At 65.4% G+C, this 56,187-nt stretch carries 54 protein-coding genes and 1 riboswitch (2 of these 55 cut by a window edge); of the genes, 26 read left to right on the top strand and 28 right to left on the bottom strand.

Features of this window, described 5'->3' with window-relative positions; all coding sequences use genetic code 11:
• A protein-coding gene (locus G6N68_RS29495) for a chloride channel protein (RefSeq protein WP_240355994.1) crosses the window boundary here: on the top strand, positions 1-705 show its end. 714 nt of this gene lie to the left of the window's left edge; only the last 705 of its 1,419 coding nucleotides appear in the window; the start codon falls outside the window, past its left edge; the stop codon is at positions 703-705.
• 24 nt (positions 706-729) lie between these two features.
• Here G6N68_RS29495 and G6N68_RS29490 read toward each other — a convergent pair whose 3' ends face one another.
• A complete protein-coding gene (locus G6N68_RS29490) occupies positions 730-1,275 on the bottom strand; it encodes a Dps family protein (protein WP_163719705.1) in 546 nt (181 codons plus the stop codon).
• Positions 1,276-1,492: 217 nt separating this feature from the next.
• On the opposite strand from G6N68_RS29490, the gene G6N68_RS31740 reads away from it, so the two are divergent.
• Entirely contained in the window at positions 1,493-2,848 is a 1,356-nt protein-coding gene (locus G6N68_RS31740) for a PE family protein (protein ID WP_163719704.1), read from the top strand.
• Here G6N68_RS31740 and G6N68_RS29480 read toward each other — a convergent pair.
• On the bottom strand, positions 2,845-3,771 hold the full coding sequence (locus G6N68_RS29480; protein WP_163720071.1) for a DNA-3-methyladenine glycosylase family protein: 927 nt from the start codon (positions 3,769-3,771) through the stop codon (positions 2,845-2,847). The two genes, G6N68_RS31740 and G6N68_RS29480, sit on opposite strands and share 4 nt — an antisense overlap.
• 77 nt (positions 3,772-3,848) lie before the next feature.
• Here G6N68_RS29480 and G6N68_RS29475 point away from each other — a divergent pair, with 77 nt between their 5' ends.
• On the top strand, positions 3,849-4,193 hold the full coding sequence (locus tag G6N68_RS29475) for a nuclear transport factor 2 family protein (RefSeq protein ID WP_163720070.1): 345 nt from the start codon (positions 3,849-3,851) through the stop codon (positions 4,191-4,193).
• A 13-nt stretch (positions 4,194-4,206) separates the two neighbouring features.
• Here the strand turns inward: G6N68_RS29475 and G6N68_RS29470 are convergent, their stop codons facing one another.
• The 4 genes from G6N68_RS29470 to G6N68_RS29455 all read right to left on the bottom strand — a co-directional run bounded on the left by G6N68_RS29470 (position 4,207) and on the right by G6N68_RS29455 (position 6,998).
• Positions 4,207-4,584 (bottom strand): DUF427 domain-containing protein, encoded by a 378-nt coding sequence (locus tag G6N68_RS29470; RefSeq protein ID WP_163719702.1) that lies wholly within the window; start codon positions 4,582-4,584, stop codon positions 4,207-4,209.
• The gene (locus G6N68_RS29465) at positions 4,581-5,411 is read right to left on the bottom strand and encodes a class I SAM-dependent methyltransferase (RefSeq protein ID WP_163720068.1); all 831 of its coding nucleotides are present in this window, start codon (positions 5,409-5,411) and stop codon (positions 4,581-4,583) included. The genes G6N68_RS29470 and G6N68_RS29465 overlap by 4 nt, the downstream gene beginning before the upstream one ends.
• A 61-nt stretch (positions 5,412-5,472) precedes the next feature.
• Positions 5,473-6,495, bottom strand: a complete 1,023-nt coding sequence (locus G6N68_RS29460; RefSeq protein WP_163719699.1) for an NAD-dependent epimerase/dehydratase family protein — start codon at positions 6,493-6,495, stop codon at positions 5,473-5,475.
• Positions 6,492-6,998, bottom strand: a complete 507-nt coding sequence (locus tag G6N68_RS29455; protein WP_163719697.1) for a nuclear transport factor 2 family protein — start codon at positions 6,996-6,998, stop codon at positions 6,492-6,494. The genes G6N68_RS29460 and G6N68_RS29455 overlap by 4 nt, the downstream gene beginning before the upstream one ends.
• A gap of 74 nt (positions 6,999-7,072) precedes the next feature.
• On the opposite strand from G6N68_RS29455, the gene msrA reads away from it, so the two are divergent.
• Positions 7,073-7,600, top strand: a complete 528-nt coding sequence (gene msrA, locus G6N68_RS29450; protein WP_163719695.1) for a peptide-methionine (S)-S-oxide reductase MsrA — start codon at positions 7,073-7,075, stop codon at positions 7,598-7,600.
• Positions 7,601-7,805: 205 nt separating this feature from the next.
• Here the strand turns inward: msrA and G6N68_RS29445 are convergent, their stop codons facing one another.
• Positions 7,806-9,131, bottom strand: a complete 1,326-nt coding sequence (locus G6N68_RS29445; protein WP_163719694.1) for a cytochrome P450 — start codon at positions 9,129-9,131, stop codon at positions 7,806-7,808.
• Between the two features lie 125 nt (positions 9,132-9,256).
• Here G6N68_RS29445 and G6N68_RS29440 point away from each other — a divergent pair, with 125 nt between their 5' ends.
• The 3 genes from G6N68_RS29440 to G6N68_RS29430 are packed head-to-tail and all read left to right on the top strand — an operon-like array spanning position 9,257 to position 11,180.
• Positions 9,257-9,898, top strand: a complete 642-nt coding sequence (locus G6N68_RS29440; RefSeq protein ID WP_163719692.1) for a TetR/AcrR family transcriptional regulator — start codon at positions 9,257-9,259, stop codon at positions 9,896-9,898.
• 11 nt (positions 9,899-9,909) lie between these two features.
• Positions 9,910-10,122 (top strand): TOBE domain-containing protein, encoded by a 213-nt coding sequence (locus G6N68_RS29435; RefSeq protein WP_163719690.1) that lies wholly within the window; start codon positions 9,910-9,912, stop codon positions 10,120-10,122.
• Between the two features lie 14 nt (positions 10,123-10,136).
• Positions 10,137-11,180 carry a zinc-binding dehydrogenase gene (locus G6N68_RS29430; RefSeq protein ID WP_163719689.1) on the top strand — a complete coding sequence of 348 codons (1,044 nt, stop codon included), beginning with the start codon at positions 10,137-10,139 and terminating at the stop codon, positions 11,178-11,180.
• Between the two features lie 7 nt (positions 11,181-11,187).
• On the opposite strand, the gene G6N68_RS29425 is transcribed toward G6N68_RS29430, so the two are convergent.
• Positions 11,188-12,423: a sulfotransferase family protein gene (locus tag G6N68_RS29425; protein ID WP_163719688.1), complete on the bottom strand. Its 1,236-nt coding sequence runs from the start codon at positions 12,421-12,423 to the stop codon at positions 11,188-11,190.
• 28 nt (positions 12,424-12,451) lie between these two features.
• On the opposite strand from G6N68_RS29425, the gene G6N68_RS29420 reads away from it, so the two are divergent.
• Positions 12,452-13,051, top strand: a complete 600-nt coding sequence (locus G6N68_RS29420; RefSeq protein ID WP_163719687.1) for a TetR/AcrR family transcriptional regulator — start codon at positions 12,452-12,454, stop codon at positions 13,049-13,051.
• A gap of 8 nt (positions 13,052-13,059) precedes the next feature.
• Here G6N68_RS29420 and G6N68_RS29415 read toward each other — a convergent pair whose 3' ends face one another.
• Positions 13,060-14,265: an IS110 family RNA-guided transposase gene (locus G6N68_RS29415; protein WP_163719686.1), complete on the bottom strand. Its 1,206-nt coding sequence runs from the start codon at positions 14,263-14,265 to the stop codon at positions 13,060-13,062.
• Positions 14,266-14,495: 230 nt separating this feature from the next.
• Between G6N68_RS29415 and G6N68_RS29410 the strand changes: the two genes are divergently transcribed.
• On the top strand, positions 14,496-15,608 hold the full coding sequence (locus G6N68_RS29410; protein WP_163719685.1) for a DUF1214 domain-containing protein: 1,113 nt from the start codon (positions 14,496-14,498) through the stop codon (positions 15,606-15,608).
• Positions 15,609-15,678: 70 nt separating this feature from the next.
• Here G6N68_RS29410 and G6N68_RS29405 read toward each other — a convergent pair whose 3' ends face one another.
• The 4 genes from G6N68_RS29405 to G6N68_RS29390 all read right to left on the bottom strand — a co-directional run bounded on the left by G6N68_RS29405 (position 15,679) and on the right by G6N68_RS29390 (position 19,537).
• Positions 15,679-16,719: an LLM class flavin-dependent oxidoreductase gene (locus G6N68_RS29405; RefSeq protein WP_163719683.1), complete on the bottom strand. Its 1,041-nt coding sequence runs from the start codon at positions 16,717-16,719 to the stop codon at positions 15,679-15,681.
• Positions 16,719-17,234 carry an SRPBCC family protein gene (locus G6N68_RS29400; protein WP_163719682.1) on the bottom strand — a complete coding sequence of 172 codons (516 nt, stop codon included), beginning with the start codon at positions 17,232-17,234 and terminating at the stop codon, positions 16,719-16,721. The genes G6N68_RS29405 and G6N68_RS29400 overlap by 1 nt, the downstream gene beginning before the upstream one ends.
• 98 nt (positions 17,235-17,332) lie before the next feature.
• Positions 17,333-18,436 carry a fatty acid desaturase family protein gene (locus tag G6N68_RS29395; RefSeq protein ID WP_163719680.1) on the bottom strand — a complete coding sequence of 368 codons (1,104 nt, stop codon included), beginning with the start codon at positions 18,434-18,436 and terminating at the stop codon, positions 17,333-17,335.
• 39 nt (positions 18,437-18,475) lie between these two features.
• On the bottom strand, positions 18,476-19,537 hold the full coding sequence (locus G6N68_RS29390) for a ferredoxin reductase (RefSeq protein ID WP_163719678.1): 1,062 nt from the start codon (positions 19,535-19,537) through the stop codon (positions 18,476-18,478).
• Between the two features lie 70 nt (positions 19,538-19,607).
• Between G6N68_RS29390 and G6N68_RS29385 the strand changes: the two genes are divergently transcribed.
• Positions 19,608-20,282 (top strand): TetR family transcriptional regulator, encoded by a 675-nt coding sequence (locus G6N68_RS29385; protein ID WP_163719677.1) that lies wholly within the window; start codon positions 19,608-19,610, stop codon positions 20,280-20,282.
• Between the two features lie 11 nt (positions 20,283-20,293).
• Here G6N68_RS29385 and G6N68_RS29380 read toward each other — a convergent pair whose 3' ends face one another.
• Both G6N68_RS29380 and G6N68_RS29375 read right to left on the bottom strand, forming a co-directional pair.
• Positions 20,294-20,638 (bottom strand): hypothetical protein, encoded by a 345-nt coding sequence (locus tag G6N68_RS29380; protein WP_163719675.1) that lies wholly within the window; start codon positions 20,636-20,638, stop codon positions 20,294-20,296.
• A gap of 84 nt (positions 20,639-20,722) precedes the next feature.
• Positions 20,723-21,328, bottom strand: coding sequence for a GNAT family N-acetyltransferase (locus tag G6N68_RS29375; protein ID WP_163719672.1), 606 nt, complete (start codon positions 21,326-21,328; stop codon positions 20,723-20,725).
• A gap of 53 nt (positions 21,329-21,381) precedes the next feature.
• On the opposite strand from G6N68_RS29375, the gene G6N68_RS29370 reads away from it, so the two are divergent.
• On the top strand, positions 21,382-22,467 hold the full coding sequence (locus G6N68_RS29370) for a F420-dependent hydroxymycolic acid dehydrogenase (protein ID WP_163719670.1): 1,086 nt from the start codon (positions 21,382-21,384) through the stop codon (positions 22,465-22,467).
• 6 nt (positions 22,468-22,473) lie between these two features.
• On the opposite strand, the gene G6N68_RS29365 is transcribed toward G6N68_RS29370, so the two are convergent.
• Positions 22,474-23,379, bottom strand: coding sequence for an NAD-dependent epimerase/dehydratase family protein (locus G6N68_RS29365; protein WP_163719669.1), 906 nt, complete (start codon positions 23,377-23,379; stop codon positions 22,474-22,476).
• A gap of 139 nt (positions 23,380-23,518) precedes the next feature.
• On the opposite strand from G6N68_RS29365, the gene G6N68_RS29360 reads away from it, so the two are divergent.
• Positions 23,519-24,814: an acyl-CoA dehydrogenase family protein gene (locus G6N68_RS29360; protein WP_163719667.1), complete on the top strand. Its 1,296-nt coding sequence runs from the start codon at positions 23,519-23,521 to the stop codon at positions 24,812-24,814.
• 84 nt (positions 24,815-24,898) lie between these two features.
• Here the strand turns inward: G6N68_RS29360 and G6N68_RS29355 are convergent, their stop codons facing one another.
• Entirely contained in the window at positions 24,899-25,354 is a 456-nt protein-coding gene (locus G6N68_RS29355) for a MaoC family dehydratase (protein ID WP_163719665.1), read from the bottom strand.
• Positions 25,355-25,374: 20 nt separating this feature from the next.
• Between G6N68_RS29355 and G6N68_RS29350 the strand changes: the two genes are divergently transcribed.
• From G6N68_RS29350 to ag85C, 5 genes are all read left to right on the top strand, one after another.
• The gene (locus G6N68_RS29350; RefSeq protein ID WP_163719663.1) at positions 25,375-25,872 is read left to right on the top strand and encodes a metallophosphoesterase family protein; all 498 of its coding nucleotides are present in this window, start codon (positions 25,375-25,377) and stop codon (positions 25,870-25,872) included.
• 26 nt (positions 25,873-25,898) lie between these two features.
• Positions 25,899-26,351, top strand: coding sequence for a MarR family winged helix-turn-helix transcriptional regulator (locus G6N68_RS29345; RefSeq protein ID WP_163719661.1), 453 nt, complete (start codon positions 25,899-25,901; stop codon positions 26,349-26,351).
• Positions 26,348-27,124 carry an ATP-binding cassette domain-containing protein gene (locus G6N68_RS29340; RefSeq protein WP_163719659.1) on the top strand — a complete coding sequence of 259 codons (777 nt, stop codon included), beginning with the start codon at positions 26,348-26,350 and terminating at the stop codon, positions 27,122-27,124. Before G6N68_RS29345 ends, G6N68_RS29340 begins: the two co-directional genes overlap by 4 nt.
• Positions 27,114-27,959 (top strand): ABC transporter permease, encoded by an 846-nt coding sequence (locus tag G6N68_RS29335; RefSeq protein WP_163719657.1) that lies wholly within the window; start codon positions 27,114-27,116, stop codon positions 27,957-27,959. The genes G6N68_RS29340 and G6N68_RS29335 overlap by 11 nt, the downstream gene beginning before the upstream one ends.
• Positions 27,960-28,157: 198 nt before the next feature.
• Entirely contained in the window at positions 28,158-29,213 is a 1,056-nt protein-coding gene (gene ag85C / locus G6N68_RS29330; RefSeq protein WP_163719655.1) for a diacylglycerol acyltransferase/mycolyltransferase Ag85C, read from the top strand.
• A 100-nt stretch (positions 29,214-29,313) separates the two neighbouring features.
• On the opposite strand, the gene G6N68_RS29325 is transcribed toward ag85C, so the two are convergent.
• The 3 genes from G6N68_RS29325 to G6N68_RS29315 all read right to left on the bottom strand — a co-directional run bounded on the left by G6N68_RS29325 (position 29,314) and on the right by G6N68_RS29315 (position 33,663).
• Entirely contained in the window at positions 29,314-30,660 is a 1,347-nt protein-coding gene (locus G6N68_RS29325; protein ID WP_163720066.1) for a maltokinase N-terminal cap-like domain-containing protein, read from the bottom strand.
• Between the two features lie 53 nt (positions 30,661-30,713).
• Positions 30,714-32,510, bottom strand: a complete 1,797-nt coding sequence (gene treS, locus G6N68_RS29320) for a maltose alpha-D-glucosyltransferase (RefSeq protein WP_163719654.1) — start codon at positions 32,508-32,510, stop codon at positions 30,714-30,716.
• A 97-nt stretch (positions 32,511-32,607) separates the two neighbouring features.
• Positions 32,608-33,663: a S1C family serine protease gene (locus tag G6N68_RS29315; protein WP_163719653.1), complete on the bottom strand. Its 1,056-nt coding sequence runs from the start codon at positions 33,661-33,663 to the stop codon at positions 32,608-32,610.
• 431 nt (positions 33,664-34,094) lie between these two features.
• Here G6N68_RS29315 and G6N68_RS29310 point away from each other — a divergent pair, with 431 nt between their 5' ends.
• The 3 genes from G6N68_RS29310 to G6N68_RS29300 all read left to right on the top strand — a co-directional run bounded on the left by G6N68_RS29310 (position 34,095) and on the right by G6N68_RS29300 (position 37,273).
• Complete coding sequence (locus G6N68_RS29310) at positions 34,095-34,514, top strand: TIGR03668 family PPOX class F420-dependent oxidoreductase (RefSeq protein WP_163719652.1); 420 nt, start codon at positions 34,095-34,097, stop codon at positions 34,512-34,514.
• 130 nt (positions 34,515-34,644) lie between these two features.
• A complete protein-coding gene (locus G6N68_RS29305) occupies positions 34,645-36,789 on the top strand; it encodes an elongation factor G-like protein EF-G2 (protein ID WP_163719651.1) in 2,145 nt (714 codons plus the stop codon).
• Between the two features lie 16 nt (positions 36,790-36,805).
• Complete coding sequence (locus G6N68_RS29300) at positions 36,806-37,273, top strand: DUF2231 domain-containing protein (protein WP_163719650.1); 468 nt, start codon at positions 36,806-36,808, stop codon at positions 37,271-37,273.
• A gap of 215 nt (positions 37,274-37,488) precedes the next feature.
• Here the strand turns inward: G6N68_RS29300 and G6N68_RS29295 are convergent, their stop codons facing one another.
• Entirely contained in the window at positions 37,489-39,081 is a 1,593-nt protein-coding gene (locus G6N68_RS29295) for a FadD7 family fatty acid--CoA ligase (RefSeq protein WP_163719648.1), read from the bottom strand.
• A 222-nt stretch (positions 39,082-39,303) separates the two neighbouring features.
• Here G6N68_RS29295 and oxc point away from each other — a divergent pair, with 222 nt between their 5' ends.
• Positions 39,304-41,043, top strand: coding sequence for an oxalyl-CoA decarboxylase (gene oxc, locus G6N68_RS29290; RefSeq protein WP_163719646.1), 1,740 nt, complete (start codon positions 39,304-39,306; stop codon positions 41,041-41,043).
• Here the strand turns inward: oxc and G6N68_RS29285 are convergent.
• A complete protein-coding gene (locus G6N68_RS29285) occupies positions 41,027-41,971 on the bottom strand; it encodes a LysR family transcriptional regulator (RefSeq protein ID WP_163720064.1) in 945 nt (314 codons plus the stop codon). The two genes, oxc and G6N68_RS29285, sit on opposite strands and share 17 nt — an antisense overlap.
• A gap of 263 nt (positions 41,972-42,234) precedes the next feature.
• Between G6N68_RS29285 and G6N68_RS29280 the strand changes: the two genes are divergently transcribed.
• The 3 genes from G6N68_RS29280 to G6N68_RS29270 all read left to right on the top strand — a co-directional run bounded on the left by G6N68_RS29280 (position 42,235) and on the right by G6N68_RS29270 (position 47,663).
• Positions 42,235-42,990 carry a L,D-transpeptidase gene (locus G6N68_RS29280; RefSeq protein ID WP_163719644.1) on the top strand — a complete coding sequence of 252 codons (756 nt, stop codon included), beginning with the start codon at positions 42,235-42,237 and terminating at the stop codon, positions 42,988-42,990.
• A 179-nt stretch (positions 42,991-43,169) separates the two neighbouring features.
• A complete protein-coding gene (gene car / locus G6N68_RS29275) occupies positions 43,170-46,703 on the top strand; it encodes a carboxylic acid reductase (RefSeq protein ID WP_205351552.1) in 3,534 nt (1,177 codons plus the stop codon).
• Between the two features lie 21 nt (positions 46,704-46,724).
• Entirely contained in the window at positions 46,725-47,663 is a 939-nt protein-coding gene (locus tag G6N68_RS29270) for an NADP-dependent oxidoreductase (protein ID WP_163719642.1), read from the top strand.
• A gap of 182 nt (positions 47,664-47,845) precedes the next feature.
• Here G6N68_RS29270 and G6N68_RS30385 read toward each other — a convergent pair whose 3' ends face one another.
• Positions 47,846-48,010 (bottom strand): hypothetical protein, encoded by a 165-nt coding sequence (locus G6N68_RS30385; RefSeq protein WP_205351551.1) that lies wholly within the window; start codon positions 48,008-48,010, stop codon positions 47,846-47,848.
• A gap of 245 nt (positions 48,011-48,255) precedes the next feature.
• Positions 48,256-48,425, bottom strand: a riboswitch (M-box (ykoK) riboswitch).
• 81 nt (positions 48,426-48,506) lie between these two features.
• On the opposite strand from G6N68_RS30385, the gene G6N68_RS29265 reads away from it, so the two are divergent.
• A complete protein-coding gene (locus tag G6N68_RS29265) occupies positions 48,507-49,166 on the top strand; it encodes an O-methyltransferase (protein WP_163719640.1) in 660 nt (219 codons plus the stop codon).
• Between the two features lie 23 nt (positions 49,167-49,189).
• On the opposite strand, the gene G6N68_RS29260 is transcribed toward G6N68_RS29265, so the two are convergent.
• Positions 49,190-51,256 carry an acyltransferase family protein gene (locus G6N68_RS29260; protein ID WP_240355992.1) on the bottom strand — a complete coding sequence of 689 codons (2,067 nt, stop codon included), beginning with the start codon at positions 51,254-51,256 and terminating at the stop codon, positions 49,190-49,192.
• A gap of 150 nt (positions 51,257-51,406) precedes the next feature.
• Here G6N68_RS29260 and G6N68_RS29255 point away from each other — a divergent pair, with 150 nt between their 5' ends.
• The gene (locus G6N68_RS29255) at positions 51,407-52,090 is read left to right on the top strand and encodes a hypothetical protein (protein WP_240355990.1); all 684 of its coding nucleotides are present in this window, start codon (positions 51,407-51,409) and stop codon (positions 52,088-52,090) included.
• On the opposite strand, the gene G6N68_RS29250 is transcribed toward G6N68_RS29255, so the two are convergent.
• The 4 genes in view from G6N68_RS29250 to G6N68_RS29235 are tightly spaced (each overlapping or abutting the next) and all read right to left on the bottom strand, a layout consistent with a single transcriptional unit that may run on beyond the window.
• A complete protein-coding gene (locus G6N68_RS29250; protein ID WP_163719637.1) occupies positions 52,087-53,247 on the bottom strand; it encodes a CaiB/BaiF CoA transferase family protein in 1,161 nt (386 codons plus the stop codon). The genes G6N68_RS29255 and G6N68_RS29250 overlap by 4 nt on opposite strands.
• Positions 53,240-54,175 (bottom strand): SDR family NAD(P)-dependent oxidoreductase, encoded by a 936-nt coding sequence (locus G6N68_RS29245; RefSeq protein WP_163719636.1) that lies wholly within the window; start codon positions 54,173-54,175, stop codon positions 53,240-53,242. Before G6N68_RS29245 ends, G6N68_RS29250 begins: the two co-directional genes overlap by 8 nt.
• Positions 54,175-56,034: a flavin-containing monooxygenase gene (locus tag G6N68_RS29240; RefSeq protein WP_163719634.1), complete on the bottom strand. Its 1,860-nt coding sequence runs from the start codon at positions 56,032-56,034 to the stop codon at positions 54,175-54,177. The genes G6N68_RS29245 and G6N68_RS29240 overlap by 1 nt, the downstream gene beginning before the upstream one ends.
• Positions 56,031-56,187: the 3' portion of an LLM class flavin-dependent oxidoreductase gene (locus tag G6N68_RS29235; RefSeq protein ID WP_163719633.1), read on the bottom strand. 1,034 nt of this gene lie beyond the right edge of the window; the window shows 157 of its 1,191 coding nt (coding positions 1,035-1,191); its start codon lies beyond the right edge, outside the window; it ends in the stop codon at positions 56,031-56,033. The genes G6N68_RS29240 and G6N68_RS29235 overlap by 4 nt, the downstream gene beginning before the upstream one ends.

The following is a 56,187-nucleotide window of genomic DNA, read 5'->3' as shown; positions in this document are numbered from 1 at the left end:
GGCTACATCGATGCCGAGTACCGCTTCGAGCGCGCCTGGCCGCTGCTGTGGTTCGTGGTGATCGGCGTCATCGCGGCGGGCGTCGGGTACTTATACGCCCGAATCTTCCACGCGTCGGTGGCTTTGACCCGCCGGCTTCCCGGCGGCCCGGTGCTCAAGCCTGCCGCCGGCGGCCTGCTCGTCGGCCTGTTGGCGCTGCCGTTGCCGCAGATCCTCAGCAGCGGCTACGGCTGGGCGCAGCTGGCGGCCGACCGCGGCGCCCTGCTGGGGATCCCGTTGTGGATCGTCCTCGTGTTGCCAATCGCCAAAATCGTCGCCACCTCGCTGTCGATCGGCACCGGCGGTTCCGGCGGATTGTTCGGCCCCGGGATCGTCATCGGCGCGTTCGTCGGCGCCGCGATCTGGCGGCTCGGCGAGCTGACCGGGCTGCCCGGTGTGCCCGATGCACCAGGAATCTTCGTCGTCGTCGGGATGATGACGTGTTTCGGCAGCGTTGCTCGCGCTCCGCTGGCGGTGATGATCATGGTCGCGGAGATGACGGGCTCGTTTTCGGTGGTGCCAGGCGCCATCCTCGCCGTCGGGATCGCGTCATTGTTGATCACGCGCACCAACGTCACCATTTACGAGGCGCAGCGGCTCAACCGCGAAACCGCGGCAGCGGAACGCGCGCACGAGCGGACCGAGCCGGATATTGAAGACTCTTAGCCCGGGCTGGCGGCCGCGTCGCAACTACGAGCTGCGCGCGGCCCTCGCGGCGTCCTTCTCATGGCTAGCTCCCTCGTGGGCCAACTGCCCGCCGGAGCTTTCCAAATGCGCACGGACGAACCATTGGAACTTCTCCAACTTCCCGGCCTGTCCGATCAACAGATCTTGGGTGACCGGGTCGAGCTCGTCGGCTTCGTCGATCGACTTGCGAATGTCTTCGATCACTCCGGTGTAGACGAGGTCCAGGGCGGCCAGATGAGCTTGCACGTTGTCGCGCCCGATCGAGTAGTCATCCCAATCGCGATCTCTGATGATGGCGCCGGGGGTGCCCTGCGGCGAGGCGCCCAACGCAGCGATCCGTTCCGCGACGTCGTCGGCGAACGCCCGCACCGCTTCGACCTGCGGGTCGATCATCTCGTGCACACCGATGAAATTGGGTCCCAACACATTCCAGTGAATGTGCTTGAGCGTCAGGTGAAGATCGTTGTAGGTGCTCAGCTGCTTTTGCAAGATTTCGGCAAGGCGCGCCGCCTGCTTGTCGGTCAAACCCGGAATGGTGAACTGCGACATCGGTTTCCTCTCAAATTGGCATCTAGTCACTGCCCGGACGGGTACCCGATGCCCGGTGCACTAATCACTGGGCCGCGGTACTGCGCACCATGAGCGTCGGCGAACACCCAAACCCACCGCGCGTCCTTTCAAAACCAAAACCGGAACGCGCCGCAATTGCGGCGTTAACATCCATCCAATTTCCGCACTCGCAATAAATCGGTTTGGGGGTAAAGCCGTGTCCTATCTCTACGCTGCGCCAGAGGCGCTGGTGAGCGCCGCCGGTGAGCTGGCGAACTTCGGTTCGGCGCTCGCCGAGGCCAGTAATGCCGCAGCCGCCCCCACCATCAGCGTGTTGGCCGCAGGGGCTGACGAGATATCCGCCGCGGTCGCGGCCCTGTTCTCCGCGCACGGACAGAGCTATCAGGCGCTCAGCGGCCAGATGGCAGCGTTTCACCAACAGTTCGTCCAGACACTGGGGTCGGCCGGGGCCACCTATGCGGCCGCCGAAACGGCCGCGGCCGCGCCGCTGGACAACTTGCTCGCCATCATCAACGCACCCACCCAGACCCTGCTGGGTCGCCCGCTGATCGGCGACGGCGCCAACGGCGGGCCGGGGCAGAACGGCGGGGACGGCGGATTGCTGTACGGCAACGGCGGACGAGGCGGGGACAGCATCACCCCCGGGGTCGCCGGCGGCAATGGCGGATCGGCGGGGTTGATCGGTAACGGCGGTGCGGGCGGGACCGGGGGCGCAGGCGCAATGGGCGGAAACGGTGGAAACGGCGGATGGTTGTCCGGTGTCGGCGGAGCCGGCGGGACTGGCGGTGCCGGTGTGGCCATCTTTCAAGGCGGTGGAGCCGGTGGCGAGGGCGGGGCCGGTGGGCTCTTCTTTGGAGCCGGTGGAGCCGGCGGCAACGGCGCGGTGGGCGGTGATGGCGGTATCGGCGGCGTCGGCGGTGCCGGGGGTGCCGCCGGATGGTTCGGTAACGGTGGAGGAGGGGGTCTCGGTGCGAACGCCCTGGCCATCGGCTCCTTTGCCGCCGACGGCGGCGCCGGCGGCAACGGCGGTACCGGCGGGTTGTTGTATGGCACCGGCGGAGCAGGGGGCAACGGCGGAAACGGCTTCGGCAACTTTGGCAGCACCGGTGCCGGCGGCGCTGGCGGCGCCGGCGGTGCCGGCGGCTTTCTCTACGGCGACGGTGGGAGCGGCGGCAATGGCGGCGGCGGGCAACCCGGCGGCGGCAACGGCGGGAACGGCGGAGCAAGCGCCGTGCTGGTCGGCAGCGGTGGCGCGGCAGGCAGCGGTGGTCTGAGCTTGTTCCGCGGCGGTGACGGCGGCAATGGCGGGACCGGCGGGAGGCTGTTCGGCAACGGTGGTGCGGGCGGCGGTGGTGGCGCCGCCGTCTTTGGCAATCCCGACGATGTGGGTGGCAATGGCGGCAACGGCGGCAACGCCCAGCTGATCGGCAATGGCGGCAACGGCGGAGACGGCGGAGACGCAGGGATCCCTGGGGGTGGTGGAATCGGTGGAGCCCCCGGGCAGTGGTACGGCACCCCCGGAGCACCCGGCGCTACCGGCAACCCCACCTAAAGCGAGCGAATGTTCTGCACCGGCAACCGGGCGCCACGACGCGGTTCGTAGGCCAAACCGCTGGCTTCGAGCAACCGAACCACCCGGTGTCGATGCGGTCGCATCGGTTCCAGCAACTCGAGCATGCCGGCGTCGTCGACCGGTCGACCGAGCAACGTCCAGCCGATCATCTTCGGAATGTGGTAGTCGCCAACCGATACGGCGTCGGCGTCACCAAACGCGCGTTGCGCCGTCTCGGCCGCAGTCCACACGCCGACCCCCGGCAGCGACATCAGCGCCTCCCGCGCCTGGGCCGGCGGCATCGACACCAGCCGCTCCAGCGACGTCGCCCGCCGCGCGCATCCCACGACCGTCCGAGCCCGTCCCGGGTCGACATTTGCCAGATGGAACTCCCAGGACGGAATCCGTCTCCACACGTCCGCCGCAGGCGGGACCCGCATTCCCGCCGGCGCCGGTCCCGGAGCGGGCGTGCCGAATTTGGTCACCAGCACCCGCCACGACCGGAAGGCGTCCGCACCGGGCACCCGTTGTTCGATGATCGCCGGGATGAGCGCCTCCAACACCTGACCTGTGCGGCCCAGGCGGAAATGCGGAAGCCGGCGATGTGCGGCGGCGACGGTAGGCTCCTGCGGCGCGAAATCCGAGGCATCGTCGTCGGCACCAAGCATCGCGGGCAGCATGTCGAGGAACTGCGCGGCACCATCGCCCCAGGCCAGGCACTCCGCGGCGTCGGGAGCCGCGCGCCGGATCCGGGCAGTGACCGGCCCGCTGGGCAGCAGGGCGGTCCGCCATATCGTGCCGTCCCCCGGAACCCGGAAACACGGGTCACCGCTTCCCCGACGCAGCGGCGCCAGGGTATGCCCGAAGCTGGCCGCTCCGGGAAGCGTGACCACCGCGGCTAGGCCTTTCGCGGGCCCGTCGATTGACCCCAAACTATCTCCCGATACAGGATGGCGATGTGACGACGCCGTTCGACGACCCGCAAGCCGAACTGGCGTGGATGTTCATGCAGAGTATGTGCGAAGGTGGCGACCTCGACGAAAGCTTCGAACTGCTCGCCGACGACTTCACCTACTGGAGCATCACCACCCGCAAGGAGTTAGACAAGGCGGCCCTGCGCCAGGCCATCGAACGGCGCAAACAGGTCTTCGAGGTCAACATCGAACTGTTGCGGTGCGTCAACGAGGGCGAAACCGTCGTCATCGAGGGGGAGGTGTACGGCGTCTCCGGCGAAGGCGTCAAGTACAACAGCCCGTTCGTGTGCATCTTCGAGACCCGCGACGGGCTCATCACCAAAATTCGTGAGTACAGCGACACACAGTCGTTGGCGGAGGTGTACCCGTAGCGCTTTAAGGTGCCTAGGCAACGACCTCGATCTCGGCCTTGTGCGGGTAGAACGCAACGTGGCCGGCGATCGCCGCGACCGCGGGATAGGGCGCCTCATAGGTCCAGATCGCGTCTTCCACGGTCTCGCCCCCCGCGGTGGTGACGCTGTAGTAGCTGGCCTCGCCCTTGAACGGGCAGTAGGTGCTGGTGTCGGTGCGAGTCAATACCTCTTGGACCACGTCGCCGAGCGGAATGTATTGCACTGCGGGCAAAGTGGCTTCCCGTAGCTCGAGGGCCGACGTGGTGTCGGCGACCAGCTCGCCGTTGATGCGGACCTGCACCCGCCCTCTGGTGGATTCGATGGTGATCGGGTGTCCGGCGCTTGGCTCTTTTATTTCCGGGTGGCTCATGATTTGTGCAACGCGCGCTCGCGCTCAACATTCCCATCCTGAGATCGGTCTCGCCCGAACGCGTAGCGATGGTATTGCGCCATGGTGCGCAGCACCGGTACCGCACCCATCGCCCGGCCCAGCCAACGCATCGCCGGTGACACCAGGCTGAAAGTGTCGCTGTCGAACACCGATTCCCAGGCCAGCAAACGCACGCCCGGTACCGCGTCGAGGATGTCGGATGGCCCGTCGATCCCCCAGTGCAGCTTCGAACCAGAGCGGCGGACCACGCTGTTGATCAGTTGAGTCCGGATCCCGAAGGTATTGAACGCATCGAATTGCAGTTCTCCGGAAGGGAATTGGTCGACGACTCGGCGCAGTAACGCCAGTCCGTCACGCTCGGTCAGGTACATCGTCAGGCCCTCGCCGAGAAAGAGCGCAGGTCGGTCGCCGGGGATTTCTCTCAGCCACGCGGGATCCGCCACCGACGCCGCCACCACTCGATAGTTCTCCCGGCCGGGGTAGACCCGTTCGCGCAGTTCGATCACTTCGGGGTAGTCGATGTCGTACCACCGCACCCCCGGCCCGGGGTCCAGTCGGTACACGCGGGCGTCCAGGCCGCACCCCACGTGCAGTACCACCGATTCCTCGTGCACCGCCAGGAACTGACGCGTCCAGCGGTCGAAGTGGGCGGTGCGGATCGCGACCGAAGGCGCCCGTCTGGGGCTGATAGTCGTTGCGCGCCAGTCATAATCGATCTTCGCCACGGCGGCCTTCGCATACTGGTCACCCAGAATCGGGTGCTCGGCGTCGGCATCAAGCGCCTTTGCGTACAGCGTCGCGAGCATGGTCGCGGGCGGCCCGTTCAGGTCAACATGTACGCGGTCCACTGTCGCGAGCTTAACGAGCTCAGTCGGACGGTGCTGCCGCTCGTTTCTTGCCGTTTCGCATCGCGACCCAGAAGCGGGCCGCTTCGCGGATCGACTCCTCCACCGGACGGGGCTGCCAGCCCAGCTCGCGGACGGCCTTGCTGTGGTCCACCGGGGCCTCGGCGCGCATCATCCGCACCGACTGCAGGCTGAGTTCGGCGTCCTTGCCGGTGACCCGGGCGCGCAAGCTGCCGAACGCGCCGAGGGCATACAGCACGGGCACCGGAATCGACCGCCGCGGCGGTGGCACCCCGGCCTCGTCGGCCGCGATCCGCACGACGTCGTTCAGCGCCATCATGCGTTCGGAGATCAGGTATTTCTCACCGTTGCGTCCGCGTTCGGCCGCCAAGATCATGGCCCGGGCCGCATCGTCGACACCGACCACTTCCAGCTCAACGCCGTTCATCAGGAACGGCAACTTGCCGAAGACCGCGCCGGCGATGAAGGCACCGTGCGGGGTGCCGCCCCAGTCACCACTGCCGTAGGTCGTGGAGACGCACATGGCGACGGCCGGCAAGCCGTGCTCCGCGACGTACCGCATCACCAAATCCTCTGCCTGTACCCGGGATTGGACGTAGGGAGTGACTTTTCGATCCGGACCGATTCGGTCGGATTCGGTCGCAACGTGCCCATGCCGGCGATCCACCGTCGCGTAGGTACTGGTGAAGACGAACCTGCGCAGGTCGGCATTTTTGGCCACGTCCAGAACGTTCCGGAGGCCTTCGACGTTGGTGCGAAACAGCGGCGACGGGTCGCGCAGCCACGCGCGGGTGTCGACGACGCAGTAGTACACGTCGTCGCAACCGGCCATCGCCTCCCGCACAGTGGCCGTGTCGAAGACATCACCGTGGAATCGGGTGACCTCGAGATCGTCGATAGTGCGCGTGTTGGCGTTCGGGCGCACCACCGCGCGCACCTCGTTGCCGTCTTGCACGAGTAACCGGGTCACGTGCGAGCCGAGAAAGCCGTTGGCGCCGATGACCAGTTTCGGTTTGGTGTTCACTGCGTACCGCCGTACTGCTTCAGAAACCGCGCGGCGTCGTCGTCGAGGTTGCCGTGCTCCTGCGCTATGCGGCACCACTTCAGCGCGGCCTGCACGAAGCGCAGCGGGTTGTAGATGTCTTCTTGCCGGCGCCACAGTCCGTCGCCGGCATAGGTGATGATCGAGATGTTGGTCGCGGTGATCACGCTGCCGTCGCCGGGATCGCGCATGGGGTTGTCGAGTTCCATGATGATCCGCCCGGTGGGTTCGTCGATGACCGACCACAGCGACGGGAACGCCACCATGTGGCTGCCCGGAAACGTCGTCATCGTCCGCTGGATCCAGGTGCGCACCTCATCGCGGCCACGCATGGTGCCGGCGGCGTGTTCGATGTACAGGACGTCGGGTGTGTAGTGCTGCACCCACGCGTCCCAGTCATGCGTTTCGGCCGCTCGCGCGACCGTTTCCTCGAACTTTTCGAAGGCCGCCACCAGTTCGCTACGGGGGAATTCCGGGCCACTCACGCGCCGTTACACCTCACGCGCGGAGTGTAGCCTGGGGCCAGATTCGGCCCCGGGGCCGGTTAGGAGGACTCGACATGGCACCAGCTCAGAACGAGACCAAGAGGGCGATATTGGCCGGCGGTTGTTTCTGGGGTGTCCAGGAACTGATCCGCAAGCAACCGGGGGTGGTGACGACCAGGGTCGGCTACACCGGCGGCGACGTCCCCAACGCGACCTACCGCAATCACGGCAGCCACGCCGAAGCCGTCGAGATCATCTACGACCCCACGGTCACCGACTACCGCACGTTGCTGGAGTTCTTCTTCCAGATCCACGACCCCACGACGAAGAACCGGCAGGGCAACGATCTGGGTCCCAGCTACCGGTCGGCCATCTTCTATGTCGACGAAGAGCAGAAGCGCATTGCGTTGGACACCATCGCCGATGTCGACGCGTCCGGCCTGTGGCCCGGAAAGGTGGTCACCGAGGTCACCCCGGCCGGGGACTTCTGGGAAGCCGAACCCGAGCACCAGGACTACCTGCAGCGTTACCCGAACGGCTACACCTGCCACTTCGTGCGGCCTGGGTGGAAGCTGCCGCGACGGGCTCAGGTCGCTAACTGACGGCCCCCGCGCTGAGCGCGCTGGCGCGGCGAGCCTGAAAATCCGCAGGGCTCCATCCGCAGTTTTCCTGCCAGGACTCAGGCTGGCGACCTCAGCGGCGATTCGCGACGGTCACGTCGTGAGCCCCCAGCCATCGCCGCAGCGAGCCTGAAAATCCGCAGGCCTCCACTCGCAGTTTTCCTGCCAGGATTCAGGCTCGGTGGAGTCAGCGGCGGTGCACGACGATGCGGCCGCCGCTTTTCGGGGTATACGCAACCCCGCGGCCGTGCCAACGCTCGTCGCGTGCCGTGGTGGTCTCAATGGTGAAGTGCTGCAACACCGTTCGCAGCACGACATCGAGTTCCATGTTGGCGAATGCCGCCCCCACGCAGCGGCGAGTCCCGCCGCCGAACGGGATCCAGGCGAAAGCGGGCGGCTTCGACCCCATGAACCGTTGCGGGTCAAAGCGCTCCGGGTTGGGGAAGACGTCGGGGTCCTCGTGAATCTGTGCGATGTTGACAATCAGCGATGACCCGCGGGGAAGCGTCCATTCGCCGAGTTGGTAGACGTCGGAAAAGACATGGCGCGGGGCGAAATCGATGACGGTCCTGACTCGCTGGACCTCGAGAATTACCGCGTGCCGCAGTTCGCTGCCTCCGGCGTCAACCTCTTGCACCAAGTCGGCCAGCACCTCGGGATGCCGACACAGTCGTTCGAACGCCCAGCCCAGGGTTGACGCCGTGGTTTCGTGGCCGGCGGCCAACAGGGTAAGCAGCTCGTCACCAATGTCCTTGCGCGACATGGCCGAACCATCCTCGTAGGTGCTGCGCAGCAGTAGCGCCAGCACGTCCGTGCGCTCGTGGAAGTTCGGGTCGGACTGCTCGTTGGCGATCAATTTGTCGATGATGACGTCGTAGTTTTGCCGCCACTCGGCCATCCAGCCCCACGGGCTCAACCGCCCGTAGTTGCGTTTAGGCATCGGTAGCGCCGCCAATCGCGAACCCAGGGTGACCCAGGGCGGAATGATGCGGCGCAGCTCGTCGAGCTCGGCGCCGTCGGCGCCGAACACCGCGCGCAGGATGGCGTTCAGCGTAATGCGATTCATCGACTCCAGCGTCGGAAACAGCTTGCCCTCAGGCCATTTCGCGGTTTCGCACAGCGTTTCCCGTTCGATGATGGTCTCGTAATTCTTGATGCTCTTGCCGTGGAACGGCGGCGCCAGGAGCCGGCGCCGGCGACGGTGCTCCTCCCGGTCGAGGGCGAACACGGATCCCGAGCCGAACAGCCGGCTCAAGTTGGGCTTGATGTTGCCCAGCTCATCGGGGCTGGTGGTGAAGATCTGCCTGGCCAACTGCGCGTCGCCGACCACCACGATGTCGCCGTAGATGGGGACGTGGACGCTGAACACCTTGCCGTACCGCCGGGCCAGGTTGCGCATCATTCGTCGGCGCGCCGTGGCGAAGCCAAGTCCCTGGATGAGCGCCGGCATCCGCGTTGCCGGAGGCAACTTGATCGCAGGCGGCGCCGGTGCGGCTTGGACGACTTCGGTCATGCGCTGTGCTCCCGAGATTGGTCCCGCATCGCGGTGGTACTACGGCGTACCGTTGGCCTTTCCCGGTACGGTACCTTTTAGTACCAAGCCTGACAAGATCTGTTGTCAACAGGAGGGGCGGACACATGGCCTCAGCGACGGCGCTGCCATCGGGGCCATCGGGCGCGGCTGGCGCGGAACTCGTGGACGCTGATCCATTTCGGCAACGCCTGCTCGGCGGCCTGGCCACTTCGATCGATGAACGTGGCTACCGCGCCACCACCGTCGCCGACATCGTTCGGCACGCGCGCACCTCCAAACGCACGTTCTACGACCAATTCTCCAGCAAAGAGCAGTGCTTCTTGGAACTCTTGCTGTTCGACAACCAGAAGCTCGCCAGCAACCTCCGAGCGGCCGTCGATCCCGAAGCCGACTGGCACGTGCAGATCCGCCAGGTGGTCGAGGCGTTCGTCGACCATATCGAATCCCGGCCCAGCCTGACTTTGAGTTGGATACGCGAGCTTCCGTCGCTCGGCGACATTGCCCGCCCTGTGCAGCGACACGGCACTCAGTTGCTCACCGGGTTGCTGATCGAACTCAGCGCCAGCCCAGGGTTTAAGCGGGCAAACCTGCCACCGTTGAGCGTGCCGCTGGCGGTGATCCTGCTGGGCGGGGTGCGCGAGCTGACCGCGATCGCCGTCGAAGACGGCCGACCCGTCCGCGACGTCGTCGAACCGACGGTGGATGCGTCCATCGCATTGCTGGGGCCTCGTCATCAAAGGGATTAGGCTCGGGTGTCATGCGACTTTCCACTCGGAACCAGCTCACGGGCACCATCACCCAGGTTGACCTCGGCAGCGTCATGGCCATCGTGAAGGTGCGCCTCGACGGCGGCGATCAGATCATCACCGCGTCGGTCACCAAGGATGCCGCCGTCGAGCTGGGCCTCACGGTGGGCCAACCCGCGACGGTGTTCATCAAGTCGACCGAAGTGACGGTCGGCGTCGACTGACCGATACAGTCCCCATGACCGCCACCATGCGGGCCGAGCGCTTCTACTCGGACACCAAACGCGTTGAGCTGGAAGATGTTCCGATTCCAGAGCCGGGACCGGGCGAGGTTCTGGTCAAGGTCGCCTTCTGCGGTATCTGCCATTCGGACCTGAGCCTGATCAACGGCACGTTCCCGCCGCAGGCGCCGGTGGTGACTCAGGGCCACGAGGCATCGGGCACCATCGCGAAACTGGGGCCCGATGTGACGGGCTGGGCAGAGGGCGACCGGGTGGTCGTCGCCGCAGGTCGCCCCTGCCAGGTCTGCCCGAACTGCCGGCGAGGCGATCTGAGCAATTGCCAGCGGATCAAATTGATGGCCTTCGCCTACGACGGCGCGTGGGCGGAATACACGGTGGCGCAAGCGGTGGGACTGACCCGAGTACCGGACAACGTCCCGTTGGAGCAGGCCGCGATTCTGGCCGATGCGGTGTCGACACCGTTCGGCGCGGTGGTTCGCACCGGCAAGGTCGCGGTCGGAGAATCCGTCGGCGTATGGGGCGTCGGCGGCGTAGGAACCCACATCGTCCAGTTGGCCCGTTTGGTGGGCGCGGTTCCGGTGATCGCGTTCGACATCAACCCCGCCGTGCTGGAGCGCGCGCTGGAACTCGGCGCCGACTACGCGTTCGACACCCGCGACGACCGACTGTACGAACGGGTCGCCGAGATCACCGGCGGTCGCATGCTGGACGTGGCGTTCGACGCCGTCGGCCTGAAAGTGACGTTCGAGCAGGCGCTTAGCTGTGTGACCGTCGGCGGCCGGTTGGTGGGTGTCGGGATGAGCGCGGAATCCCCAACCGTCGGGCCCACCGCCATGTTCGGGCTGACCCGCAAGCAGGTACTCGGTCACCTGGGCTATCAGAACGTCGACATCGAAACCCTGACCAAGCTGGTTTCAGCTGGGCGCCTTGACCTTTCGCGTTCAATCAGCGAGATCGTCGCCCTCGAAGACATCCACCGGGGCATCGAGAAGCTGGAACGCCAGGACGGCAATCCGATTCGGATCCTCGTCAAACCTTGAGCAGCGGCTAGGCCAGGAACCGCTCGACGTATCCGGAAAAGCGCGCCCGCAGGTCGTCTTCCTGCAGCCCGAACATCTCGTATGACGTTGCGACGCTGCCCAATCGACCGCGCCGGTGGCCGGCCAGGTAGTCGGCGATCGCCGCACGTGCCGCGTCGGTGTACTTTTCATCGGCGAGGGCGTACACGCGCTTGGCAATGCCGACTTCGTCGGCCATGAAGTCGTCGAAGCGGATATCGATCGAGCGGTCGTCGCCGATGATGTCGCGATCGCGGACTAGCGCGTTGAGCATGCGCTCGAGCCTGTCAACCCAGTACTGCGCGATCTGTGCCACCGGTACCGGTGAGCGGTGCATGCGCGCGGAGTAGGTGATCATCGCGATCATGGACAGTGCGACGGGGACCGGGTCCCGGTGCGTGAAAATCACGATGCTGTCGGGGAAGACCCGGTTCAGCACCCGCACCTGCTCAAGATGCTGGGGTGACTTCAACAGCCAGCGATCCGCGCCACGGAGGAACTGCATCGCCTTGAGTTGCGTGGCCAGGTGGCGGTAATGGGGCGTCTGGTCGTGGGCCTGGTAGTAATCGCGCCACTGCGGCACGTCGGCGAGCGTCTCGAAGTACATCGTCGAGAAATCGTTGGCCAGCAACTGGATTTCTTCGTGCACGTGATCGGTCGTCATCTCGTGCATGAGCGCGAAATGCGGCATCACGGTGTTGATCACGCTCACCGCCACGTCCATGCGGGCGCGTCGCGGGTCCGGTTCGACGCCGACCTCCGACGGCAACGGGAAGGGTTCGACGCTCTCCCAGTACGGCATGGTGCGGAAGGTCGGTGCCGCCGCCAGGAGATTGTGCAGATGCGTGGTGCCGGTGCGGGGCAGCCCGGCGATCACCAGCGGGGCGCGCAGTTCGATGTCGCCGATCTCTGGATGCCGGCGCAACAGGTCGGTCAGCAGCAGTCGGTTCTTGAGCAACTGCAGCAGCTGGCTGTAGAAGTTGACGATTCCCGCGTCGTGCAGGTTGTCGATGTTGCGCAGCGCCTCGAGGTACACGTCGAGGCGCTCGCGGTAATCCGTGGGGCCGAAATCGGACAGTCCGGTGTCGGCACTGGCCCGCTCATGCAGCGCGTCGGCGTACAGCGGACAGAGCGGGGCCATCGTGGCCATCATGTCGAGGATCTGTTGGGCCTCGGGGCTGAATTGCGGTTGGTCGAGGTCTTCCAAGCGAACGGCGTCGGTCACATCGACTTATGTTACTCTGAGTCACGTAATGGTTGTAGACTTTGGCCGACCGCGCGATCCGCGTATCGACGGTGCCGTACTGTCCGCCACGGTCGAGCTGCTGGCCGAAACCGGCTATCCGAAGCTTTCGGTCGCGGCGATCGCCAAACGCGCCGGGACCAGCAAGCCCGCCATTTACCGGCGCTGGCCGAGCAAGGCCCACCTGGTGCACGAGGCCGTGTTCCCGATCGGCACCGCTACCGAGATCCCCGGCACGGGGTCGCTGCACGAAGATCTGGCCGAGATGGTGCGCCGGACCTTGGCGGTTCTGACGACGCCCGCCGCCAGAGCGGCCCTGCCCGGGTTGATCGGCGAGATGGCGGCGGACCCAACCTTGCATTCGGCCCTGCTGAAACGTTTCGGCGGCATTTTTGCCGGGGGCCTTGCCGAGTGGCTCGACGGCGCCGCGGCCCGGGGCGAGGTCCGTCCCGGTGTGCGCGCCACCGACCTGGCCGAGGCGATCGCCGGCCTCACGTTGATCGCCCTGCTTACCCGCGGCGCCGAACTCGACGACGCCTGGGTCCATCGGACCACCACGTTGCTCCTGAAAGGAATCTCAATGAGCGTGTCAAGCGGTAAGGACGCTTAGTGAGTGGGTCAGGCGGCCGCGGCCGAGGGTTGCTGGGGTTGCCAGGTTCGGTTCTCGCGCAGCAGTGCCCACAAAACATCGACATGGCGGCGTGCCAGGGCAAGCAGGGCCTGGGTGTGGATACGGTTCTCGGATCTCTTGCGATCGTAGAAAGCTCGCGAGGGGCCTTCGATCTTGAGGCTGGACAGTGCCGCGAGGTAGAACACGCGGCGCAACCGGCGGTTGTAGCGCTTGGGTCGGTGCAGATTGCCAGTGATACGCCCCGAATCTCGGGGCACGGGCACCAATCCGGCGAACGATGCCAGCCGGCCCGCGTTGGTGAACGCGGCCATGTTGCCGCCGGTGATCACAATGAACTCGGCACCCAGATGTGGTCCCATACCGGGCATCGACTCGATGATGGCGGCGCTGGGATGCTCACGGAATTTCTTGGTGATCTGCTTGTCAATGTCCTTGATCTGGCGATCCAGATCCAGCAGCCGCGCTGCGAGCTGTTTGATGAGCCCGGCGGTTCCGGCTTCGCCGGGAAGGGTGATCGTCTGCCCTGCTGCGGCAGCGACGGCCTTGTCAGCGATCACCTCGATTCCGGTGGGCCACGCCTGGCGTTTCCGAAGGTGCTTAATCACTCCAGTTCTTTTCGCCAACCGGATTTCAGCTGGGGTGCACATATTGGACACCAGGATCAACGGAGCGCGGGTCGAGTAGTCGAAGGCGGCTTCCAGGGCAGGGAAGATGGCGGTGAGCATCGAACGCAGCCGGTTTACGCCACGCACCCAGTCAGCCATCAGATCCGAGCGGTATGCAGTCAGCGACCGCAATTCGGCCACCAGGTCGTCGCCGGGTACGACCGGGGACAGATCTCGTCGCAGCCGAGCGGTTTCGGCGATCACGCGAGCGTCTTTGGCGTCGGTCTTGCCTTCACCGCGGAACGCGTGACTCATCGTATTGACCGTGCGGCCCGGCACATACACCACCGCAGCTTTGGAGCTCAGCAGCGTGGCGATCAGCAGCGCCGCCGGCGGCGAGGTCAAATCAATCCCCCACACCACCCGGTGAGCAGTCCCACCGGCCAGAGCGATCAACGCTTCGATCGCAGCCTGTTCGTTTGGGATCTTCTTCGACCACGCCACGTTTCCGGCGTGATCGATCGCGCACGCATGATGCGTGGACTTACCAACATCGATACCCACCCACACCCGGTCCGTTTCGGCCATACCGCTACTCCTGACGTTGCAGTCCCCAAGGACAACCCCGCCAACAGGTCCTTAGAGCAGCGTCATCAATCACGCGTCAGATCTCAATCAGTGGCCAGGACCGTCCAAAACGGCGGGGCGGCCATTCCTTTCAAGCAACAACCGTTGCAACAACGCATTAGCCACACCCCACCGTCCTGAGCATCCAGGACATCCAATCCCAGACCCCTACAACCCTAAGGAATCAGCGCATGACGCACGAATCGACGGCCGCATGGCAGGAGTTGCTGGCCACCCTCGGCGACCTCGACCGCTCCTTCCTCGAGGGCGACCGCGCGGTGACCGATGACCGCCACATCGCCGACGGCTACCGCATGCTCGCCACCACATTGGGCGTCGCGTTCGACACGTACCTGTTCCCTGAACCGGGTCGGCCGCAGTTCGTCGCGGTGAATACCCCGTTTCGCCGCGACCGTCGCTGGGGCGGCGACAACACCGATGCGTACTACTTCATGTGCCCGGTGGATCCGAAGCGGCGGTACCGGATCAGCGGCAACAAGGGCGACAGCGTGTACTTTTCGGTCACTGCCTACAACGAGCCGGCGCCGGGCGCGTGGTCGGATCGCATCGTTGCGATCGTGCGAGACACCGATCTGGACATCGACGCCGATGGCAACTTCTCGTTCGAATTTCCGCCGACGCCCGACGCGGCCGTGTTGATGACCCGCGACTACCAGGCGCATCCGCTGACCGGGCGGCCGATCGCCTGGAACATCGAGGCACTCGACGACCCGGAGCCGATCCGCCACGGCGACGCCGAGACGGCCGCCAGGCTGCGAGCCGCCGCCGCCTGGGTGCGGATGATGTTTGCCATCGTGCCGCTACCGGTCGGCGCGCGCGCCGACGATCAGCACGGGCTGGGACACGAAATCGCTCATACCGCAAACCAATTCGCCGAGCCTTACCAGGTGCCCGACGCCAACTTCGGCTGGTCGGCACGCGACGCCTGCTACTGCTACGGCAGCTTTGTGCTTGAGGACGACGAAGCGTTGGTCATCACGCACCGGCCGCCGTCGTGCAGGTTCTGGAACCTGGTGGTGTGGAACCAGTTCATGGCCACCTACGGCGACCCGCAGGATCCCGCCGCCCGCTCCTCGCTCAACAACCACAGCGCGGCACCCAACAGCGATGGGTCCGTCACGGTCGTGCTGTCGAACCAGATAACCGCCCACCCGAATTCGCTGTCGACGCTGGGCTATCCGCGCGGCAACCTCGCGTTCCGGTGGTTCCTGGCCGACGAGGTTCCCGGACGCCCCGAGGTGCAACTCGTCAAGGCCTCGGACGCGCCGACCAGCGCAACTTAGCCCGCGAGCAGACGCAAACTCGTACGTTTCGGGCCCGAAACGTACGAGTTTGCGTCTGCTCGGCAGGAGTTCACGTTTGACGCACGAGTTCAATGGCCCGGCCCAGCGTCGCGAGTTTGGCGTCGAGCGTGTCGCCCGCCGGATACAGGCGCACCGTGTCCACCCCCGCGTCTCGCCACGTCGCGAGGCGTGTCCGGACCATCTCCTCGGTGCCGATAAGCGTTGTGGCCAGCACCATTTCGTCGGTCACCAACGCCGCGGCACCATCCCGGTTGCCGCTTTGCCAACGCTGTCGCACCAAATCGGCCACCTCGGCCCAACCCTGTCGGCTGTAGGCCTGGTTGTAGAAATTCGTACTGGCCGAGCCCATCCCGCCGAGACTGAACGCCAGTTCCGACTTCCGCGCGGCAACCATGGTGCGCAGTTCGTCCCCGTCGGAGGCGAACGCGACTTCGGCGCCCTGGCAGACGTCGATGTCGGCGCGGGTTCGTCCAGCGGCCGCGAGGCCCTCGTCTAGGTGCGCGAAATAGGCGTTGCCGGCGCCCTCGGGAACAAAGCTGGTGCCCAGCCAGCCGTCGGCGATCTTGCCGGTCAGTCGCAGCATCGCGGGTGACAGGGTGGCCAGGTAGATGGGGATGGCGTGTTCCGGCCGCGTCGACAACCGCATCGGCTTGGCCTCCCCGCCGGGCCGCGGAATCTGGAACTCCTTGCCGGAATACGAGATCTTGCCGCCGGCGAACACCTGTCGGACGATCTCGACGGTTTCGGCGACGCGCGCCAGCGGCCGCGCGAACGACACCCCGTGCAGGCCCTCGATCACCTGCGGCCCGGAGGCGCCCAGTCCGAGCAGGAAACGGCCGGACGACAGGTTGGACAGCGTGATCGCGGTCTGCGCGACGGCAACCGGGGATCGGGTGCCGACCTGCAGGACGCCCGAACCCAGCAGCATGCGACTGGTCCGCGCCGCGATGTAGCCCAGTGCCGACGGCGCATCCGTACCCCAGGCCTCGGCGACCCAGCACACGTCCAGACCCAGCTTTTCGGCTTCGACCGCGAACTCGACCACTTCCCCAGCGCCCGTTGACAGTTCGACCGTCGTCGCGGTCCGCATCAACGCACCCCGTGCTCGGCGAGCCTCTTGATGGACGCCAGGGTCATGCCGATCGCGGTCTCGAACTCCCGCAGCCGCACGAAGACGATCTTTTGTTCCTTGTCGGGCATTGCGTCAATCGCCATCGACAAACCCGACCGACCCGGGCCCATCTGCATCCAGTAGGTCAAGACCGTACCGCCGTCCCGCGGGGTCAGCACGAATCGCCATGTCGCCGAGGGGTATTCGGGATTACCGACCGCCCAGGCGAACTCGCGCGGCTGGTCACAAGCCACGACCTGGGAGGTGGTGCTCCATTCGCCGAACGCATCGTGACTGTTGTGCCCGACGAAGCGGGCGCCGAGCTTGGGTCCGGTGGCGCCCTCGACCCACTCGACCGACTGCAGTTCGCTACTCAGGGTCGGCATCAGCTCGATGTCCGAGACCAGGCTCCACACTCTCAGCGGTTCAGCGTCGATCCATGTCGAGGCTTCCACCGTCGGGTTGTCCGCGTAGCGCGCGCCGGTCCATTCCACAGGTTCATTGTCCCCCCGACAAACGAATCGAGACCGCGTCCAGGGTGACCCGATGCCGAAATGACACACCCTGGGCGCGGTCTCGATGACGCCGCCGATTAAGCGGCGACGAGTTCCGTGCTGGCCTTCTCGGCGCGGGCCGACGGCCGCAGCGAGTCAGGGAACGAGAGCCGGACGATCTTGCGGACGACGGTGCCGAACTGCTTGAGCAGCGGGCCCTTGTTGTAGGGGATGCCGTAGCGCTCGCAGATCTCCTGCACCTCGGGCGCGATCTCGGCGTATCGCCGGGCCGGCATGTCGGGGAACAGGTGGTGCTCGATCTGGTGCGACAGGTTGCCCGACAGCAGGTGGAACGTCTTGCCTCCGGTCAGGTTCGCCGAACCCAGCACCTGGCGGAAGTACCACTGGCCGCGGGACTCGTCCTGAGTCTCCTCGACGGTGAATTCCTGTGTGCCGTCCGGGAAGTGGCCGCAGAAGATGATCATGTACGACCACACGTTGCGCATCAGGTTGGCGGTGAGATTGCCGGTGAAGACGAAGGGCGCGAACGGGCCTGCCAGCAGCGGGAAGGCGACGTAGTCCTTGAGCGTCTGCCGACGGGTCTTCTTCCAGATCTCTTTCAAGGTGTCGCGCTTGTCGCGCAGCTTGATCTCGTGGGCGCGGAGCCGCTCGGTTTCCAGTTCGTGCAGCGCAACACCGTACTGGAACAACACCATCAGCAGGAATGCGTATATCGGGTTCCCCAGGTAGTACTTCTCCCAGGGCTGGTCCTCGCTCATCCGGATGATGCCGTAGCCGATGTCACGGTCCATTCCCACGATGTTGGTGTGGGTGTGGTGCATGTAGTTGTGCGAGTGCCGCCATTGGTCGGCCGGGCACGCGGTGTCCCACTCGAAGTCCCGGCCGGAGATCGTCGGGTCACGCATCCAGTCGTACTGACCGTGCATGATGTTGTGGCCGATCTCCATGTTGTCCAGGATCTTCGCGATGCCCAGCATGCCGGTGCCGAACAGCCAGAACGGCGGCAGGAACAGCAGTGCGCGACCGCCGACTTCCAGCGCGCGCTGGGTCTTGATGACGCGGCGGATGTACTCGGCGTCTTCGGCGCCGAGGTCGGCCATCACCCGGTCCCTGATGGCGTCGAGCTCGCGGCCGAACGCGTCGGCCTGCTCTTTGGTCAGGGTGATCTTGTTCTTTGTCATGGTTTTCCCTCCTGAAAGTTTTTGGGGCTGCTCGGGGTCTCAGAGCGCGATCTCGACGTCACCGCACGGGACGGACACGCAGATCTGCACTTTGTCGTCCGGGACCGTCGACACCGCACCGGTGACGAGGTTGCGAACGGTCCCTGAGGTCTTGCGTCGCGTGCAGGTGTGGCAGATGCCCATGCGGCAGCCGCTCTCCGGCGTCAAACCGGCCGCTTCGGCCTGTTCCAGCAACGAGCGACCGTCGTCGACGACGTCAACCTTGCTGTCCGCGAACGTCACTCGACCACCCGTGGGATTGGCCGGCGGCTCGAACACCGGAGGCACGAAACTTTCGGTGAACACGTTTTCACAGTTCTGCCGGACCGCCTCGACCAAACTGGTGGGTCCGCAGACGAACACCATGTCGGGCGACGGCATGGCGGCCGCCAGGTGGTCCGGGCCGAAGCGGCCAACCAGGTCTCCGGAATCGGACCGGGTGTAGCCGCGCAGCACGCGCACGCCAGGCATGCCGGCCAGCTCGTCGCGGTAGTTCGCCTCCGCCTCGGTGCGGGCGTAGTGCACGAACGCGATCTCGCCCGGATGCCGCTCGGCGACCAGCGTGCGCAGCATCGACATGACGGGAGTGATGCCGCTGCCGCCGGAGACGAAGAGAATCCGCCGCGGTCGCTCGGTCGGCAGTACGAAGTCGCCGCCGACGCCGTCGAGGCCCACCACCATGCCGACACGAGCCTGCTCGTAGAGGTAGGTCGAGACCAGTCCGCCGTCGTGGACGCCGATCGTCAGCTCGAGGTGTGCGCTGCCTTGGGCATTGGCCGGGGAGTAGCACCGCACGTGCCGGCGGCCGTCGATCTCGACAGCGAGGTTGACGTACTGCCCGGCCTTGAACGTGCGGGCGGCGGTGAAGGCGCGGTTCGGAGCCAGCGTCAGCGTCACGCTGCGTGGGGTGGTGCGCCGGACGTCAACGACCTTGGCGCGGGCCTGACCCATGGTCCAGGTGGGCTCCACCAGCTCGGTGTAACGGTCGACCCCGTGGGGACCGGTGAGCAGATCGACTAGGTTGGAACCCAGGATCCGCTGCTTCAAAGTTTGAGTGAACATATGTACACCATGCGTGGCGACGCCGCAGGTCGTCAAGGATTTTTAGCTGGTCTGTGGTAGGGTTCACACAGTGAACGATCGTACGCCTAGCTCACGTCCGCGGCGATCGTCCCGCGAACGTACGCGGGAGAGTCCGTCTCGGGAGGAACGCAAAGAGGCGACGCGGCGCGCCATCATCGCCGCCGCGCTCAAGTTGCTTCAGGACCGCAGTTTCAGCGGCCTGAGCCTGCGCGAGGTCACCCGGGAGGCCGGCATCGTGCCCGCGGCGTTCTACCGTCACTTCGAGTCGATGGAGGCCCTCGGCCTTGTCATGATCGACGAGTCGTTCCGCATCCTGCGGGACACGTTGCGCGGCGCGCGGGCCGGCAAGCTCGACCCGAATCGAGTGATCGAGTCCTCCGTCGACATCCTGGTCGGCAGTGTCGCCGAACGCCGTGAGCACTGGCGGCTGATCGGCCGGGAACGCTCCAGCGGACTCAGCGTGTTGCGTTACGCCATCCGCACCGAGATCCGGTTGATCACCTCCGAACTGGCCACCGACCTGGCGCGCTTCCCTGGCCTGAACGAATGGAGCACCGAGGACCTCAACGTGCTGGCGACGCTGTTCGTCAACGCGATGATCGTCATCGCGGAGGCGATCGAGGACGCCCAGAGCGCCGAGGCGCTCGAAGAGATCCGGCGCATCGCGATCAAGCAGTTGCGGATGATCGCGATCGGCGTGGCCAACTGGAAAAGCAGTCCCTAACTACTCGACCACTACTCGACGACCTGGTAGAAGGACTCGCCGTCTTCCGGAGCGCCGGACACCTGACCCCGGTGGATCCGGCCGGGAACGTCTTCTTCCGGCGTACTTGCGGCACCACTGAGGACGTCAGGTTCCTCTGCGGCGAGGCGGTCGTCCAGCGATTCGCCTTCCCGTTCTTCACGTGCCGTCATTCCCGGGCCGTCGGCCGCGGTCCAGTCCTCGGGTGGATCGACGACGATGTCGCCGTCGTCGTTGCGAAGCTCGTCGGGGTCGGTGGACTCTTCCTGATTCAGGGTGTCGCCGGGTCCGCCCTCTTCGGGAAAGTCCGCAGGGTCAACTAGCTCGGAATCAGCCATAGGGCCACGGTTGCCCGCTGGATCGGGCGGCCAAACGCCCCAACCTCGATGCCGCTGTCTGATACCGCTTCGATACGGCCGCGCTCAGCGCGGCTCGCGCCACATGGACCACAGCGTGGGGCCGCCGTTGGGCAGCTTGATCTCGCCGGTAACGGTGAAGCCGAAACGCTCGTAGTACGGCACATTTTCGGGTTTGCTCGACTCGAGATAGGCCGGGCAATATTCGGCATCGCAACGCTCGAGCCGGGATCGCATGAGGACCTGTCCGTACCCCTTGCCGCGCACGTCCGGATCGCTGCCGATCGTCGCCAGATACCAATGCGGCTCTTCGGGATGGACCCGCCTCATCGCCGCCTGTATTTCCCGTCCCATGGCGACCCGCAGGCGGAATATGCGCAGGAAGGACGGCACCATCGCCCACTCGGCTCGACGCGACTCCTGCCACTGGTTCGGCGGGTCCCACAGTGCCGCCGCACCGATATCCGGCCCGTCGCATGCCACCTCGACACCACCGAGGGGCAAGTGGTGGTGGCGGGTCATCGCGCCGAACAGCCTGCCCAGATGCGCGGTGCGGGTCTTTTCGTTGGGCAGCAGCCATAACGACACCGGGTCGTCGTAGAAAGCCCGCCCCAGGGTTCGCGATAGCGCGCGCAGGTCGGCTTTTCGGGCAGGGCGTGCTTGCGGCGTCATGCCCCCGAGGCTAGTCCAGGTGTGACGCAATACTCGGCGGGTATTCGAGCCCGATGACGGGCATTTCGAGACGAACCCTGGGACAGCTGGCGGCCGGTATCGGCGCCCTCGGCGCGGGAGGTCTGGCCGCGTGTGCTCGCGACGACTCCCCCAGCAGTCACCCACCGCCCTCCCCAGCCAAAGGCGTGGGAATTGTGTTGTCCCATGAGCAATTTCGCACCGACAAACTGGTGGTGCAGGCCAAGGCCGCCGAAGATGCCGGCTTCCAATATGCGTGGGCCAGTGACCACCTCCAGCCCTGGCAGGACAACGAAGGCCATTCGATGTTTCCGTGGCTGACGTTGGCATTGGTGGGCAACAGCACCAGTCGCATTGCCTTCGGAACCGGGGTGACCTGCCCGACCTACCGTTATCACCCGGCCACGGTCGCCCAGGCTTTCGCCTCGCTGGCCATCCTCAGTCCCGGTCGGGTTTTCCTGGGTTTGGGCACCGGAGAACGACTCAACGAACAAGCCGCCACCGACACCTACGGCAACTATGAAGAGCGCCACGACCGTCTTGTCGAGGCCATCGAGCTAGTCCGACAGTTGTGGAGCGGCGAGCGAATTTCGTTCAACGGTCGTTACTTTCAGACCAATTCGCTCAAGCTCTACGATTTACCGGCTGCGCCACCGCCGATCTTCGTCGCGGCCGGCGGACCCAGGAGCGCCGCCCTGGCAGGCCGGTACGGCGACGGATGGATCGCGCAGGCCCGCGACATCAAAGACTCGAAATTGGTCACCGCCTTCACTATTGGCGCACAACAAGCCGGTCGCGACCCCGCCGGCCTTGGTAAGCGCGCCGAACTGTTCGCCGTCGTCGGCGACAGCATCGTGGCCAAACACGCCGCGTCTCTGTGGCGCTTCACCGCTGGGGCGGTGGATCAGCCGAATCCGGTCGAAATTCAGCGCGCCGCTGAATCGAATCCGATCGACAACGTGCTTGCGAACTGGGCTGTCGGTACCGACCCAGCCACGCACATCAGAGCGGTGCAATCGGTTCTCGACGCCGGGGCGGTGCCGTTCCTACACTTCGCGCAGGAGAACCCGATTGCGGCCATCGATTTCTACCGCAGTGAGGTGTTTCCCAAGCTGCGTTGACGCGCTTCAGGCTCCGATCATGGACGGGTAGCCCTCGCGGACGCTCGGGTATTTGGGCCGCCAGTCCGTCGCAGTTCGAAACCTGTTGTTGCTCACCCGTAGTGAGCGGGTCAACGAGGTAAGGCGATCGCCCAGCAACAGCGCCGACCGCCCCGGGACGACAATCCACGGCTTGACGCCGACGGCGGCCGCGAGCGCTGCGGCGTTGTCGCGCTTGGTGACCGGCTCGTCGTCGACGACGTTGTAGGTACCGCCGGGACACTCGAGCGCGGCGACGACGGCGGACGCGGCATCGGCGAGATGGATCGAGGACATGTAGGAATCGGCACGGCCGCCGACGAATCCGATATGTCGGCGCGCCATCGCCACGATCTGCTCGCTGTGCGCAGCACCCCGCCCGTAGAACAACCCAAACCTGAGCACCACAGCCGTGCCGCCCGCCGCGCCGAATCGACGGTTATTCGCTTCGGCGGCATGGTTTCCGGCCGCGATCGGGTAGTGGTCAACCGGCGCATCCTCGGTGATCCAGCGGTCGCCGGCGTCCCGGTAGATCATCACCACCGATTCCTGCACCACCCGCCGCACACCCGCGTCCAGCGCCGCGTCGACCACGGCCGCCGAGCCTTCGGTGCGTATTCGTTCGCACTCGCGCCACGCCGATTTGCGGATGAAACTGGCCGGCGGCGGCAGCGCCGTCGCCAGGTTCACCACGACGTCGTGACCGGCGAACGCCTCCGCCAGCGCCTTACGGTCGAACAGTGACACCGCCACCGGCGTCGCACCTTGCGCGCGCAGCGCCGCGGCCTTGGCCTCGCCACGGGCCAGCGCGGTCACCTCGTGCCGGGCGGCGACCAGCGCGGGAACCGCGTAGCCGCCGATAGCGCCGGTACCTCCGGTCAGGAACACCCTCAAATCAGCGTCCTCAGTCAAATCGGCCCGACCCCGACTACTACTTAGGGTAACTACGGGTAGGTGCGGATGAGGACCTTACGATGGGGGGACCCCATCAACGAGCCGGTGCGACGTGGCGCCGGGGAACGGTTGCTCAGACGTGTGGGACTTCGAAACGGACCCGGAATACCAGGCGAAGCTGGACTGGGTCGAAAAATTCATGGTCGAGGAACTCGAGCCGCTTGATCTGGTGGCTCTCGATCCTTACGACAAGAAGAACGCCGAGATGATGGCGATCCTGCGGCCGTTGCAGCAGCAGGTCAAGGACCAGGGCCTGTGGGCCGCGCACCTGACGCCCGAACTCGGCGGCCAGGGCTTTGGCCAGGTGAAACTCGCCCTGCTCAACGAGATCCTCGGGCGGTCGCGGTGGGCGCCGTCGGTGTTCGGGTGCCAGGCACCCGACTCGGGCAATGCCGAGATTCTGGCGTTGTTCGGCACCGACGAGCAGAAGGCCCGCTACCTGCAGCCGCTGCTGGACGGCGAGATCACCTCCTGCTACTCGATGACCGAACCCCAGGGCGGGTCTGACCCCGGGATGTTCGTCACTGCCGCGCGCCGCGATGGCGACGACTGGGTGATCAACGGCGAGAAATGGTTTTCCACCAACGCCAAGCACGCATCGTTCTTCATCGTCATGGCCGTCACGAATCCGGAGTCCCGGACCTACGACCGGATGTCGTTGTTCATCGTGCCGGCCGAGACGCCGGGCATCGAAATCGTCCGCAACGTCGGCGTAGGTGGGGAATCCTCCAAGCGCGCCAGCCACGGATACGTCCGCTACAACGACGTCCGGGTACCGGCGGACCACGTGCTCGGCGGTGAGGGCCAAGCATTCGCGATCGCGCAGACGCGTCTCGGCGGCGGCCGCATCCACCACGCAATGCGCACAATTTCACTGGCGCGCAAAGCTTTTGACATGATGTGCGAACGTGCGGTGTCGCGCAAGACCCGGCACGGTCGGCTGGCCGATTTCCAGATGACTCAGGAGAAGATCGCCGACAGCTGGATCCAGATCGAGCAGTTCCGGCTGCTGGTGCTGCGCACGGCCTGGCTGATCGACAAGCACCACGACTACCAGAAGGTGCGCCGCGACATCGCCGCGGTGAAGGTCGCGATGCCGCAGGTGCTGCACGACGTGGCGCAACGAGCGCTGCACTTGCACGGCGCGCTCGGCGTTTCCGACGAGATGCCGTTCGTCAAGATGCTGATCGGTGCCGAGTCACTCGGCATCGCCGATGGTGCCACCGAGTTGCACAAGATGACGGTCGCCCGCCGCACGCTGCGTGAATACGAGCCGGTGACAACGCCTTTCCCGTCTCAGCACATCCCGACCCGACGCGCCGCGGCCGAGGCGCTGCTCGCCGAGCGCCTGGAACACGCCATCGCCGAGTTCTGACCGCCAACACCCCCCAATACCCGCGAGCAGACGCAAACTCGTACGAAAATGCCTGTCTGAGTACGAGTTTGTGTCTGCTCGCGGTCAGGAGATGTAGCGAACGACGCTCTCGGCCACGCAGGCCGGCTTCTCCGAACCCTCGACCTCGATGGTGGTCGACATCGTTGCCTGGACGGTGCCGTTACCGAGGTCGTCGACATTGACCAGCTTGCTCGTGGCACGGACCCGCGAGCCCACCGGAACCGGCGCCGGGAAGCGAACCTTGTTGAGCCCGTAGTTGATTGCCAGCTTGATGCCCTTGACGGTGTAGATGTCGTGCTGCAGTCGCGGCAACAGCGACAGGGTCATGAAGCCGTGGGCGATGGTCGTGCCGAAGGGCCCGTCTTTCGCTCGCTCCGGGTCGACGTGGATCCACTGGTGATCACCGGTCGCATCGGCGAACAAATTGACCTCTTCCTGGGTGATGGTCACCCAGTCGCTCTGCCCGATGGTCTCCCCCGCGGCGGCGGTGAGTTCGGCTACTGACTCAAAGGTGCGCATGACGGGTAAGCATAGGACTCGTGAGGCTGCTGCTGATTGCCGATACCCATGTCCCCAAGCGTGCCCGTGACCTGCCTGCGCAGGTCTGGGATGAGGTCGCCAAAACCGACGTGGTCATACACGCCGGGGATTGGGTCACGCCCCAGCTGCTCGACCAGCTGGAAGCCAGGGCGGCCCGGCTCATCGCGTGCTGGGGAAACAACGACGGTCCCGAATTGCGCGCCCGGTTGCCGGAGCAAGCCGACGCCACCCTCGAAGGACTGCGCTTCACCGTCGTCCACGAGACCGGAGCCACGGCCGGCCGCGAGGCACGCATGTCCCGCCGCTACCCGGACACCGATGTCCTGGTCTTCGGGCACAGCCACATCCCCTGGGACACCACGACGCCGACGGGGCTGCGGCTGCTCAATCCGGGGTCGCCGACCGATCGTCGGCGCCAACCGCACTGCACCTACATGACCGCGACCGCCGAAAATAACGCGCTGAGCAGCGTAGTTCTACACAAGATCAATAGATAGCTCGACTACAGAGGTATTGTAGTCGGGTGAGCACTCGCACCGACCTCTCCGCCGACGTACCGCGGGTCCTGGGCCGGTTCCGTCGGCAACTGCGCCGTGCGGCCGGCACCGGATACGCGCCGGGTCGGCTGTCGGAATCGCAGGCCGAGTTGTTGCGGCTGGTGTCGCACCGGCCGGGAATATCGGTCAGCCTCGCGGCCGCCGAGCTGGGATTGGTACCCAACACCGCATCCACCCTGGTCACCAAGCTGGTCCGGGACGGCTTCCTGTTGCGCGAGGTCGACGACAGCGACCGACGCGTCTGCCGGTTGCGGCTCACCGATTCCGCCCAGCACGCCATGGACGCCACGGCCGCGGCGCGGCGAGCGGTGCTGTCCGAATTGCTCGACAAGCTTGACGACGAGCAGCGCCGGGTATTGGGACAGGGATTGGAGGTCCTCGAAGAGATGACCAGAATGCTCCGGGAGCCAGGCAAATGAACACGCCAATGGCGATCGACTGCGCGCACCTAACCTACCGCTACGGCCAGCACACCGCCGTCGACGACGTGACGTTCCAGGTACTCCCCGGTGAAACCATGGGCCTGCTCGGGCCCAACGGCGCAGGCAAGACGACCGTGGTGCGCGTACTCACCACCCTGGCGCCCGTTCAGGACGGCGAGCTGCGCATCTTCGGCCTGGATGCGCGGCGGCAGACGATCGACATCAGAAACAACCTTGGCTACGTGCCGCAACAACTTTCGATCGAGACGGCACTGACGGGTCGGCAGAACGTGGAATGGTTCGCGCGGCTGTACGGCGTGCCCCGGGCAGAACGGAGGGAACGCGTCGATCAGGCGCTGGCCGCGATGGATCTACTGGACGTAGCCAACCGAGTGGCTTCCTCCTACTCCGGCGGCATGGTGCGCCGATTGGAAGTGGCCCAGGCCCTGGTCAACCGGCCGTCGCTGTTGATCCTCGACGAACCGACGGTCGGGCTGGATCCGATCGCGCGGGACGGCGTCTGGACACAGGTGAAGAACATGCAGGCCCAATACGGCATGACCGTGCTGCTGACCACCCATTACATGGAGGAAGCCGACGTGCTGTGCGACCGCGTCGCGCTGATGCATCGGGGTGCCTTGCAGGCGGTGGGGACGCCGGAGGAATTGAAGTCGACAGTGTCGCCGGACGCCACGCTCGAGGACGTGTTCCGGCACTACTCGTCCGCGGAGATATCGTCCGGCAGAGAGGCTGAACGCAATGTCGGTTGACCGGACAATCAACGCCGCAAATACCACCAGTGCCGTGGCACCGAACCTGGTCGCGGCACCGCACGGACTACAACGGGTCTGGGCGACGCTGGGACGCGTCGTCGCTTTCGCGATCGTCGAACTGCAGAAGCTCCAACACGACCGAACCGAACTCGTCACCCGCATGGTGCAGCCCGCGCTGTGGTTGTTGATCTTCGGGACGACGTTCAGCCACCTGCAGGTGATCGACACCGGGTCGGTGTCCTATCTCGCGTTCCTGGCGCCGGGCATCATCGCCCAGTCGGCGCTGTTCATCTCCATTTTCTATGGCATACAGATCATTTGGGACCGCGACGCCGGCATCCTGGCGAAGCTGATGGTGACCCCGGCGCCGGCTTCGGCGCTGATCACCGGCAAGGCATTCGCCGCCGGTGTGCGCTCCGTCGCGCAGGTAGTGGGTGTGCTGGGGTTGGCATACCTGATGGGCATCGCCCTGACCATCAACCCGCTGCGGATCGTGGCCGCCATGGCCGTCGTCGTGCTCGGTGCCGCGTTCTTCGCCTGTCTATCGATGACGCTCGCCGGATTGGTCCGCAACCGAGACCGCCTGATGGGCATCGGCCAGGCCATCACGATGCCGCTGTTCTTCGCCTCCAATTCGCTGTACCCGGTGGACGTGATGCCCGCCTGGTTGCACACGCTCAGCACGGTAAACCCGCTGAGCTACGAGGTCGACGTGTTGCGCGCGCTGCTGATCGGCACGCCCTTCCATGCGGTGGACGTTGTCGTGTTGCTGGTGGCACCGATCATCGGAATCGCCACAGCGTCAAAGGTATTGCGCCGCCTGGTCGCCTGACGGCACCAAATATGTTGAAACGCAAGGTAATCGTGACCTAACCGTGACGATGCCGGCGTGACGCCGAAACGTTAGCCAACCGCTACCTATTGCTCCGGCCGTGACACGCGAGCCGCGCCCCGCCCCTGTGTTTCACTCCCCCAGAAGGGATTCGACCGCAATCCTGCGGCCGATGAAAGTTGGGATGGGTAGGGAGCTATGTCGTTCTTCGAAGAAGTGCGGAAGGTGCGTTGCGCAGCGGGAACCATCTCGCAGCGGCTGGCTATCGCGGCCCTGGGGGCGGCCCTGCTTAGCGGCCTCATCGCTGTCGTCGGCGGCACCGCAACCGCAAGCGCCTTCTCCCGGCCGGGATTGCCAGTGGAGTACCTGTCAATCCCGTCACCGTCGATGGGCCGCGACATCAAGGTTCAGTTCCAGGGCGGCGGGCCACACTCGGTGTACCTGCTCGACGGCCTGCGCGCCCAGGACGATTTCAACGGTTGGGACATCAACACGCCGGCGTTTGAGGAGTTCTACCAGTCCGGCCTGTCGGTGATCATGCCCGTCGGCGGCCAGTCCAGCTTCTACAGCGACTGGTACCAGCCCTCGCAAAGCAACGGCCAGAACTACACCTACAAGTGGGAGACCTTCCTGACCCGCGAGATGCCCACCTGGTTGCAGGCCAACAAGGGTGTGACGCCGTTCGGCAATGCGGCGGTGGGCCTTTCGATGTCGGGCGGTTCGGCGTTGATCCTGGCCGCCTACTACCCCCAGCAGTTCCCGTACGCCGCGTCGCTGTCGGGGTTCCTCAACCCGTCCGAGGGATGGTGGCCCACCCTGATCGGCCTGGCGATGAACGACTCTGGTGGCTACAACGCCAACAGCATGTGGGGCCCGTCCAGCGACCCGGCTTGGCGGCGCAACGACCCGATGGTCCAGATTCCGCGCCTGGTGGCCAACAACACCCGCATCTGGGTGTACTGCGGTAACGGCACCCCCAGCGACCTTGGCGGCGACAACATGCCGGCCAAGTTCCTCGAGGGTCTCACGTTGCGCACCAACCAGTCCTTCCGCGACACCTACGCGGCCTCGGGTGGACGGAACGGGGTGTTCAACTTCCCGAACAACGGCACCCACTCGTGGAACTACTGGAACCAGCAGTTGATGGCGATGAAGCCCGACATCCTGCAGGTGATCAACGCCCTGCCGGCACCGGCACCCGCACCGGCCGCGCCGGCCGCGGGGATCCCGGCGATGCCTGCGCCGGCCACCTGATCGGAACCGGTTAGCCAACCCAGCCAGCATCGGCAGCAGCGCAACGGCCAGCGCTGCTGCCGATGTTCTTTTCCGGCAAGCGGTGGCAAGCGGCAAGCGGTTAGGCGGTCAGGCGGGCGATCGACCGCATCGGGATGGGTAACCAGGTGGGCCGGTGCCGCGATTCGTAGCCCGTCTCGTAGACCGCCTTGTCGAGTTCGTACGCGGATAGCAGCAACGACGAATCGCGCGGGTCCACCCCAGAGGCGGCGGCGTAGCCGTCGCAGAATGCGGTCCGGTTGCGCTCGACCCATTCGCGGGCGCGCGCGGCAAGCTGCTTGTCCTCCCCGTGCTCCACCAACGGGCTGTAGGCGGCGTATTCGAAGGAACGCAACACACCGGCGACGTCGCGCAATGGCGAATCCGGCGCCCGCCGCTCTTCCAGGGGTTGGCCTGGCTCGCCTTCGAAGTCGATCAGCAGCCAGCCCTCCGGAACCCGCAACACCTGTCCAAGGTGCAGATCGCCATGAATTCGCTGCACTGTGATGGTCTCGTCGTGCAGTTTGGCGAACCGTTCCTCGATCGTCGCCGCGTACTCCTGCAACTCCGGCACCGTCGCAACGGCGGACGCCAGCCGGGCCAGCACCTGGTCGACCGGAAAGGTCGCTTCCGCGGTACCCAGGTTCTCCGCCAGGGTGGCATGCACGGAGGCGACCGCCTCGCCTAGCCGATAGGACTCACCGGCGAAGTCGCCGCCAACTTCGTGGGCGTACAAGTCGCCCTCAGCGAAGAGGTCACGGACGCTGGCGGTCGCCATCGCCCAACCCTCGGCCGCGTTGGCGGCGAACTCGGTCACCATGCCCAGCGGGGAGGACGAGTCCGGGTCCTCGCCCGCGATCTCGTAAGAGCCCAGGAGTTTTGCCACGTGCGGATTGCCGGCGCGCCCGAGCACCCGGTTGAGCTCAATATCGGGATTGATCCCGGGGCTGACCCGGCGGAACACCTTGAAGATCGCCGCCGGGGGGCGGTCGAAGATCACGCTGGTGTTGCTCTGCTCGGCCTCCGAGACGCGCGGAAAGGCGTCTCGCGGCAGCGCGACGTCCGGCTCCTTGGTGAACACCACCTCCACGTCCGACGACCTGCGCACTTCCTCCCCGTCGATCAGCGAGAGCAGGAATTGAGGCGCCGACGGGTCATAGAGTGCATCGAACGCGGTGTGGCTGTCGGCGGCGCCGATGGTGGCCAATGTGCTGTATTCGGAGACCGGTTCGGAATCCCATCCCACGATCACCTGGTAGCGCTCGGTGAAGCCGTCCGTGTACGTCACATCGACTAACACCAGGTCGAGGCCGTCCCGCAACGGCACGTTCGTCACGGGTACGGCGGTAGCCAGTTCGCGGTTGCGCCCGGCGTACCACCGCTGTTGTGGCAGCCAATCCGACCATGGCAGCTGGGCCGACGGGGTCATATTGCGCCGCTCCTCCTCATTGCTTTGCTCTGCATCGTCGCCGGCGCCGGTCGTCATAGTTCCTCCTCGGAGTTGGACAACCGGAACCAATAGAACCCGTGTCCTGGAAGTGTCAGCAGATAAGGCAAGTGCCCGATGCGGGGAAACAGCACCTGCCCGGTCAATTCGACCGGCGTGTAGCCGTTCCACTGCTGCAGGTTCAGTTCGATGGGCTGGGGGAACCGCGACAGATTGTTCACGCAGAGCACCACGTCCCCCTCGCCGCCGTCCTCGCCGCGCGCTTCCCGCACATAAGCCAGGACCGACGGGTTGGACCCGCCCAGTTCCTGGAAAGTCCCGACCGCGAACGCGGGGTGACGGCGGCGCACCGAAAGCATGGTCCGGGTCCAGTTGAGCAGCGACGTTGATGTGTCACGTTGGGCTTCGACGTTGACGGCCTGGTACCCGTACACCGGGTCCTGGCTGGTCGGCAGGTACAGGCGACCGGGGTTGGCCGTGGAGAACCCGGCGTTGCGGTCCGGTGTCCATTGCATCGGCGTGCGCACCCCGTCCCGGTCACCCAGCCAGATGACGTCGCCCATCCCGATCTCGTCGCCGTAGTACAGCACCGGCGAACCGGGTAACGACAACAGCAGCGCGTTGAACAACCGCATCTGGTTGAAGTCGTTCTCCAGCAGAGGCGCCAGACGCCGACGGATGCCCACGTTCGCCTTCATCCGCGGGTCCTTGGCGTACTCGGCGTACATGTAGTCGCGTTCCTCGTCGCTGACCATTTCGAGGGTCAGCTCGTCGTGGTTGCGCAGGAAGATGCCCCACTGAGCCATCTCCGGGATATCCGGGGTCTGGGCCAGGATCTCCGAGATCGGAAAACGCGATTCCCGGCGGACCGCCATGAAGATGCGGGGCATCAGCGGGAAGTGGAAGGCCATGTGGCATTCGTCGCCGCCGGTGCTGGGGTCGCCGAAGTACTCGACGACATCGGCGGGCCACTGGTTCGCCTCGGCCAGGAGCACCCGGCCCGGGAATTCGTCGTCGACCACTTTGCGGCAGCGCTTGAGGAAGGCGTGCGTTTCGGGCAGGTTCTCGCAGTTGGTGCCCTCACGCTCGAACAGGTACGGCACCGCGTCCAGCCGGAAACCGTCGATACCCAGGCCGAGCCAGAAGCGCAAAACGTCGATCATCGCTTCCTGCACGGCCGGGTTGTCGTAGTTCAGGTCCGGTTGGTGAGAGAAGAACCGGTGCCAATAGAACTGGCGCCGAACCGGGTCGAAGGTCCAGTTCGACTCTTCGGTGTCGACGAAGATGATCCGGGCGTCGGAGTACTTCTGGCTGGTGTCGCTCCACACGTAGAAGTCGCCGTAGGGCCCGTCGGGGTCGCGTCGCGACTCCTGAAACCACGGATGCGATTCCGACGTGTGATTCATGACCAGATCGGTGATCACCCGGATCCCGCGCTGGTGAGCCTCGTCGACCAGCGCGACGAAATCCTCCACCGTGCCGAATTCGGGCAGCACCTTGTAGAAGTCGCGGATGTCGTAACCGCCGTCGCGCAACGGCGAGTCGTAGAACGGCGGCAACCAGAGGCAGTCCACGCCGAGCCACTGCAGATAGTCCAGGCGGTCGATCAGACCGCGCAGGTCGCCGGAACCGTCGGCGTTCGAGTCGAAAAACGCTCGGACCAGCACTTCGTAGAAAACCGCGTGCTTGAACCAGGTCGGGTCGGCCGGCAATGCGGTGGCGTTGCCAAAGTCCTTGGCCTCGGGATGTTCGACCACCCCGTCTTCGACGTGACTGCCCTCGGCGGGATGGTGCGCGGGACCGTGCCTGGCGCCGTCTCTCTCGTCGTTCATCAATTCCACGATGCCACGGGTACCCGACGCGGGTGTCACGGAATCACGCGAGACCAATCATGGTTCGTGCCAAACGAATTGGCCTCGCGCGCCCGTATCAGGCCGGCGGCCCCTCGGCAAGGGTCACGTGTTCGGTGCGCTGCACGCCGGCTCGTGTGGTGAAGCTGATCGAGACGGTGTCCCCGGGGTGATGCGGGGTGAGCGCGTCTGACATGGCGGTCGCCGAGTTGATCGGCACGCCGTCAATCGCGGTGATCACGTCGCCCACCGAGATGCCGATCGACGCGGCAGGAGCGCTGCCCACCACGCGTTGCACCCGAGCGCCGTTGCCGTTGTTGTCGACGACACCGAGTCCGAGGAATGCCGTTGGGCCGACGTGCACGGTCGGCGAGCCGCCACCGCTGCGGATCTGGTTGGCCACACCCATCGCCGTTCCGATCGGGATGGCGAAGCCCTGGCCGCCCTGCAACAGGAAGTTCTCGGTCGCAGCCGTGTTGATTCCGACGACCTGCCCGGCGCTGTTGACGATGGGCCCACCCGAATCACCGGGCTGGATCGCGGCGTCGACCTGGATCAGGTTGTTCAGCGTCTCCGCGGCCCCGGTGAGGGCGTCGGACGCTTGTACAGTCTGCCCGACCGCGACGACCCGGCCGGCCACCGCACGTGGCGTGCCGCCCTGGCCGCCGGCGTTGCCGAGGGCCACGACCGGGTCACCGACGCTGACGCCACCACCGATCGCGGCGGCGGGCAGTCCTGCGGCACCGCGCAGTTGCAGCACCGCGATGTCGGCGGTGCGGTCGTAACCCACCACGTCGACGCCGTAGGTTCGGCCGTCGCCGACACTGAACGCGCTGATGTCGGTGGCGCCAGAGATCACGTGATTGTTGGTCAGGACGACACCGTTGGGATCGATGATGATGCCCGTCCCGGCACCCACCGCATTGTTGTAGCCCAGCTTGGTGTTGATGTTGACCAATTGCGGGCCCACCTGCGCGACCGCGGCGATCGGGTCGAGCGGCACCATGGGGAAGGGGAATTCTTTGTATGGTGCTGCGTGCGCGGGTGCTGGCGGAGCGAGCAGACTCAGGCCGAGCAGGCTCAAGACAGCCACCAACAATGACCACCTGTATGTCCGGCGACCCACTTTGCTCATCCCGTATCCTCCTGCGTCGGGGTAAGAACCAAAATTGTCCCAGCCATAGGGTCCGGGAGGCATGCCTCTATTTACATCACCGTAGTGCAGATAGCCAAGTAATTGCGTGGTCAACCCTATTCGGCACGATTCGAATTGTGACTGAGTTCACCGGCAAATTGTTCACCTTGTTGAGGCGCCGGGTGCGCGCCGTCGAACGTGTTGGGTATTCACCCGCTTCCTTACGACTGGGGCCACTAGCCGCACACTCGGCGAGGCGCCGGCGGCAAGGCTTCGCTGCCCAGGCGCCGAACGTGTGGGCTATTTACCCGCTTCCTTAGAACGAGGGCCAGTGGCCGCACACTCGACGAGGCGGAAGCCGCAATACTGAGGCCGCCAGCCACACACTCGACGAGGCGCCGGCGGCCGCCGACGCGCCATAAGCTGGATCGGTGGCCGAATTCGACCCGCAGGTCAGGTTCACGCACGCCCAGGTAGCGCGACTGGCCACGATTACCCCTGAAGGCGTCCCACACGTCGTGCCGGTGGTTTTCGCGGCGGACCCGGATGCGGACCACGATGTGGTGTACACCGCCGTCGACGCCAAGCCGAAAACCACCCAACGACTGCGCCGCATCTCCAATATCGAGAAAAATCCGAACGTCAGCCTGCTTGTCGACCATTACGACACCGACTGGACACAACTGTGGTGGGTCCGGGTCGACGGCGTCGCCACGATCCACCACGACGGCGCGGTCCTAGACCTCGGACACCGTCTATTGCGCACCAAATACTTTCAGTATCAATCGGTTTCGCTGGACGGCCCAGTCATTGCAATCGCGGTGCGGCGCTGGTCCAGCTGGCACGCCTGAACCGACCCGGCCCGACCCTTGTGCTGAACCGCAGTTGGGGGAATGGTGGGTATTGCGTCCTGTGAGCTAGAACACACTGCGCACGGGGGGCATTTAGAGATTTCGGGCCCAGGAGAACTGGAGGTATGTCATGGCCGACAGAGCGGGTGCTTCTCAAAGCGCGGGGGCCGCTCCCACTGCCGAAGCTCCCAACGCCATCCGCAACGTGGTGCTGGTCGGACCGTCGGGTGCCGGCAAGACCACCCTCGTCGATGCCCTGCTGGTCGCCGGCGGTGTGCTGAACCGGCCGGGTTCGGTGACCGAGGGCACCACCGTCTGCGACTTCGACGACGCCGAGATCCGCCAGCAGCGCTCGGTGGGCCTTGCGGTCGCGTCGCTGGCGTACGACGGCATCAAGATCAACCTCATCGACACCCCCGGTTACGCCGACTTCGTGGGCGAACTGCGTGCCGGGCTGCGTGCCGCCGACTGCGCGTTGTTCGTCATCGCGGCCAATGAGGGCGTCGACCAGCCGACCAAGTCGCTGTGGCAGGAATGCGCCCAGGTCGGCATGCCCCGAGCCGTGGTGCTCACGAAGCTCGACCACGCCCGCGCCAACTACTCCGAGGCCTTGGCCGCCGCGCAAGAGGCGTTCGGCGACAAGGTCTTGCCCCTGTACCTGCCCACCGCGGACGGCCTGATAGGGCTGCTGTCGCAGACCCAGTACGTCTACGAGAACGGCAAACGGACCACTCGCCCCACCGACTCGACCGATGCCGACCGCATCGAAGAGGCGCGAGGCAGCCTGATCGAGGGGATCATCGAAGAGTCCGAGGACGAGTCGCTCATGGAGCGCTACCTCGGCGGTGAAGCGATCGACGAGGCCGGGCTGATCGAAGATCTGGAAAAGGCCGTCGCACGGGGCTCGTTCTTCCCGGTGATCCCGGTGTGCAGCACCACCGGTGTCGGCACCGTCGAACTGTTAGAGGTCGCCACCCGCGGTTTCCCGTCCCCGATGGAACACCCTCTGCCGGAGGTGTTCACCCCGCAAGGCGCCAAGCATGACGCATTGACGTGCGACGTCAACGCGCCGTTGCTGGCCGAGGTGGTCAAGACGACGTCCGACCCATACGTCGGCAGGGTGAGCCTGGTGCGGGTGTTCTCCGGGACGATAAAGCCGGACGCGACGGTGCACGTGTCGGGTCACTTCTCAGCCTTCTTCGGTGAGACCAACGGCTCGTCGAGTCACCCCGATCACGATGAAGACGAACGCATCGGCGTGCTGTCGTTTCCCCTCGGCAAGCAGCAACGACCCGCGTCGGCCGTCATCGCCGGCGACATCTGCGCCATCGGTAGGTTGAGCCGCGCCGAAACCGGCGACACGTTGTCTGACAAGTCCGAACCGCTGGTGCTGCGGCCGTGGACGATGCCCGACCCGCTGCTACCGATCGCCATTCAGGCGCACGCCAAGACGGACGAAGACAAGTTGTCGGTCGGCCTGGGCCGGCTGGCCGCCGAAGACCCGACACTGCGGATCGAGCAAAACCCGGAGACCCACCAAGTCGTGCTCTGGTGCATGGGCGAGGCCCACGCCGGCGTGGTACTCGAAGGGCTGTCGAATCGCTACGGCGTCACCGTCGACACGGTCGAACTACGCGTGCCACTGCGGGAAACGTTCGCCGGCAAAGCCAAAGGCCACGGCCGGCACGTCAAACAGTCCGGCGGGCACGGCCAATTCGGCGTGTGCGACATCGAAGTCGAGCCGCTGCCGGAGGGATCCGGATTCGAATTCCTGGACAAGGTGGTCGGCGGTGCAGTACCGCGCAACTACATCCCGAGCGTGGAGAAGGGGATCCGCGCCCAGATGGAGAAGGGCGTGCACGCCGGGTACCCGGTGGTCGACATCCGGGTCACCTTGCTGGACGGCAAAGCTCACAGCGTCGACTCGTCCGACTACGCGTTCCAGATGGCCGGCGCGCTGGCACTGAAGGATGCCGCCACGGCGACCAAGGTGATTCTGCTCGAGCCGATCGACGAGATCTCGGTGCTGGTTCCCGACGAATTCGTCGGCGCCGTGATGGGCGATTTGTCCGCTCGCCGAGGCCGACTGCAGGGCACCGAAACCGCCGGCAACGAACGCACGGTGGTCAAGGCCGAGCTTCCTCAGGTCGAATTGACGCGGTACGCAATCGATTTGCGGTCGCTGGCGCACGGGGCCGCGTCGTTCACCCGAGCGTTCGCCCGCTATGAACCGATGCCGGAGAACGCCGCCGCCAAGGTGAAGGCTTCGGCCTGAACGGGTTTGGCAGTTCATGTCGGTAATCGACGGGCTTCCCGGCCATATACTGCTGAACCATTTCGTCGTGGTGCTGGGTCCGCTGACCGCGATCCTGGCAATCCTGTGTGCGGTGTGGTCGGTGGCGCGGCAACGGCTGATCTGGCTGACCCTGGCGCTGGCGGTGGCCACCCTCATCCTGACGCCGCTGACCATCAGCTCCGGCGACTGGTTATACGTAAAGCTAGGCAGCCCACCGGTAGTGGACCAGCACGGCCAACTCGGCGCGACCCTGGTCTATATCGTCGCGGCCCTCGCCGTGACGGTCACCGCGTTGGCCGTCATCCACCTGCGTCAGGCGCGTGGTCGGACCGTGAAGACCGCGGTGCGTGCCGTGGTCGCAGTGCTGGTGGTCGTCGCCGCCACGGGCACGCTGGTGCAGACCTACCGCGTCGGCGAAACGGGTGCGCGCGCCGCGTGGGGAAGCGTCACGGCGTCTGCATAGCGTCTGCATAGCGGCTGCATAGCGGCCCAACCGTCGCTCCCGGTCGTCGAGCGTGTGGGCTGTGGCCCCACACCTTTGAGAGAGGGGCCATAGGCGACACGCTCGGCGATGAGGTAACGGGACGCGAGTCATCGAATGTGCGTGTCCCGCACCCCCTCTCGCCAGTCCAGGGCAATACACCCCACACTCGACGCCGACAGGCGCCCTACCCCTCGCTACCCCTTGCGCCCGAACTGCTTGGCCACGGCGCGGCGGTCCAGTGAACCCTTAGCCGTGTGCGGCAGCTCGCCGGCGGTTTCAAAGCTGGCCGGAATCTCGAAGGACGCCAACCGGTCCCGGCAGAAGTCGGTAAGCTCCTCCGCGGTCGGCTCGTCGCCGCGCGGCACGATCACCGCGGCGACCGCTTCCCCATACAGCTTGTCCGGCACTGCGAAGACCGCCACCTCCAACACGCCGGGATGGCTGCTCAGCACCCCCTCGACGCGCTCCGGCGAGATCTTCTCCCCGCCGCGGTTGATGAGTTCCTTGATCCGGCCGCGAATGGTCAGGCTGCCGTCGGACGACAAGGTACCCAGATCACCGGTCCGCAGCCAGCCGTCGGTGAAGTTGTCCTTGGTGATCTGCGGGTCGCCGAGATAACCGCGCACCACGGTGCTGCCGCGCAACCACACCTCCCCCACCTCGTCGATGTCCACGGACTGCCCGTCGGATCCGACGATGCGGATCTCGGGTCCGGACGAACGTCCGACGAGACCCGTTGACTTTGCCGGGTTTTCGCCGAGCGCGATCGGGGTGGTGGCCACCTGATGCGTGGCCTCGGTCATGCCGAAGGCAACCACGACCGGAGCGGCAAACTCCGCCTCCAGGGCCTCGGCCGTCTCTGGGGTCAGCGGCGCGCTGCAACTACGGATGAAACGCAGTCCGGCGCGTCTGCTCCCCCGCGGTTCAGACTTGTTGCGCTCCAACAAGATTTGGTGAATCGTCGGCACCGCCGTGTACCAGGTCGCCCCGGCGGCTTCGATGTCCTCCCAGAACGTGTGTGCCGAGAACTTGCCACGGGCCGGCAGCAGGACGGTCCCGCCCGATGCCAAGGTGGCCAGTAGTGCGGCCACCAGACCGTGGCCGTGGTAGAGCGGCATCACCGCAACGGTCGAGTCCGCGGCGCTCAGTCCGTAGCAGGCGATGATCGAGCGCACCGAGGTAGCCAGGTTGTTATGTGTCCACGGCACCATCTTGGGAAATCCGGTGGTCCCTCCCGTGAACATGATCATCGCGTCGTCGGTCTGCAACCCTTCGGGTACCGAGGGGTCCGGGTCGGCCTCTTCCGCCGCGTGCAGATGCACCGACAGGGTGGACTCATCCAGGCCGGCCACCACGGCGACCGTCCACGACCGCACCGCCGGCTCGTCCTCGCCGCCCGAGGCGCCCGGCGGTTCGCCGTCGATCAGCATCACCCGGGCTCCCGCCGCCGTGGCGCGGGCACACTGGTCTTTGACGGGCAGTGCGGGATCCAGCGGCACCACCACGAGGTCCGCCCGTGATGCCGCCAGCAGCGCGACGACGAATTCGGCGTTGCTGGCCGTCCGCAGCGCGACCCGATCGCCGGGTTCCAGACCCGCGCGGGTCAACTGCGCGGCGAGATCCTCGACCAGACTGACCAGGTCCCGGTAGGTGACCCGTCTGCGGTCCTCGCCAATGATGAGCGCTGTCGCGCCGGGCACCTTGCTCGCCGCCAGGGCGATCAGTTCGGCGATACGCGGGCTTTGTTCGGCAACTGCTCTGCTGCGGGTAATCGCTTCGGGTGACATTGCCGGTTCCTTCCAAAGTTCGGCTGAGCGAGATGGGCGCCTAGTCAGCACGATGCCGGTGCCGATCCCGGTTGTCCAATATCGATCCGCTACTGCCCGATAGCTCCAAGCTATTGATTCGATAAGCGTCGTAAATCGCTGGATAGCGACTGGGTCTTGGACACCGCCCGGGTCACCCGACACAGTGACTGGTACAGATACGACGGGAAGCAAGGAGCCGCCATGACCACAGCATCGCGCATGACCGATGGAATTCAGCTCGTGGTGGACGCGCTCAAGGCCAACGATGTCGACACCATCTACGGGGTCGTCGGCATTCCCATCACCGACCTGGCTCGCGCGGCTCAGGCGTCGGGGATTCGCTACATCGGCTTCCGCCACGAGGCGTCGGCCGGGAACGCGGCGGCCGCGGCCGGATTCCTCACCCAGCGACCAGGCGTGTGCTTGACGACGTCCGGTCCGGGCTTCCTCAACGGCCTGCCGGCCCTTGCAAACGCCACCACCAACTGCTTCCCCATGGTCCAGATCTCCGGTTCCAGCCAGCGTGCGATCGTGGACCTGCAGCGCGGCGACTACCAGGACATCGACCAACTCAACGCGGCCCGGCCATTCGTCAAGGCCGCTTACCGGATCGCACGGGTCGAGGACGTCGGTCGCGGCGTGGCCCGCGCGATACGCACCGCGATCTCCGGCCGCCCCGGCGGTGTCTACCTCGACATCCCGGGCGAGGTGCTCGGTCAGACGATGGAGGAATCGGCGGCCGCCGCCACCATCTGGCGCCTCGTCGACCCCGCACCCCGCCAGCTCCCGGCGCCGACGGCGGTGGAACGCGCTCTCGATGTGCTATCCCAGGCCCAACGCCCGTTGATCGTGCTGGGCAAAGGCGCGGCATACGCACAGTGCGACAGCACAATTCGGGAATTCGTCGAGAAGACCGGGATTCCGTTTCTGCCGATGTCGATGGCCAAAGGGCTGCTTCCAGACTCGCATCCGCAGTCGGCCGCCGCAGCTCGCTCGTTGGCGATCGCCCGTGCCGACGTCGTCTTGCTGATCGGTGCGCGGCTGAATTGGCTACTGGGCCATGGTGAATCACCGCAATGGGCATCCGACGCCCAGTTCATTCAGGTCGACATCGCAGCGTCCGAGTTCGACAGCAACCGACCCATCGCGGCTCCGCTGACGGGCGACATCGGTTCGGTGGTCTCGGCGTTGCTGGACGGCCTGGCCACCCGTCCCATCCAGCCCGCCGCCGAGTGGACCAAGGAACTCGCCGAGCGCAGGGCGCGCAACGACGCCAAAATGCGCGAGCGACTGGCCGAGAACCCGCACCCGATGCGCTTCTACAACGCGCTCGGCGCCATTCGCTCAGTGCTGCAGGACAACCCGGACGTCTACGTGGTCAACGAGGGCGCCAATGCCCTTGATCTCACACGCAACGTCATCGACATGCAGTTGCCGCGGCACCGCCTCGACACCGGAACCTGGGGAGTGATGGGAATCGGCATGGGTTACTCCATCGCCGCCGCCGTGGAGACCGGGCGGCCCGTGGTTGCGATCGAGGGTGACAGCGCGTTCGGCTTCAGCGGCATGGAAATCGAGACCATTTGCCGCTACCGGCTGCCCGTCACCGTCGTGATCCTCAACAACGGCGGGGTGTACCGCGGTGACGAAATTGCGGCCGGTGCCACCTCTGCGGACCGCACCGAGAAGGACCCCGCGCCCACTGTGCTGAACGCCGGGGCACGCCACGAGCTGCTCGCAGAGGCGTTCGGCGGCAAGGGCTATCACGTGAGTACCCCCTCGGAGCTGGAAAAGGCGCTCACCGAGGCGCTGGCGTCGAACGGGCCGGCACTCATCGACTGCGAACTCGATCCCGGGGCCGGGGTGGAAAGCGGTCACCTGGCGAGCCTGAATCCCGCCCGCGCGGCGGGCTCGGCGAAGCCGCCTAGCGCCGCTGGGTGATTCCGTGCAGTTGGCCGTCGAAGAACTCGTTCAGCGCGAGCCCCTGCGCACTGGCTTTGAGGGCCCGGGCCACGGGTGAGCCTGGGCCACCGGCGTTGGTCACCAACGCGATGGTCGCTTTCAGGACGGGATCGACGAGTTGCACCGCCCGGATCTCACCGGATCTCGCCCCGGCCATGGGGGTCATCCACAACCAGGTGTGCGGCACGATGCACGCCCAGTCTCCGGCGGCGGCCTGCGCGAATAGTGAAGCCACCGAATCGGTCTCGACCTGGGGGCTGACCGTGATGCCGTGCTCGGCGAAGGCCGCATCGACGATCTGGCGGTCCCGCATGTCCGGAGTCAGCAGCGCCAACGGCAGTTGCGCCGCCTCGGGCCACGTCAATGTCGTCGCACCGGGGGACAACATGTCCGCCCGCGCGAGCAGCACGAAGTGTTCTTCGTACAGCGGCACCGAGTCCACATCGTGCACACCCTCCGACGCGGGATGCACGATGACCGCATCGAGTTCGAATTCCCGTAGCCGCCGGTACAACTCGGTGGTCGCCAGCCGAGAACTGATCTGCACCTTGACCAAGGGATGCTCCGAGCAGAACGCCGACAGCACCAGTGACGCCGTCGTGGAGGCGGTAGGAACCGTGCCCAGTCGGAGCGTGCCGGTGATCCCGGAACGCACCGCGGCCACCTCCGCCTTGAAGGCATCGTGCTCGGCGAGTATCCGCTTGGCCCACACCACCAACCGCTCCCCCTCGGGAGTGAGGCCCTCGAAGCTGTGTCCGCGATTGATCAGCGTGACGTTGAGTTCGCGTTCCAGCTTGGCGATCGCCGAGGAAAGGGCGGGTTGCGATACGTAACAGCGCTCGGCCGCCCGGGCGAAGTGCCGTTCCTGGGCGACCGCGACAAAGTACTCCAGTTGGCGGAAGAGCACCCGCACCCTTTCGACTATGAGACCGGCTTTCGACACCGATCTCGCTGAGGCTACCGGGGCGGGCAGCAAATTGCCCGAAAGGTTGTGCCCGGCAGTCTCTGCCGAACCGCGACGCACCACCGTGACATGACGATATACACAAGTGTTTCGGCCATTGCAAGCGCTTATGCCAAAGCTGTGAAAATGTTTGCTAGGACCCTCAAAGGCTAGACAACATCTAGAATGCGCTTGTGTTGATCACACCATCGCGAGAGGCGGCTGCCATGCGTCGAGTGTTTCGTTATCTATTCGTTATGCTCGCAATCTCGACTTTCACAGCAGTTGGGTTCGCTAGCCCCGCCACCGGCGCTGTCCCCGTACCGACGTCCCTTCCCGGCGTTGCTTCGGTGTTGCCGGCCAACGGCGCGGTCGTCGGCGTGGCCCACCCGGTGGTGGTGACGTTCCAGGCACCGGTGACCAACCGGCGCGCTGCCGAGCGGTCCATCCAAGTCAAGTCACCCAGCAACATCACCGGCCGCTACGAGTGGGTCAATAGCAACGTCGTGCAGTTCGTTCCGGACCACTACTGGCCGCCGCATACCCGGGTATCGGTGGGTGTGCAGGCAATGACCGAGGGCTTCGAGACCGGCGACCAGCTACTTGGCGTGGCCAGCATCTCCGCGCACACCTTCACCGTCAGTCGCAACGGGGAAATCCTCAAGACCATGCCGGCTTCGATGGGCAAGCCCAGCCGGCCCACACCGATCGGCAGCTTCAACGCGATGTCCAAGGAACGCACCGTGGTGATGGACTCGCGGACCATCGGCATCCCGCTGAACTCCTCTGACGGATACCTGATCACCGCCTCGTACGCGGTTCGCGTCACCTCGAGCGGTGTGTACGTGCACTCCGCGCCCTGGTCGGTGAACTCACAGGGCTACGCCAACGTCAGCCACGGCTGCATCAACCTCAGCCCGGACAACGCTGCGTGGTACTTCAACGCCGTGACCATCGGCGACCCCATCGAGGTAGTCGCCTAACTCTTTCCCGCGAGCGTGCGTGTCCGCACGGCTGCACGCCGCGCGGCTCGTACATCTGCGCACGCTCGGGCAAGAGTGGGCAAGACCAGGCTGTGGTGACGGTCACACCACCAGCTTGGAAGACGGACCACGTCTAGTGGGTTGGCGCTAGTATCGCCACTCGCACGAAAGGTCCTGCCATGACCGGTGACCAACAGCAACGCATCGACCGGTTGACCGCCAGTGACGAGCAGTTCCGAAACGCCAAGCCTGACGCCGCAGTTCGGGCGGCGGCGCGCGCCCCCGGTCTACGGTTCCCCCAGGTGATCCAAACCCTGGTCGACGGTTACGCCGACCGCCCCGCCCTGGGTTGGCGGGCGCGCTCCCTGACGACGGACCCCGTGACGTCCCGAACCACAGCCCAGTTGCTGGACCGCTTCGAGACCATCACCTACCGCGACCTGTGGGCGAATGTGCAGGCCATCGCGACGGCTTGGCGGCGCGACCCGGTTAACCCTGCTTCGCCCGGCGAGGTACTCGCCACCGTCGGATTCGCCAGCGCGGATTACCTGACCCTCGACCTGGTGGCCGGGTACCTCGGCCTGGTGAGCGTGCCGCTGCAGCACACCACCACGGCGTCTCGGCTGCAACCCATCGTCGCCGAGGTCGAACCGCACATCCTTGCCGCAAGTGCCGAGTACCTCGATCTGGCTGTCGACGCGGCGCTGGGTAGCACCTCGCTGCGGCGCCTTGTCGTGTTCGATTACCTCCCGGAGGTCGACGATCAGCGAGAGGCCGTGCAGCGCGCCCAGGCGAAGCTGGCCGCCGCGGGTATGTCGGTGACCGTCGAAACACTCGCCGACACGACCGAGCGTGGTCGCGAGCAACCGCCGGAGCCGCTGTACACCGGTGACACCGATCAACGGCTCGCCATGATCATGTACACCTCCGGCAGCACCGGATTACCCAAGGGCGCAATGTATTCCGAGCGGATGGTGACCAGGATCTGGACCACCGAGCTGTTGCCGGAAGCCGAGCACCTGCCGGTACTCAACGTCAACTTCATGCCGCTCAATCACCTGGGTGGGCGGGTACCTCTTTCCAGCGCGTTCCAGGCCGGCGGCACGAGCTACTTTGTGCCAGAAAGTGATCTGTCCACACTGTTCGAAGACTGGAAGTTGGTGCGCCCCACGGAGATGGGCTTGGTGCCCCGGGTCGCCGAGATGCTCTACCAGCGCTACCAGAGCGGCGTCGAGCGGAGGATCAATCAGGGCGGCGACACCACAACCGCTGAAGCAGAGGCGCAAGCCGAGATTCGCGAACAGGTCCTGGGTGGCCGCGTCCTCACCAGCTTCAGCAGCACCGCGCCCCTGGCCGCGGAGATGAAGACTTTCATCGAGTCATGCCTGCAGGTCCACGTGATGGACGGGTACGGCCTCACCGAATTGGGGATGGTGACCAAAGACGGCAAGGTGAGCAAGCCCCCGGTAATCGACTACAAGCTCATCGACGTTCCCGAGTTGGGCTACTTCCGCACCGACAAGCCGTACCCGCGCGGGGAACTGCTGGTGAAGTCCCAGACCGCGACGGCGGGGTACTACAAGCGTCCCGACGTCACCGCCAAGGCGTTCGATGCCGACGGCTATTACCGCACCGGCGACGTCATGGCCGAGATCGGCCCGGATCGGCTCGTTTACGTCGACCGCCGCAACAACGTCTTGAAGCTCGCGCAAGGCGAATTCGTCGCGGTCGCACGTCTGGAAGCCATCTTCGCCGGGGCACCGCTGGTACGCCAGATCTTCCTCTACGGCAACAGCGAGCGCCCCTACCTGTTGGCCGTCGTGGTTCCCACCGCCGAGGCGCTGGAGCGCGCTGCACAAGACGGTGCCGACGGGTTCGCCAGACTCAAAGCGGACCTGAGTGATTCGCTGCGCAATACCGCTAAACTCGCCGAACTGCAGTCCTATGAGTTGCCCGCCGACTTCCTGATCGAGACCGAGCCCTTCAGTTCGGACAACGGTCTGCTCTCCGGGGTCGGCAAACTGCTGCGGCCAAAACTGAAGGAACGCTACGGCGAACGGCTCGAGCAGCTGTACACCGAACTTGCCGATAGCCGGGTGGCGGAATTGCGTACCCTTCGGGCAAAGGCGGGGGAACGCCCGGTGATCGAGACATTGACGGAGGCGGCCGAAGCGCTGCTTGGCCTGGTAGGTGGCCCGCCCGCACCCGAGGAACACTTCATCGAACTCGGCGGAGACTCGTTGTCCGCCTTGACATTCTCCAACCTGCTGGCCGACATCTTTGACGTCGACGTGCCGGTGGCACAGATCATCGGTCCCACCAATGACTTGGCGAGCATCGCGGGATATGTTGAAGCCGAACGCCTATCGGGCACTAAGCGGCCTACGTTCGCCGCGGTACACGGCCAGGGCGCGGTAGAGGTACGCGCGGCAGACCTGACCCTGGACAAGTTCATCGATGCCCAAACGTTGGCTGCGGCCCCGTCGCTGCCGCCGGTGACCGGCACGCCTCGGACCGTGCTGCTGACGGGGGCCAACGGCTACCTCGGCCGCTTCCTCGCGCTGGATTGGCTGGAGCAGCTTGCCGACACTGGCGGAACGCTCATCGCGATCGTGCGCGGCTCTGACGCGGCAGCGGCCCGAACCCGGCTGGACGACGTCTTCCGCGGCGGTGACGGCGCAATGTTCGAGCGATTCCAGGCACTGGCCGACGGGCACCTCGAGGTGATTCCCGGTGACATCGGCGAGCCGAATCTTGGCCTCGATCAGCCGACTTGGGATCGCCTGGCACGCAGCGTAGACATCATTGTCCATTCGGCAGCACTGGTGAACCATGTCCTGCCGTACGACCAGTTGTTCGGGCCGAACGTGGTTGGTACCGCGGAGGTGATCCGCCTGGCGATCACCGACCGCATCAAGCCGGTCACCTATCTGTCGACCGTGGCAGTCGCGATGCCGATAAACCCGAACGAGTTTGAAGAAGACGGCGACATTCGCGACGTCAGTGCGGTTCGCTATATCGACGGCGGCTACGCGAACGGGTACGGAAATAGCAAGTGGGCCGGCGAGGTGTTGTTCCGCGAGGCGAACGACCTGTGTGGACTACCGGTCAAGGTATTCCGGTCCGACATGATCCTGGCCCACAGTCAATACGCCGGCCAGCTCAATGTGCCGGACGCGTTCACCCGCTTGCTGATCAGTCTGCTGCTGACCGGGATCGCGCCGGCGAGTTTCTACGAGACGGATGCCCAGGGCCGCCGCAGCAAGGCCCATTACGCCGGTCTGCCAGCCGATTTCGTAGCCGAAGCGATCACCAAGCTGGGTGCGCGAGGCACGGCAGACGGTGCACCGACGTATGTTTCTTACGACGTGATGAATCCGCACGACGATGGTGTGTCCCTGGACACCTTCGTCGACTGGCTGGTGGCTTCGGGTCATGACATCAAGCGCATCGATGACTACGACGAATGGCTGGCGCGCTTTGAGACAGCGCTGAGGGCCTTGCCGGAGAAACAACGTCAGCATTCGGTATTGCCCCTGCTCGACGCCTACCGCAAGCCGCAGCCGGCACTGCCCGGAGCATCCGCGCCGACCAAGGTCTTCCGAGCTGCGGTACAAGACGCGAAAATTGGCCCGGACCAAGACATTCCGCATCTGTCTGCCGCATTTATCGACAAGTACGTCGCAGATCTGCAATCGCTCGGGCTGATCTAGGAAACCGAGGAGGAATTCGATATGTCACCTTCAACAGCGCGCGCAGTGCGGTTCGACCGCTTCGGAGGGCGCGAGGAGCTGTACGTAGCCGACATCGACATGCCGACACCGGAGTCCGGCGAAGTGGTGGTCGAAGTCCGCGCCGCAGGGATAAATCCCGGCGAAGCAGCCATCCGCCTCGGGGCGCTCCAGCAGATCTTCCCCAGCACGTTCCCATCCGGCGAAGGCAGCGACCTGGCCGGCGTGGTGACCGCCGTAGGTCCCGACGTCACCGAGTTTTCGGTGGGCGACGAGGTCCTGGGATTCAGCTGGCGACGGTCCAGTCACGCCACCCACACGGCCGTTCCGGTGGGCAACCTGATTTGCAAGCCGCCCGAATTGAGCTGGGAGGTAGCCGGTTCGCTGTACGTCGTAGGTGCGACGGCCTACGCGGCGGTCCGCGCCGTCGCGCCCCAATCCGGCGAGACGGTTGCAGTGTCGGCCGCCGCGGGTGGTGTGGGCAGCATCGCCGTACAGCTGTTGACGCGGCACGGCGCTCGGGTGTTGGGCATTGCGGGGCCGGGCAACGCCGAGTGGCTGCGCGCCCACGGCGTGACCCCTGTCGTCTACGGCGACGGGCTCGCGGACCGTTTGCGGGAGGCGGCGCCCGACGGAATCGATGCCTTCATCGACCTTTTCGGTCCCGACTACGTCCAGCTTGCGGTGGATCTCGGTGTGGCACCCCAGCGGATAAACACCATCATTGCGATGGAGAAGGCCGCCGAAGTCGGGGCCAAGACGGAGGGCAGCGCCGAGGCCTCCACGCCGGAAGTGCTCACCGAACTCGCCGATCTAGTCGCCTCAGGCGCGATCGACTTCGACATCGCCGCTACTTATCCACTCGACCGGGTGGCTGACGCCTACGCCGAACTCGAGCAACGACACACGCACGGCAAGATCGTTCTGCTACCGCAGAAATAAGCGTGACGGTCAGGCCAGCTCGGCCTGGATGACCCTGCCGATCACCGAGACCGCCGCGGGCGTCGCATCCGACACTCCGCATCCGAGACAGCCACATCCGACACCGCCGGGTCGAGCCCGGCGGTGTCGGACAAGCGGCCGTATCGCGGCGTGAATCTCGGAGTCATCGAATTACCGTGAGGTCACGCGGAAAACGGGCCGTCGGGTGCGTGGCCACCCAATGAAGCCGTGAACACCGCGATCGGCATCCGCGAGACATACAGGTTGGTCCGCTCCTGAGGCGTCAGTGGCGTCCGCCTGCCGATCTTGAGGAAGCGGGAAATACGTTGTGTACGAAGGAAGGCCATGATCTTCTCCTTGCGGGAGTCCGACCGGCTGGAGCACTTCGGCCCTACGCGGCAGAACTCTGGGAGGGTTCAGGCCACTCTGAGAATGCCGAAAATGCCGGAGCCGGATCGGGGAAAGACGGATTGCGGATAGGGACTATCGCCGGGACACATCTCGCCCTCACCTCCTCGCAGCCGGGACACACGCGGGTGTCAGCGCAATCACCTGAACGAAAGAGGCGCAAGAGCCCAGCGGACCGTCCGCCGGAACACCCCTCTCGTCGGAGCTTCGGCACTGCACGGCGTATCCGATAGTTCGGAAGCCACTTGGGCTCAACCCTTAAGCCGGGAAGAGCTGTCCTGACCCGGGGCGTCTCTCGACGTTCGGGGTCAGTGGCCTGTGTCCATGCAGACGCCTCACCTACCGAGGTGTTTGCCTTTCTATGCTGCACCCAAACCTCAGTCGGCGTCAAACTGGCCCCCAGCCTGAGCTCGGTCCGGGCCTACGCTCAGACCTATGGCCAATACCTTGCAGGACCCCAAGGTCGCGTCGACGTTAGACCGGATGTACGCCGAGTCGAAGAACCAGATGGCGCAGCTGCGCGCCCGGCGGGATGACTTCGCCCGCCCCATGACCGTGCAGGAACGCACGGAGGCGATGAGCGAGTTCTACATCCCGGTGACCCCGGAAGCCGGCCGGCTGCTGTACGCCCTGGTCCGCGCGACCCGTCCGCAAACGATCGTCGAGTTCGGCATGTCGTTCGGCATCTCCGCCATCCACCTGGCTTCGGCGGTCCGTGACAACGGCAGCGGGCGGGTGGTGACCACCGAACTCAGCGACACGAAGATCGCCGCCGCCAAGCAGACCTTCACCGACACCGGCCTGGCCGATGTGATCACCATCCTGGAGGGCGACGCCCTGGTTACGTTGGCCGATGTCGGTGGGTCGATCGATTTCGTACTGCTTGATGGCTGGAAAGACCTCTACCTTCCCGTGATCGAACTGCTGACGCCGCGGTTGTCAACGGGTGCGCTGGTCGTCGCGGACAACACCGAGGCCGCCGATACCCGGTCCTACCTGGACTACGTGCGCAGCCCGGACAACGGCTACGTCAGCTTCAATTTCCCCGCCCGGGAGAGCGACAGCATGGAGCTCAGCTGCTGGGTGGGCGGTTAAGGCCCGGCCCGACGGTCAACGGCTTAGCGCAGTGATTCTTCGAGCCACGGGATCAGCCATTTCACGCCTTCTGGCGTCAGGTGAACGCCGTCGCTACGCACCTTGATGCCGTCGACCTTGGCGGTGTAAACGCCGTCGGGACAGAGCTTTTTGTTCAGATCGATGATGCCGACGTTGGGACGCTGGGCAACGGCCTTGCGCAGCATGGCGTTCCACTGGTTCACCCGTTCGGGTTGATCTTCCGGATACAACCGACCGTCCGGCCTTTCACCGCCCCGGCTGTACGGCACGGTCGCGACCATCACCCGCACACCGGTTGAGCCAACGATGCTCAGCGCGCGCTGTAACTCGAAGTCGAGGTAGGCGTCGAAGGTGGGTTCACCGATGTGGGTCCATTTACCTTCGTTGACCCGGTCGACGGTCTCCCACCGACCGATGACCAGCAAGGCGACATCGGGTTGGTCCTGGTTGATCTGCGCCGTCCAGCGAGTGGGCCAGTTGTCGCATTCCGCTCGTTGTTCCAGGGTTTGGCCGATGTAGCGATAGGGCGTACCGCGCACCAGGCTGCAGCCGATGACGGTGTGGTCGATAAACCTGAAGCCGGGCGTGGGTGGCAGGAAGTGCATCATCGTCCACCCGATGGAATCGCCGAAGACCGAAACGGTGAACGGCTGGTTGGGATCTCGTGGCCGGGGCGGCTGCGTCGGCTGGCCCGGCGGCGACGGCGACACCGCGGCAACCGCGTTCACGCCGGGCGGAAGCCCGACCTCACGCAGCCCCGGCCCGGTTCCGACCGGGATTACCAGCATCGTGACCGCGGCGGCGCTGGCGACGGTAGCGGCGGCCAGCGGCAGCAGCGGGACCCCTTGGGGTCGCCAGCGACGGATCGGTCGCTCGATCACCCAAAACGAGACGTAGGCGAGCGCTACCGTCGCTGCGCACCGGAGGGCGAAAAGCCGCGGGCCCTCCCATCCGGTCCGTTCCCCGTTGAGCGCCAGAAAGATCGGCCAATGCCACAGGTACACGCCGTAGGAGATGGTGCCCAACCACACCAACGGACCCCAGCTCAGGACCCGGGCCACCGCTCCGCGCTGCTCCAGCGCGACCGGCGCCACCACCAGGACGGCCGCTACCGCCACGACCGTAAGGAGGCCGTGCCGGAACTCGGCCGCGTCCCCGGTGGCGTAGTGGGTGATCGCCCCCAGCACGGCCAACCCGACCAGCGGCAGCACCCGGGCAATTCGGCGGCCCCAGCGCGTCCGGATCAAGCACCAGCCACGATTCAATGCCGACCAATCCCGAACCAGCAGAGCCGCTGCGGCGGCACCGATCAACAATGCCTGCGCCCGGGTGTCGGTACCGAAATAGATCCGATCCCGGGTGGCGTCGGTGGTAAAAACGATCGCGCCCGCCGCGGAAACGACCGCGCCCAGCACGGCAATGATGAATATGGCGAATCGGACGTGGCCGACCGTCGTCTTGGCGAAATATCGCCGGGCACGCGCCGCCAGCGCCAGGGTCACCGCGATCATCAGCAACGGCCAGACGAAGTAGTACTGCTCTTCCACACCCAGCGACCAGGTGTGTTGCAGGGGCGACGGCGGTGCACCCTGGGTGAAGTAGTCGGTTTCCTGAGCGACGAAGCGCCAGTTGGCAATCCACAAGAACGCGGCGAGCGCGTCGCTGCGCAATCCCGTAAGTGCTTGGTAGGGAAGCAAATCGCGCGCCGCAGCCACCACCAGCACCATCAGTACCAACGCCGGTAGCAGGCGGCGCGCACGTCGAATCCAGAATCCGGTCAGGTCGATGCGGCCGCTGCGGCCCAACTCGTCCAGCAGCAGCGAGGTGATCAGAAATCCGCTGAGGACAAAGAAGATGTCGACGCCGATGAAGCCGCCGCTCACCCCTGGGATGCCGCCGTGCCCGATGAGCACCAGCGCTACCGCTACCGCGCGCAGTCCGTCCAACGCCGGAATGCCGTTCTGACGATCGGGACGGTCCAGGTTCGCACGACGCTTGACACGCGGCACAGGGGCAACCCAACGGCGCTTAGCCGAATGCGCCGGTGCGGGGTGAGTCCCGCCCGGCACAGCGCTCGCTGTTAACGCGCCGTCACGAGCTTTTCGCCTGGCGCGGTAGTTGATGCCGATACGTCGCTGCTCCTCCGCTTGACCTCAGAAATCTTAGAGGCGGCAGGCCCAGATCTCGGTGAGGACACGCGAGGGGCGACAATGGGCGGCATGGGTTGGTTTTCCCGGCGACGCAAGACCGGCCCGGACGAAGAACTCACTGCACCGGCGGACCCCGAGGATGCAGAGGGCGACAGCGAGCCGGGCGCGACCGAACCTGCCACCGCCGAACTTGACATCGCCGAATCTGGGGCCGAGCTTGACATCGCCGAGTCTGGGGCCGAGTCTGGGGCCGAGTCTGGGGCCGAACCTGGCTTCGCCGAGCTTGATATCGGCGACCTTGGGCCCGAATTTGAGGCCGGGCGGCCGTGGACCGGACGCGCACTACTGCTGCCCGCGACGCCGACACCGACCAACGCTTCCGAACTAGCCAGGATTGCCGCCAAGGCCGCCCAATCCGTGGCCGGTATCGAACTCGACTTCAGCCCCGCCTCACTTGAGCAAGTGGACGGAATCCTGGACGGCTTTCGCGACGCCGGATCCGACGTCATGGCCGAATCGATCTTCATCTTCGGCTGCTACATCGGTGAGGTCATGGTCCGCAACGCCGGCTATATATGGGTCGACACCCCGGCCGACCTCGCCAAGCATCTCGGCATTCTCACCGTCTACCACCCGGAAACGCAGGCCCACGCCAACCCCATCAACAAGGCGTTCAAGCGCGTCGATTACGGCGAGCCGGACAACTTGCCGTACTTCTACCAAGTGTTCGCCAGCGACGGGCCGTTCGGCTAGCCAGCCCGCTCGGCCGAGTTCAGGCCCAGTTCCTCGAGCACCTCTTCGGTGTGCGCACCCAATTCCGGGGCCGGCCCCCCGACCCGGCCCGGCGTGCGGGAGAACCAGGTCGGCACACCCGGAAAGCGAACCGTTCCGTATGCGGTGTCGACGGTCTCGAAGAATCCGATGGCCTCTAGTTGCGGATCGTCCAGCAACTCCGCGGGGCTGGACAGCGCCGATGCCGGTATCTCCAGTTCGCGCAGCAAATCCAACCATTCCTTGGTCGTGCGCTCGGCGAACGTCTCGGCCAACAGCCCGTACACGGTGTCGATGTGACGCGCCCGTCCCTCGAGCGTCGCGTACAGGTCGCTGGTCCACGCCGGTCGCACCGCGTCGATGAACGCGGCCCAGTGCTTGTCGTTGTAGACCAGTGCCGCGATGTAACCGTCTTTGGTGCGATACGGCCGGCGGTTGGGTGCGACCGCGCGGGGATACACCGCCGGCCCCAACGGTGGTTCGAAGATGCTGCCGTTGATGTGCTCGACCAGCATGAACGACGCCATCGCCTCGAACATGCCGACTTCCACCTCTTGGCCCTCGCCGGTGCGTTCCCGGTGGAAAAGGGCCATCGTGGTCGCATACAGGGCGGTCAGGCCGGCGACCTTGTCGGCCAGGATGGTTCCGACGTAATCGGCCTCGCCGGTCAGCTGCTGCTGCACCGAGGGCAACCCGCAGGCGGCTTGGATCGTGTCGTCATATGCCGGCAGGTCCCGGTTCGGCCCCCGCCGCCCGTAGCCATAGCAGTTGGTGTACACGATCGTTGGGTTGATCGCCGCGACGTCCGCGTAGCTCAGGCCAAGCCGGGCGATCGCCTTCGCCCGCATCGAGTGGATGAACACGTCCGCCCGTTCGATGAGCTCACGCATCGCGGTCCGGCCGGCTTCCGATTTCAGGTCGAGGGTGATACCGCGCTTGCCACGGTTGACGTTGACGAACACCCCGCTCATTCCCGGAACGGGTCCGGTCGAGACGTACCGGGTGTCGTCACCCTGCGGGGGTTCAATCTTGATCACGTCGGCACCCATGTCGGCCATGATCTGGGTGCAGTACGGTCCCATCACCATCGCGGTCAGATCGACGACGCGCACACCGGCCAGCGGCCCTGACCTAGACATGCTGCGCCTTCTCCCTGTTCGCCCATGCTGCCGAGTCGAAGCTATACCGGATGTGCTCGGCATGCCCGCTGGGGACGACCGGAAAGATCAGCGGGGCGGACAGGTCCCGGATCGCGTAGAGCTGTTCGGCCACGTTCTCGATAGACCACGAGCGTCGTTGCACGCCAGGCGTTTCGGCGACGAATGCCCTGGCCACCCGGCCCGCGATGGCGACTAGCATCTCGCCGTTGACCGGGCAGGACTCGTGCGCCAGCAGGCCGACGACGGGCGCCACCAGATCCGTCCCCATCGGTGGGTATGCCGAAATGTCCAAGCCATCAGCCATTCTCGTCACCGCGGACGGGACGATGACGTTGCACAACACCCCGTCGGGAGCCCCTTCGAGGGCGGCGACGTTGGACAGCCCAACGAGGCCGGCCTTGGCGGCGGCGTAGTTCGCCACGCCGTGATTGCCGTACAGTCCGCCGATCGAGGAGGTCAACACGATGCGGCCGTACCCGGCGTCGCACATGACCGGGAAGGCGGGGCGCACCACGTGAAACGCGCCACGTAGATGCACGTCGATGACGGCATCGAAATCCTCGTAGCTCATCTCCTTCAACGACGCGCGTCGAACGTTGCCAGCGTTGTGGATGAGGATGTCGATGCGGCCGTACCGGTCCAAGGCGGTCTGGATGATCGCCCTGCCGCCCGCGGCCGTCGTCACCGACTCGACGCAGGCGGTCGCTTCCCCTCCGGCCGCGGCGATTTCGGCGGCCACCTCGTGTGCCGGCGACGGGTCCGCGCCGTCACCGGTCAGGGTGCCGCCGGTGTCGTTGACCACGACCTTGGCGCCCCTGGCCGCCAGCATCAACGCGTACGCGCGGCCCAAGCCGCGCCCGGCGCCGGTCACCACGGCGACGCGGTCGTCGAATCTCAACTCGCTCATCATGTTTCCAAATCAAGCCCGGCCAGATCGCCCTTGGCCCGCCACTCGGCCAACAGATCGCCGAAAGCGTAGAAGCCAGGTCCGTAGGGTTCACCGAGGTGCGAACGGATGCCCTCGCCGTCGGCAGTCCCCATGCCGCCGCCCTCATTGTTGTAATAGCCCGGCGTGCATTCCAGTTCGAATGCGGAGTTGTCGATCGCGGTTTCCCGGATGGTCTGGCACCAATTTTCTTGCGCCTCTTGGGCCGGCTCCACCGTCGTCGCTCCCCGCGCCAGGGCTTCGGCGATGATGTACGCAATGTGCTCGCCCTGCAGTTCGTAGTTGGCGGAGATGTTCGCGGATATGCCCACCTGGGTGAAACCGGTGAAGAACTGGTTGGGGAACCCGCGGGTGGTGAACCCGTGCAGCGTCTTGTAGCCGTCGCGCCAATGGTCGAAGAGCGACACGCCGTTGCGTCCTTCGATCGTGTCGATGGAGTAGCGGCGGCTGATCTCCGTCGTGATCTCGAACCCGCTGGCATAGATGATGCAATCAACCTCGTACTCAATACCGTTGGCTACCAGCCCCTTTTCGGTGGCCTGTTCGACGCCTCTGGTCGACGACACATCCACCAACGTCACGTTGGGTCGGTTGAAGGTCTGCAGGTATTCGTCGTTGGTACACGGCCTCTTGCACAGGAACCGGTAGTAGGGCTTGAGCGCTTCGGCGGTCTCGGGGTCTTCGACGATGCTCTCGATGCGCCGCCGCAGCCGCTCCATCAGCTTGTAGTCTTCTTCTTCGTTGATGGCCATGAACTGCTCGGGGGTCATCGACGCGGGATCGTCCAACTCAAGCACCCGGGCCGCGGTGTTGCGGCCCAGTTCTGTCCAGAAGTCGCACACGTAGTCGGGCTGCCCGGGCGCCATGCCCTCGAAGGTCCAGGAGTGGAAGTTGCGTTGCCGCTCCTTCTGCCAGCCCGGCTTGAGCGTCTTGACCCACTCGGGATCCGTCGGCTTGTTGTTGCGCGGGCCCACCGAGGACGGGGTGCGCTGGAATACATAGAGATGCTTGGCATCCCGGCCTAGGAAAGGCACGATCTGCACGGCGCTCGCCCCGGTGCCCACCACGGCGACGCGCTTGTCCGCGAGCTTGTGCAGCCCGCCGTTGCTATCCCCGCCGGTGTACTCGTAGTCCCAGCGCGACGAATGAAAGCTGTGGCCTTTGAAATTCTTGATGCCCGGGATACCCGGCAACTTCGGCTTGTGGAACGGGCCGGAGGCCATCACCACGAACCGCGCCCGAATGTCGTCGTCCCGATTGGTCCCGACCCGCCACCGTTTGATCTCCTCATCCCAGTTCAGCGCCCGTACCTGGGTCGAGAAGATGGCGGAATCGTAGAGACCGTAGTGCTTTCCGATCCGTCGGCAGTGTTCGTAGATTTCGGTGCCGTCGGCGAACTTCTTGCTCGGGATGTAGTTGAGCTCTTCCAATAGCGGTATGTAGCAGTAGGACTCGTTGTCGCACTGCAGACCGGGATAGCGGTTCCAGTACCACACCCCGCCGAAGTCGCCACCCAGTTCGATGATTCGGACGTCCTCGACGCCGGCCTTTTTCAGGTAGGCGCCACACAACAGACCACCGAAGCCGCCGCCCAGCACGACGACGTCGACGTCCGTTGAGATCGGGTCCCTGACCAATGGCGGCGTGTGCGGGTCGGCCTCGTAAAAGTCCGCGAACTCTTCGACCAGTTCGATGTACTGCTTGGAACCCTCGGGACGCAACCGCTTTTCGCGTTCCTGCCGGTACTTCTCGCGCAGGGCGGGCAGGTCGATATCGTCCGGCGTCGTCGTTGGTTGGCAATCAGAAGCAAAGCCGGTCATGTCAGTGCGTTCTCCGGTAGTGCGGCGCGGTGTAGCGGCGCGGCCATCTCCTGGACGGCGGGCAGGACCTCCTTGGCGAACAGCTTTGTACTGGCCGTCGCCTCGTCGTACGGCATGGTGCCGAACTGCGGGACGATGGTCAGCTCGCAGAAC

The organism is Mycobacterium bourgelatii (genome assembly GCF_010723575.1).
Taxonomy (GTDB): domain Bacteria; phylum Actinomycetota; class Actinomycetes; order Mycobacteriales; family Mycobacteriaceae; genus Mycobacterium; species Mycobacterium bourgelatii.
Note: the sequence above shows the minus strand (reverse complement) of the source record. Positions and strands in the feature narration are given on the sequence as shown.

Bases quoted from the DNA above. Each gene is read 5' to 3' on its own strand.
- car (WP_205351552.1), top strand. From the start codon at position 43,170: ATGACCGGTGACCAACAGCAACGCATCGACCGGTTGACCGCCAGTGAC.
- oxc (WP_163719646.1), top strand. From the start codon at position 39,304: ATGACCACAGCATCGCGCATGACCGATGGAATTCAGCTCGTGGTGGAC.
- G6N68_RS29435 (WP_163719690.1), top strand. From the start codon at position 9,910: ATGCGACTTTCCACTCGGAACCAGCTCACGGGCACCATCACCCAGGTT.
- G6N68_RS29250 (WP_163719637.1), bottom strand. From the start codon at position 53,247: ATGTCTAGGTCAGGGCCGCTGGCCGGTGTGCGCGTCGTCGATCTGACC.
- G6N68_RS29430 (WP_163719689.1), top strand. From the start codon at position 10,137: ATGACCGCCACCATGCGGGCCGAGCGCTTCTACTCGGACACCAAACGC.
- G6N68_RS29295 (WP_163719648.1), bottom strand. From the start codon at position 39,081: ATGTCACCCGAAGCGATTACCCGCAGCAGAGCAGTTGCCGAACAAAGC.
- G6N68_RS29440 (WP_163719692.1), top strand. From the start codon at position 9,257: ATGGCCTCAGCGACGGCGCTGCCATCGGGGCCATCGGGCGCGGCTGGC.
- G6N68_RS29390 (WP_163719678.1), bottom strand. From the start codon at position 19,537: ATGTTCACTCAAACTTTGAAGCAGCGGATCCTGGGTTCCAACCTAGTC.
- G6N68_RS29420 (WP_163719687.1), top strand. From the start codon at position 12,452: ATGGTTGTAGACTTTGGCCGACCGCGCGATCCGCGTATCGACGGTGCC.
- G6N68_RS29380 (WP_163719675.1), bottom strand. From the start codon at position 20,638: ATGGCTGATTCCGAGCTAGTTGACCCTGCGGACTTTCCCGAAGAGGGC.
- G6N68_RS29280 (WP_163719644.1), top strand. From the start codon at position 42,235: ATGCGTCGAGTGTTTCGTTATCTATTCGTTATGCTCGCAATCTCGACT.
- G6N68_RS29415 (WP_163719686.1), bottom strand. From the start codon at position 14,265: ATGGCCGAAACGGACCGGGTGTGGGTGGGTATCGATGTTGGTAAGTCC.
- ag85C (WP_163719655.1), top strand. From the start codon at position 28,158: ATGTCGTTCTTCGAAGAAGTGCGGAAGGTGCGTTGCGCAGCGGGAACC.
- treS (WP_163719654.1), bottom strand. From the start codon at position 32,510: ATGAACGACGAGAGAGACGGCGCCAGGCACGGTCCCGCGCACCATCCC.
- msrA (WP_163719695.1), top strand. From the start codon at position 7,073: ATGGCACCAGCTCAGAACGAGACCAAGAGGGCGATATTGGCCGGCGGT.
- G6N68_RS29270 (WP_163719642.1), top strand. From the start codon at position 46,725: ATGTCACCTTCAACAGCGCGCGCAGTGCGGTTCGACCGCTTCGGAGGG.
- G6N68_RS29375 (WP_163719672.1), bottom strand. From the start codon at position 21,328: ATGACGCCGCAAGCACGCCCTGCCCGAAAAGCCGACCTGCGCGCGCTA.
- G6N68_RS29335 (WP_163719657.1), top strand. From the start codon at position 27,114: ATGTCGGTTGACCGGACAATCAACGCCGCAAATACCACCAGTGCCGTG.
- G6N68_RS29300 (WP_163719650.1), top strand. From the start codon at position 36,806: ATGTCGGTAATCGACGGGCTTCCCGGCCATATACTGCTGAACCATTTC.
- G6N68_RS29445 (WP_163719694.1), bottom strand. From the start codon at position 9,131: ATGACCGAAGTCGTCCAAGCCGCACCGGCGCCGCCTGCGATCAAGTTG.
- G6N68_RS29240 (WP_163719634.1), bottom strand. From the start codon at position 56,034: ATGACCGGCTTTGCTTCTGATTGCCAACCAACGACGACGCCGGACGAT.
- G6N68_RS29355 (WP_163719665.1), bottom strand. From the start codon at position 25,354: ATGCGCACCTTTGAGTCAGTAGCCGAACTCACCGCCGCCGCGGGGGAG.
- G6N68_RS29490 (WP_163719705.1), bottom strand. From the start codon at position 1,275: ATGTCGCAGTTCACCATTCCGGGTTTGACCGACAAGCAGGCGGCGCGC.
- G6N68_RS29265 (WP_163719640.1), top strand. From the start codon at position 48,507: ATGGCCAATACCTTGCAGGACCCCAAGGTCGCGTCGACGTTAGACCGG.
- G6N68_RS29470 (WP_163719702.1), bottom strand. From the start codon at position 4,584: ATGAGCCACCCGGAAATAAAAGAGCCAAGCGCCGGACACCCGATCACC.
- G6N68_RS29340 (WP_163719659.1), top strand. From the start codon at position 26,348: ATGAACACGCCAATGGCGATCGACTGCGCGCACCTAACCTACCGCTAC.
- G6N68_RS29325 (WP_163720066.1), bottom strand. From the start codon at position 30,660: ATGACCCCGTCGGCCCAGCTGCCATGGTCGGATTGGCTGCCACAACAG.
- G6N68_RS29315 (WP_163719653.1), bottom strand. From the start codon at position 33,663: ATGAGCAAAGTGGGTCGCCGGACATACAGGTGGTCATTGTTGGTGGCT.
- G6N68_RS29405 (WP_163719683.1), bottom strand. From the start codon at position 16,719: ATGCGGACCGCGACGACGGTCGAACTGTCAACGGGCGCTGGGGAAGTG.
- G6N68_RS30385 (WP_205351551.1), bottom strand. From the start codon at position 48,010: ATGGCCTTCCTTCGTACACAACGTATTTCCCGCTTCCTCAAGATCGGC.
- G6N68_RS29395 (WP_163719680.1), bottom strand. From the start codon at position 18,436: ATGACAAAGAACAAGATCACCCTGACCAAAGAGCAGGCCGACGCGTTC.
- G6N68_RS29410 (WP_163719685.1), top strand. From the start codon at position 14,496: ATGACGCACGAATCGACGGCCGCATGGCAGGAGTTGCTGGCCACCCTC.
- G6N68_RS29305 (WP_163719651.1), top strand. From the start codon at position 34,645: ATGGCCGACAGAGCGGGTGCTTCTCAAAGCGCGGGGGCCGCTCCCACT.
- G6N68_RS29465 (WP_163720068.1), bottom strand. From the start codon at position 5,411: ATGCTCGCGACGCTGTACGCAAAGGCGCTTGATGCCGACGCCGAGCAC.
- G6N68_RS29370 (WP_163719670.1), top strand. From the start codon at position 21,382: ATGACGGGCATTTCGAGACGAACCCTGGGACAGCTGGCGGCCGGTATC.
- G6N68_RS29475 (WP_163720070.1), top strand. From the start codon at position 3,849: ATGTTCATGCAGAGTATGTGCGAAGGTGGCGACCTCGACGAAAGCTTC.
- G6N68_RS29245 (WP_163719636.1), bottom strand. From the start codon at position 54,175: ATGAGCGAGTTGAGATTCGACGACCGCGTCGCCGTGGTGACCGGCGCC.
- G6N68_RS29255 (WP_240355990.1), top strand. From the start codon at position 51,407: ATGGGTTGGTTTTCCCGGCGACGCAAGACCGGCCCGGACGAAGAACTC.